This is a genomic window from Bacillus sp. B1-WWTP-T-0.5-Post-4 (assembly GCF_009183795.1).
Classification (GTDB): domain Bacteria; phylum Bacillota; class Bacilli; order Bacillales; family Bacillaceae_G; genus Bacillus_A; species Bacillus_A cereus.
Genome location: NZ_WEIJ01000002.1, coordinates 344,921 through 402,591, shown reverse-complemented (window position 1 = coordinate 402,591; position 57,671 = coordinate 344,921). Strand labels below are relative to the sequence as shown.

Sequence of the window (57,671 nt, the reverse complement as noted above, 5' to 3'; positions counted from 1 at the left end):
TTTCTGAAATTGGTGGTGTGCTTGGGTCTGGTCGATACTCATAGTGAATGACGGCGATATTATTAATGTTATTTTGTGGCGGTATAGAGACTACGCTTACTTGGAACGTAACAATAATCGTATTATTTGGAAGAATTATATCAAGGTTGATACCGGTAATTGGATTTTCGTTAGGTCTTGGTACGCCATCTACAAGAATGCTATTTGGAACGAATGTGGTGCCAGAAGCAATTGCGTCAAGTAGGAGAGTGTTTGTAATAGGTATTGTACCGGCGTTTGTAACTGCGACTGTATATGTGATGATTTGACCGATACGTGTAATGGATCTGTTAGCGGATTTAATTGCACTAACATTTGCCGTTCGCACTTCAGTATTTACTGCATTTGATAACGATCTACGCTGAATAATTGGAGAACTAGGATCAATTTGGTATTCGTACGAAGTGTCTGAAATATTAATGACTGTATTGCCCTCTGGTATATTTGTAAGTTGTACTTGGAATGAAATAGTGACTGTTTCATTTGGTTGTATCGTGCCGAGAGTTACTCCGTTTTCAGGATTCACGCCAGGCTGAATTACATTATTTATTGCTAAGCTATCTTCAATGAATATAGTACCTTCTGGAATGGTATCAATGAACACGATATTGTTAGCCGGAACGGTTCCTATATTTTGAAGTGTATTTGTGTAGGTAATCATTTGCCCGATTGATACGAAGTTTACATCCGCACTTTTAACAGAAATAATATTTGCATTTTGAAGTGATGTTGTAACAATGTTAGAATTTGCAGAGCGATTTACTGGTGGGGCTGTAGGAATACTTACATATTGGTAAGTTGCTGAAGATTGATTTACAATTTCAGTTTCATTCGGTGGATTATTTGTTTGCACTTGAAATAGTATCGTTTTGGAACTGTTTGCTGGAATTGTTCCAATCGGTATTCCGTTTTCAGGATTTACACCTAGCTGAAGGACACCGTTAATTGTGACACTATCGGGAACGAATGTAGTCCCAGCTGGAATAGAATCTGTGAAATTAATATTTATTGCGTCAACATTACCGACATTTTTCACTTCAGAAATATAAAGGATAGTTCCACCGATATCTACAGTTGTTGGATTGGATGTTTTTGTAATTGCCAATTGTGCTTGCACGAAATTTGTAATGACGATATTACTAGTAGATGTTTCAGTAATAGGCGGTTGCCCTGGGTTTGGTTGGATTGTATATGTTGTATTGGATTGATTTGTAATCGATTCTTGGGAGAATGAATCGTTAATAAGAATTTGGAACGAAATAAGGTGAGTAGCGTTTGCTGCTAAAGTAGGTAAAGTAACACCTACATTTGGATTGGCATCAAGTATAGTTGTTCCGTTAAGTGTAAAACTATTTTCTACGAATGTAGTATCTTGAGGGATCGTATCTGAAAATATGAGATTCGTAGCTGGAATATTTCCTGTATTTTCTAGTGTTATTGTGTAAGTCAAAATATCACCTGTTGTTGCTTGTTGTGCATTGACTGCTTTTAAAGAAAGGATAGTCGCATCCGAAATTTGTGTGAAAGCAGGATTAGACTTAATTGTTCGAGAGATGATAGGAGCAGTTGGATCGGCGATAAAAGTATAGTCAATACGGGCTGTATTAGAAATTGGGTTTACGCTTGGAATAGATTGAACGATAACCTGGAATGTTACAGTGACGTTTTCTGACGGTGCGATGGAGTTTAATGGTATTCCTGCGTTAGGATCGGCACCTGAAACGGAAACGCTATTAATAGTTACGCTATTCGAAATAAATGCAGTTCCTTCTGGGACCAAATCTGTTAAAGTAACTGTATTTGCAGTAGTATTCCCGTTGTTTTGAACGACTACGGTGTAAGTGATTGTACCGTCAGTAGATTGTACGGGAGAATCTGTACTTTTAATTACGGATAACGATGCATCAATAACAGCTGTATTAACCGTATTAGACGAGGATGTTGCTGTAACAGGAGGTTGACTTGGATCGACAATATACGTGTAACTTGTAAGTGCTTGATTTATAATTGCTCCTTGCGGTGGAATAGGACTTGCAAGAAATTGGAACGTAATAGTAGCGGAATCACCTGGTGCGATAATACCAACTGGAATACCGAGAGTTGGACTTGCATCTGGAAGTGAAATCCCGTTGAGCGTAACACTATTTGGAACAAATAATGCTCCTTCAGGAACTCCGTTAATGAGTAATACAGAGTTTGCAGGGAAGTTTCCAGTATTCGTTAATGTTGCTGTATACGTAATTATATCCCCGATAGATACAATTGAGCGATTTGCTTGTAAAACAGTTGTAACAGTCGCGTTATTAATTTGTGTTGAAGCGCTATTAGAATTTATCGTGCCTGTAACAGGAGGAGAGGCCGGATCAACGATGAATGTGTATTGAATAGATGCTACGTTTGTAATCGGATTTGAAGGTGGAGTTGATGTAACTATGACTTGGAAAGTAACGGTTAAGGAACTACCTGCGCTAATTGTTCCGATATTCACTCCGTTATTTGGATTTGCACCTGGAATGGTACTTCCATTTACAGCAAAACTATTTTCAACAAAGGTTGTTCCTGCTGGAACTGGGTCTGAGAAATTTACATTCGTAGCGTTTGTATTGCCGCTATTTTGAATCAAAACTGTATAAGTGATCGTATCTCCAATATTTGCAAAGGCTGTATTAGCAGTTTTTACAGCTGAAAGTATTGCTGTATTAATAGAAGTAACGAAGACATTCGTTTCCACATTGCCAGGCTGAGCCAGTAATGCATTGCCTACGTTATATTGGAAGTTAACAAATCCTAAGTTTTGGAGTTCAGGTGTGAACGTTGTTGGATTACTTACGATTTGTACTTGAAATATGATTGTAACAGTTTGATTTGGATTGATTATATTTATGCCAACACCGTTAATAATCGAAGCGGATGGTAATGGAGTGCCATCAACAATAACTGATCCTGCAACAAATTGTGTCCACGATGGTAAAGGGTCTGAGAATATAGCGTTGTTAGCAGGAATATTGCCTGTGTTCGTAATAGTCGTTGTATACGTAATCGTATCACCAATCGTCGCAAAAGTTTTATCTCCTATTTTAATAGTATTTAAAATAGCACTTTCAATTTTTGTTGTAACGTTGTTAGAAATAATATTTTTTGAAACTGGGGGATTAGCTGGATTAACGATATGTTGAAAGCTAACGCTAGCTTGATTAGTAATTGGATTTATAGGCGGAATTTCATTGGCGATAATGTGAAATGCTACGATGACAGATTCGTTTGGCGCGATATCACCGATTGGAACGCCTGTAATGATATCTGCATTTGGGATGCTAGTTCCGTTCAGTGTAAAGCTATTCGGTTCAAAGGAAGTTCCGTCTGGAATAAGGTCGGTAAAAATAACATTTGTTGCACTCACATCTCCGCTATTTGTAATTGTAACGTTGTAGGTAATATCCTGCCCGATATCTACCGTAGATACATTTGAATTTTTTTGTGCAGTAAGGATAGCGCTATTAATTTGTGTTGTCGTTGTATTAGATTGATTAGAAGTTGTAATAGGTGGCTGGCTAGGATCAACGACATAATGATATGTGGTAGAAGCAGAGTTAGAAATGGGATTAAGTGTTGGAAGTGTAATAACAGTTGCTTGGAATGTAACGATTGCCGTATTACCACCATTAATGGAACCAATATTTACACCAGTTGATAAATCGGCGTTTGGAATGGTTTGCCCATTAGCTGTGAAACTATTTGGAACGAAACTTAAATTGCTATCAAGAATATCGATAATAGTTACATCAGTTGCGGTCACATTCCCGGTATTAGGAAGGTTAAGTGTAAATGTTATTGTATTACCAACATCCGCAAAAGTAAGATTGGCTGTTTTGGTGCTAATAATAGTTGCGTTGTTTATTTGAAGGAGTGTAGTGTTGGAAGTAGCTGCACTTGAAACGGGAGGATTAACAGGATCAACAGTAAATTCATACGTCGTTGATGCTGTATTTGGTGCTGGGTTACTAGGGGGAATGCTGTTCACTGTAACTTGAAAGACGATACTATATATTTCGTTTGGTGGAAGTGTTGCAAGTAATACACCTGTATTTGGATCCGCGTTAGGTTGTAAAACGCCATCGACAGTTAATGTGTTAGGAACAAATGTGAGTCCACTTGGTAATGTATCTGTGAATACAATATTAGTTGCATCGGTATTGCCTACATTGGTAATAGAAGTAGTATAAAAAGCAGTTTGCCCGATATCTGCAAAGGATACACTTTCATTTTTCGTCATAGACAATATTGCTTCGTTAATTTGGGTTGAAACAGGATTACTAATTGAAGTTTCTGCATCAGGTGGTGAGACTAATTGATACGATGTTGATGAGAAATTTACAATTGGGTTTTGGTTTGGTAATGATGTTACAGTAACTTGGAACGAAACTGTTACTGTAGTCCCGGCTGTTATTGTCCCAATATTCACACCGTTCGATGGATCCGCCCCACTTTGAGGAACTCCGTTAATAGAAAATGTGTTTGCAATAAATGTAGTGACGCTTGGCACTGTATCTGTAAATATAACATTTTGTGCAGATGAGTTTCCATTGTTTGTTAAAATGACAGTATAAGTGAGTGTGTCTCCAATACGACTAAAGGATTTATCGACTTGTTTTAATGAAAGAATGTTAGCTGTATTAATCGTAGTAAACACTGTGTTTGAAGTAACGTTTCTTGAAACAATCGGTGCATTTGGATCAGCGATAAATGTGTAAGAAGCAGTAGCGGAATTGGCTACAGGATTTTGGTTTGGTGTAGAAGTAGCAGTAACTTGAAATGCGATAGATATTGATTTGTTAGGAGCAATTGATCCGACTGTTATACCTGTATTAGGATCGAGTCCGATGTGTGTACTGCCATTGATTGTGACACTATTCGGAATGAACGTTGTGCCGTCTGGAATAAGATCAGTGAAAGTAATATTCGTTGCATTTGTATTGCCATTATTCGTTAAAATGGTTGTATAGGTAATGGTATCACCTAGTGTAACAATTGTTTGATCGACCGATTTTGCCATCGTTATCATAGCATCTAGTACCGGATTTGTAACGATATTCGTTGAAGTAGAAGTTGTAATAGGAGTTCCGTTTGGATCGACAGAATAAGAATATAAAATTGTGTCATTACCCATAATTGAACTTGAAGGGGGAACAGAAAGAACATTTGCTTGGAAAGTAACGGTTACTGTTTCACCAGGAGCGATATTTGGTATAGTTACTCCAAGTGCTGGTTGCGCACCAGATTGCTGAACCCCATTTATTTTGACTGAGTTTGGTATAAAGGTAGTGTTAGCTGGAATTGCGCTCGTGAACGTTATATTCGTTGCAGTCGTATTTCCTGTATTTGTAATAGTTGTTGTATACGTAATCGTATCTCCAACAGAAATGATAGATTTATCAACGCTTTTTTTGGTCGTTAATATTGCACTATTAATTGTTGTCGAAACAGCATTAGATACGTTCGTTTGTGTTACGGCAGGTTGGCTAGGATCAACTACATGTGCAAATTGTACAGAACTAAAATTAGAAATTGGATTTATACTTGGAATGTTTGTAACAAGTACGTTGAGAGTAATCACGGCCGTTCCATTTGGGTTTATATTTCCAATCTGAATCCCGTTAGATGGATTTCCGATTTGCTGTGTACCAGAATCGTTTGTAAGAGTGCCAGATATGAATGTCGTCCCATCAGGTAAAGTATCCGTGAAAATTATATTTTGTGAAGTGACATTTCCAGGGTTACTTAATGTAATTGTATAAGAAATTGTATCACCAATCGTTGCGAAAATTTTATCTACAGATTTGATTGCCACAATTTCTCCAGAATTTATTTGTGTCGAAACAGAATTAGATGTCGTATTTCGTGAAACAAGTGGTAAATTAGGTCCTGTCATAAATTTATAATCAATAGAAGCGCCGTTTACAACCGGTGAGTTTGGTCCGCCTGGTCCAATTGTGAAAATTGGATTTGGAATGCTAACTACTTGCACACGGAAGGTAACATTTATAAAATCTCCGGCAATAATATCTCCAATTGGTATCCCGTTCGCTGGATTTACTCCAGGTAATAAAACTCCGCCTACTCGAACGCTATCTTCTATAAATACTGCGTCATTTGGAATCGGATCTGTAAAAATGATATTCGTAGCAGTTGTGTTTCCTACATTTTCTAATAAAACTGTATACGTTAAAAATGAATTTCCAGGTGCTATGTCAGAAAATAGCCGATCCACACTTTTCGTTGCTTGAATAATTGCTTCGTTAATTTGAACTAAAGTTGGATTACTTGTAGCTGTTTCTGTCACCGGCGGCTGGGTAGGATCAATAATGATCGAGTATGTCGTGCTAGACTGGTTCAAAGTTGGATTTGTAACTGGTATTGAGCCAACGATAGCTTGAAAGCTAATTGTTGTCGTTCCTCCAACTGGAATTGAGTCTAAAGAAATCCCGCTATCTGGTCTAAATCCAAGTTGTGGGATGGTATTAATTTGTACGCTATCAGGAACGAATGAAAGTTCAGGTGGTAATATATCGATAAAAACAGGTGTGTTTGCGGCAGTATTTCCGCTATTGGTGAGGGTAGTTGTATACGTAATTGTATCTCCAACAGCAGCAAAAGCACTGCTTGCAGTTTTTGTTGCGATAACAGAAGCAGTATTTACTTGTGTAAAGGTTTTATTAGATTGAACTGTTCGTGAAACTGGCGGTTCATTTATATCTACAATAAAGCTATATTGAAGCGATGATTTATTCGGGATTGGATTAGGGTTTGGAAGTGTTGTAATGTTTACTTGAAAACTGAGTGTAGCAGATGCATTTGAATTCAAGTTACCAATATTGATACCGTTTTGTGGATTTGCATTCGGAACGGTTACACCATTTATCTTAAAGCTATTTGGGATAAAGGTAGTACCGTTTGGAATTGTATCAGTAAAAATAATGTTGTTCGCAGTAGTATTTCCGTTGTTTGTAACAGCTGAAGTGAATGTAATTGTATCACCAATTGTAGCGAAAGTTGTACTAGCGCTTTTATTTATTACTAAAGTAGCGTCAATAATTGGTGTAACTGTTGTATTTGTTACAGTGCTACCAACAGCAGGAGATTGGTTTGGATTTACGGTATATTCATAATTTACAAGAGCATTATTTGTTAATGTGCCACTAGGTGGTATCGCTAAAATTTGTGCTTGAAAAGTAATGAATACAGTATCTCCTGGCGAAATATCTGCCAAGTGAACACCAAGTGATGGATCTAATCCTGGTTGTGGAACATTATTGATCGTTACGGAGTTTTGGATAAATGAAGCTCCTGCGCCAAGCCCATCTGTTAAAACAGTTGCACTAGCAGGGGTATTACCTGTATTTGTTACTGCAATCGTATAAGTAACGATATCTCCAATTGCAGCATTCGGTGTGTTCACTGATTTTGTAGCGATAATCGTAGCGTTATTAATTTGAGTTGTTATTACGTTACTTAACGTATTGGCGGATGCTGGAGGTAAGTTAGGGTCTATGACGTACTGGTACGTTGTATTGCTTTGGTTCGGGATTGGATTTGGGTTCGGTATAGAATTTACTTGTACTTGGAACGAGATGATCGTATTTGCATTCTGATTTATTGGATCGATTGCAATTCCGCTTGCTGGATTGACATTAGGCAGTGTATTCCCATTTACAGTAACACTATTAGGAATAAACGATGTTCCGTTTGGAATTACATCTGTAAATATTACATTTGATGCAAGTGTGTTCCCGTTATTCGTTAAAGTAGTCGTGTACGTAATAATATCATTTACGTTAGCAAACTGTTTATCTGCAGATTTAGTAGCGGCAATTGAGGCGTTATTAATAGTTGTCTGTACAGTGTTAGAAGCAACCATCTGCATCACAGCAGGTTTGGATGGATCATACGTATATTGGAATGTTGTGCCTGATTGATTTGTAATTGGGTTTACAGCAGGGATAGTTGGTACAAAAACTTGAAATGCAACGGTGCGTGATGAATTCGCTCCTATCGTACCAATTGAAATGCCGGTGGCAGGATTTGCGTTAGCTACAGGGACATTATTAATCGTTACAGTATTAGGAATGAAGAGGGTACCCGCTGGAATGATATCTGTAAACGTTACATTAGCAGCAGGGATATTCCCGTTATTTGTTAAAATAGTTGCATATAGTATGACATCACCGACATCAGCGAAGTTTGTACTCGTTAGTTTTGTAGCAACGATATTAGCAGTATTAATTTGTGTAGTTACTATATTGCTAGCAGCGTTTCTAACGAGAGCAGGTAAATTTGGATCAGCGATAAAGCTATATTGAAGTGAAGCGCTGTTTTGAATTGGGTTTGGTGAAGGTAGCCCATTTGCACTTATTTGAAAAACAATCGTTGCAAAACCACCTGAAGGAATGGAGCCGACTTGAAGACCGGTACTAGGGTCTGCACCTTGTTGTAAAGTACCACCTATAAAAATACTATTTGGTACGATAGTGGAGCCGTTAGGGATTATATCGGTAACAATAACATTATTTGCTGTAGTATTGCCAAGATTAGCTAAAGAAATTGTATATGTGATTGGTTGCCCGACATCGGCGATAGTTGAATCTACTTCTTTGACAATCACTACATTTGCTAAATTAATTTGTGTACTTACAGTGTTACTTACAGATGTTTCTATAGTTGGTGGATCGCCCGGATTTAGAATAAAGCTATACTGTGTACTAGATGAATTTAATGTTGGGTTTTGTGTTGGTAAAGAGGTGACGGTTACTTGATAAGAGACAGTAAGTGAGCCATTAGCAGCAATGGAAGGTAGTGGAACACCTATATTTGGATCTGCGTTATTTTGAAGTACACCATTAATAAGAAAAGTGTTTGGAATAAAGGTAGTACCGTCTGGATTCGTATCTACGAAAGTAGGGCTATCAGCAGAAACACTTCCTGCATTCGTCAAAGTAACAGTATAAGTTAATGTATCCCCTACGGTAGCGAACGCTCGATCCACTGTTTTGGTTGAAATGACATTTGCATCGTTTACTTGAGTAAATGTAGTAGTTGAAGTAGTGTTCTTACTTACAGGTGAAGCGTTTGGATCAACGATAAAGTTATAGGAGATGGAAGCGCTATTTGAAATAGGGTTTGGATTTGGAATGCTAGTTATTACTACTTGGAATGAAGCTGTAATTGTAGTATTAGCATTGATGCTACCAATATTGATGCTAGCTGGTGTAACGCCTGGCTGAGTAACACTGTTAACTATAACGCTGTTTGGGATAAAGGCGGTTCCATTCGCAATTGAATCAGATAGTAATATATTGTTCGCTGCAACATTTCCATCGTTAGTAAGAGCAAAGGTGTAAGTTAATACATCGCCAACTTCCGCAAACGTTTTATCTACAGATTTATTAACATGGAGATTTGCTAGTCTAATTGTTGATGTAACAGAATTAGAATTTGCTGTTTTTGAAGTCGGTGGCAAACTTGGATTTACAGTGTAAATATAAGAGGCGAAAGCGTTATTAATAATAGGGTTTTGGGCAGTAATGTTAATGACTGTTACTTGAAAGGATAAGGTAAAAGTAGCTCCACCAGGAATTGTGCCGATAGGTAAAGCAACGAGAGAATCTACATTCTGCAAAACTCCGTTTAGTGTTACAGTACCAAGAGTCAATATCGTACCGTTTGGAAGTGGATCTGTTAGTTGAACGTTATTAGCGGCTGCATTTCCACTGTTTGTAATAAGAATTGTATAACTTATCGTTTCGCCAATTGTGGCAAATTGTTTGTTAGTTGATTTTGTTAATGTTACATTCGCATTGTTAATTTGAGTGGAAACGAGATTAGAAGAAATGTTTTTTGTAACGGGAGATTGGCTAGGGTTGACTGTATATTGATAAGCAGCGCTTGATCCGTTAGATACGACATTTGACGCGGGTATTGTATTTACTACTACTTGAAATGTAACATTTTTTATTGTGCCGCTTGGGATGGATCCAATGTTCACGCCGGTAGCAGGGTTTGCGCCCACTTGTGTTGTGCCATCTATTGTTAAACTGTTTAGAACCAAAGTTGTTCCAGTAGGAATGATATCTGTAAAAATAACATTGTTCGCATTTGTATTACCTGTACCTGTAAAGGAAACGGTGTACGTTAGTGTATCACCAATATCTGCGAAATTTTTATCTACTGCTTTTGCCATTGTTACAGTGGCGTTATTCACTTGAGTAGATACGGTATTGGTCGTATCAGTCCCACTTACTGCAGGTTGATTTGGTACAGGAATGTATTGATATGTTGTTGTACCACTATTTAATATTGGATTTGTTTGGGGGATAGAAGGAACGAATACTTGAAATGAAATAGTAGTAGTAGAATTTGCGGCAATTGATCCAATTGATATACCATTAGCGGGATTTGCGCCAGCTTGAGTAACTCCGTTTACAGTTACACTCCCTGGAATGAAAGTAGTCCCGTTAGGAATCGGATCCGTATATATAACATTTGTTGCAGCGATATTTCCTATATTAGCTAAGGCTATACTGTAAGTTAATGTTTCACCAATATCGGTAAAAAGTTTGTTAACTGATTTTGTTCCATTAATATCTGCAAGGTTAATTTGTGTTCCAGCAGAGTTACTTGTTGCAAGACCATTAAAAGTTGTTCCTCCGGCGATTGGTGTATATTGAAATGTAATATTAGCAGTGTTAGAGATAGGATTTTGACTTGGAAGAGAAACGACAGTAGCTTGGAAAGTTACTATACGAGAAGCACCATTATTAATTGTTCCAAGAGATATACCAGCCGCAGGATTTGCATTTGTTTGTGGTACGTTATCTACTGTTACAGTGCCGGGTATAAAAGAAGTACCGTTAGGGAGACTATCTATAAAAATAGCGTTATTGGCAGGAAGAAGCCCGGTGTTAGGGATAGTAACTGTATAAGTGAGAATATCTCCAATTGCAGCAACACTTTTATTCACGCTTTTCGTCGCTTGTATATTTGGTGAGTTTATATTAATTTGTAAGCCTACTGTATTTAACATATATGCGTCTCCGTTAGTAGTTAAACGGATTGCGGCGGATACTTGTGAGTTTGTTAAATAAGGAGAAATATCAATAGAAGTAATGTCCCAGCCCTGTCTTCCTGCGGAGATGTTTGTACTTGTAGAAGCACTTTGATTTCGTGTTCCAAATGTCCCTGTTGTATCTAAGTTTCCTGCAGCATTATTAACTTGAGAACCGAAGAAATTATTTATAGCATTGTTTGGTCCAGATAAAGCATTTAATGAACTGAAATTTGGTCCAAATAAAGCTTGATCCCCGGTTAAATCTGCATCTCCTTCAGTAGAACTTAAAAATAATCTCCCGCTTACTGGTCCACCTGAAGGTGTTAAAAATCCAGAAACAGAGACATCAGCACTACCAGTTTCTGCAGAAACACGGTTACCAGCTACATAAATGGTTAAGTTTCTTGCTGGCAATGTCCCGTTTTGATAAGCGACGATAAGCGTCCATCCAGCCGAATTAATTGTTCCATTAGAAGCATCTATAGGATCTACAAGTCCAGGAACCGCTCCTGTAGTATAGGAACCAGAACCTCCCGCTTGAATAAGAGTTGTTACGTCTGCTGAACGAGTGTAAAAGCCAAATGTAATAGAGTTTGAAACGAATGTTTGATTTGAAGCTGTAACAGCTGAAGGAGTAATCGAGTATGTTGAAACAGGTGTTGTAAAAGAAACTGGGTTTCCTAATACACTCGTAATGTTTTGATCACGAGATAAATAGTTTCCACCCCAAACGAGTTCTGCGTAAAGAATAGTACTACCAGCAGGGATATTTAAAATAGCGGTAGAACTATTTTGTGTATAGTTTAACGTTGTACCAGCAGGAAAAGTAGTTACTTGTAAAGCAGTATTCGTAGTTACGAATGCACCAATTGCCCCGATTGTACCAGCACGGTTTTGATTACTAATTTTACTTAAGCCTAAAGTATTGCCTGTAATAGCGAGTGCGCCGTTAGTGGTGGTAGAAAATCGATTCGTAATGGGCATGTTGTCACCTCATTTACAATATAGTCTTGGTCAAAATAACATATGTGTGTGACAAATAAAGGGAAACATGTACAAGTTGATTTCGTAATAATGATTTAAATGTCTAGATAAGGGGATGGAGTATGATTGAATTGGAAATTAGCGTGGAACGTCTTAGGCAAGAAAAAATAGAGGACATTGTAGCATTATCTTCTTATATTGGTTGGGATTATAACAGAGAAGAAGTTGAAACAATTTTTAACTCAGGTATTGTATACGGTGTATGGAATGAGCGAAAGGAACTTATTGCTAGCGCAGCAATAATATTATATGGGGAGGCGTTAGCATCTATCGGAATGGTAATTGTACATCCAGATTATAAGGGAAGAGGAATTGGAAAGATGATAACAGATTCATGTATTAAGAGTGTACTAGCTCATACTCCCATTATGTTGATTGCTACGGATGAGGGAAAGCCTTTATACGAAAAGTTAGGATTCAGGGAAGTAAGCTATGTTTCTAAATACATATGTAACTCATACAATGCGAAAGATTATTGTGTAAGAAATGAAGATTATGTGATGAATTATGAAGAGGGTGATTTAGAAAAAATAATAAAAATAGATGAATATGCGTTTGGAACAAATAGAAAAGAGTTTTTAAAGAAAAGAATTATGCAAAGTGAACAGTGTATCGTTGTAAGGGACAAGGAACAAAATGTATTAGGTTACGGTTTAAGCATACAAACACCAGAAAATAAGATAATAGGGCCGGTTGTTGCTAAAAATGATGAGATGGCAATGAGAATTGTACATGATTTAACAAAAGGGCATAATGGTAAATTAAGAATTGATGTACTAGAAGGAAAGAAAGATTTCATGAAAGTATTAGAGATTGCTGGTTTTAAAAAGGTGAATACACCACCAATTATGATGAAAAATAGCGGTCAATTATTAAAAAGGAATAATGAGTTATATAGCATTGCAGCACAAATTTTTGGGTGAAAAAGAATCCTTCTGAATGAAGGATTCTTTTTCGCTAATCACGATATTGATCATGAGTCGGCTGAAAGAGGTCTTCCTCGATATCTCTCACCATAGAAAAATGATCAACGTTATAATGACCGTGTAAAGTTTTATTGTGATGACCAATAATTTGTTCTGCAGACAATACATTAGAATCAGTTGTTGAATGACCGTTTTTAATTAATGTAACGTCAAATCCTTGTACAGTTGCTGCTCTAACTGCAGTGTCAATGCAATGTTCTGTTTTACATCCGCCTATAACAATATGATTAATGTTTTCTTCTTTTAAAAGTTCAAGTAAAGAAGTGCCGTAGAATGAATTGGTTGCTGCTTTATTAATAAAGATTGCAGACTGAGGTATTTGAATTTGATTATGTACTTCAAATCCTTCGCCACTACCAGAAGCAACATCGATATCTCTTACGAAAACAATAAGGGCATTTGAATCTATTGCTTTCTGCAGGGCTATATTTAGTGTAGATAATAGCTCAGTTTTACGAAAAACTTCATTTTCTTGCTCATTTCCATCAATTAATTCTTGCTGAGCGTCGATAATTAATAGTGCTTGTTTCATCGTGTCTCCCCTTTAATATGAAATAAGTTCCACTGTACATATTCCTTCAGATTGTTAGAAAATCCTCCATTGTAAGCGAAGTAGAAGATTGATTTACAAAGTTGTCAAAGAAATTTCATTCTCATAGCGTGTAAAAACATGTATGATAGGAGATGGAGAATTTTTGAGTAGGTGGGAATAACATGCAAACAGTAGAAGATTATCTTTCATTCTTACATACGAAAGGATTTAAATTATCAGAGGAAGCACAAGGGTTTATTATGTTTGGACAAGGATATACTGGTGCATCTGATGGGATTGTGAACGCAGCAATAGAAGCCACAATTAAACATCAATTGCAGTTTGATGGTAGTTATTTCGTTGCGTTATTAGAACGATTGAAAGAGGAAGAAATTACAGATAAAAAAAGCGCTAAGGCTTTTATGCGGAAGTTACAAGCGTAACTTCACGCAGCCTGCGCTTCTTTTTTTGTTTTGGAAGGTAATTCAACAAAAATCATGCCTAGAAAAATACATAGACATCCGATAATAGCAGAAATAGAAAGTTGTTCATTTGCAACGAGAACGCCTGTTAATGCAGCAAAAACGGGCTCCATTGCGAAAATAATTGCTACCCTCGTTGGAGAAGTGTGTTTTTGTGCCGATGTTTGAATGAAAAAAGCAATAGATGTTGCAAACAGGGCAGTTAGAAAGAGTGCAAATAAAAAGGATTGATTCGTCCATAGTGATACTGAAAATAACTTTTCCCAATCTTCAAACAAAAAAGCGCAAATAGAAGAAAATATACCAACAGCTAATACTTGAGATGTGCTTAATAATAAAGGTGATATTTTTTTAGAAAAGAAGCCGTTAATAAGAATATGGGCAGCGAAAGCGACTGCACAACCAAGAACAAGTATATCTCCTATATTTAATTGGAAAGAATCAGCAGCTGTTAATAAGTACAAACCTGTTGTAGCTACAGCAATACCAAGTATGATGAAAATGGTGGCTTTTTGTTTTAAAAAGATAAATGATAAGATTGGGACCATAACAATGCTTAGCCCAGTTAAGAAACCTGCTTTTGAAGAAGTTGTATAGAGTAAGCCAAATGTTTGTAATAAATAGCCGACAAATAAGAAGAACCCAACCATTAATCCAGCTAAACTACTATGTTTTAATTCTTGTTTTGAAGTTTTCTGTGAGAAAATAATTTGAACGAATAATAAAATAATTCCAGCGAATAAAAAGCGAATACCATTAAACGTAAATGGACCAACGAAAGACATAGCGTTTTGAACGACAACAAACGTAGCTCCCCAAATAAAAGAGACAAATAATAAAGCAAGAGGAGCAATCCACTCTTTTTTCACACTCATACCCCCGTTAATTTTGTAAGATAGCTTTTCTAGCTAATTCATCAGCTACTTTATTTTGACTACTTGGAATCCACTTAATAAAAAAGAGATCGAAGTTTTTTATGTACTGCAGTGCTTCATCTAAAAGAGGTGCAAATATTGTATTTTTTGCGTATTCCTTTTCAACAGCCCGCTCAACAAGCTGCGAATCTGTACGAAAAGAGACAGTGCTATAATTATGCTCAATGCAATATTTTAATGCTAGAAGTAAAGCGCGGTATTCTGCTTCATGATTGGACATTGTTCCAAGTGGTACTGATAATTGTACAGGCGGCTGAACGCCTTTAATAAATACTCCTGCACCAGAAGGACCAGGATTTCCTTTTGATGCACCATCAATATATACTTCAATCAAAATGAGAAACCTCCAAATTATAAGATTATCCCCTACTTAAATATTTTTTTGAAGTAGGGGATAGAGTAGTTATCCGATTGTGATGCTGTAACGACATGTAAATGTTTCATTCGCTTGTAAAGATTGAATTCCCTTTTTGTCCTTGAAATCTTTTGCTGGATTTACTTCATCAGCGATTCCATACCAAGGTTCAATACATAAGAAAGGTGCGTTATTCCCTGGTGTCCATACGCCGACAAAGGGAAATCCATCAAATTCTACTTTTACAAATTTATTATGTTTATGAGAACGAATCGAAATTTCATTCGTATTCATATGTTCAAAAATAAGCGCATCATTTTTGAATAAATCATATGTAAGTGGCAATTCAGTCGTATTTTCAGCGATTAATTGCTTTTTGTTTGAAAGATAAGGTCCTTCTAATACGCTTGTTTCTAAGCGTTCCAAACCATTAAACGATAAGTGATAATCTGTAAATGATTCACCGTCCAATAAAGGGAAGTTGAATCCAGGGTGTGCTCCAATTGAGAAGAACATCTCTTTTGAAGTAGGATTGTTTACTTCATATGTTACATGAACACTTTGTCCATCTAGCTCATAAGAAACGAGTAATTCGAATTCGTATGGGTATTTTTTTAATGTTTCTTCATTACTAGTAACGGTATAAGTGATCTTTGTTTCGCTTTGTTCTTTCACAGAGAAAGTAAGATCACGGGCGAAACCGTGTTGTGTTAATGAATATGGTTTACCGTCTACGTAGTATGTATTATCTACTAATCGACCGACAATTGGGAACAAAATTGGTGCACGGCGTCCCCAATAAGTAGAATCACCTTGCCATAAATATTCTATGTTGTCTTCTTTTAAGCGAACGCTCTGTAATTCTGCACCTTTGTCAGAAATGGAAACGATCACTTTTTCATTTTGAATTGTTGCTGTCATGAAGTGAAACCTCCTAAATCTTTCATATGTTTTATTATACGTTGTCTAAAAGAAAAAAGGTAGTTCACGATAGGAATCTATTGACGAAAGAGGGGCTACCACGTAAAATATAATCTTGTTGCCTAAAAAACGAATAACGTGGTTCGAAACCATCCCACGTAAAAAAACTAAGGAGATTTTGTCATGAATATTAGAACATTAGTCGGTAATGGTATTTTAGCGGCATTATATATTGCTGTTTCTATGCTTATTCAGCCATTTGGCTTTACGAATGTACAGTTTCGTATTTCAGAGATGTTTAATCATCTCGTTGTATTTAACAAGAAAGCAATTTACGGAATTGTATTAGGTGTATTTTTAACGAATCTCTTTTTCTCACCTATGATCGCTTATGATTTAGTATTTGGAGTAGGTCAATCTATTCTTGCATTAGTTGCAACGATTATTTCTATGCGGTTTATTAAAGGTGTTTGGGCTCGTATGATTTTTAATACAGTTATCTTTACGATTACAATGTTTATGATTGCAATTGAACTTCATCTTGCATTTGATCTACCATTTATGTGGACTTGGTTAACATGTGCAGCAGGTGAATTCGTAGTAATGGCGATCGGTATGCCTGTAATGTACTGGATTAATAAGCGAGTACAATTTGAAAGATTTATGTAATAGATGAAAGAGCTATTCCTATGGGATAGCTCTTTTTGTATGTAATCATATTGAATATTATGCTGTGACTCTAGATAAAATATAATAAAATAAAGTGAGGCTTTCATTAGCTGGCTACATATAAGAAGTCTTATATAAGGGGAATGTAGTATGAAATATAAAATTCATTGGTTGTATAAAACGAAGCGCGGGTTGCAGACGGAATTAACAACAGAGTATATGAGCATAGAAGAAGTACTTCAATTTGCAGAGGATTTTGAGAAAACAGGAAGAGTAAAAGAATTTTCATTTTATGATGAAATGGACGCAGAATGGTCATTAAAAGAGATGAAAAAGTTAAGTAAGCAAGTAGAGGAAGAGCCCCAAGAAATACTCGTTTATTTTGATGGTGGGTATGATGTGCAAACGAAAGAAGCTGGCGTTGGTATATGTGTGTATTATAAAAAAGGAAATACAAACTACCGCATTCGCCGCAATGCATATATAGAAGGTATATATGATAATAATGAAGCGGAATATGCATCATTATTATACGGTATGAATATACTCGAGGAACTAGGGATTAAGTATGAAGCAGTTACACTTCGCGGAGACTCACAAGTGGTACTGCAGCAATTAGCCGGAGAATGGCCTTGTTATGATGAACATTTAAATCATTATTTAGATCAAATTGAACAAAAGGCGAAGCAAATGAAATTAAAACTTATATGTGAGCCGATATCTAGAAAACAAAATAAAGAAGCACATCAATTAGCTACGCAAGCATTGGAAGGAACAGTTATTGATAGTCATAAAGAAATAACTGAATAGAGAGGTGCAAAGGTGGATAAAAAGCAACTCATTACAGAGGTAAATGACTTATTAGAAACGTATTGTGAAGGATGTTTTTTGCGAGAACATAATCGAAAGACAAATAGTAAGTATTACGCTCATTCATTTTGTATAAGGCAATGTACAGTTGGAGAAACATTGAAAAAGTATGGGGACCAGTTGTCATGAAAAACATCCAGAGAAAATTCTCTGGATGTTTTTTAGTGTCTTGCTTCGTTTAGTTGATGCTCACATTTATTTAATTTCTTTTCCTCATTCATTAAAAATGGTTCATCTAAATCAGTCGCAACAGATTTCATAATTTCAAGCTGAGAGCGAGCTGCTTCTACAGCAGTAGTAGCATGCTCTAATGTATCTGGATCCATTGAAATTGTTGCTGATCCTACCATTTTTTGTGCTGTTTCTACACGGAATTTCACTTCTTCAAAATCATTTACTTCTGATCCCATTAATAATTCCTCCTTTGTATAGTGCGCATTTCACATAGTTTTTGCTCTGTAAAACGGAAATATACAAAGGAATAACAAAGGAGGTTACCAAGTAAGGTAACCTCCTGTTATATGTTGGATTAAAGTTTTACTACGTTAGCAGCTTGAGGTCCGCGGTTACCTTCAGTAATGTCGAAAGATACTTCTTGACCTTCTTCTAAAGCTTTGTAGCCGTCGCCTTGAATAGCAGAGAAATGTACGAATACATCGTCAGCGCCTTCCATTTCGATAAATCCAAAACCTTTTTCGTTGTTAAACCATTTTACTTTTCCTTGCATGTTACAATTCCTCCTAAAAGCGTTTACTATTTTCATTTAGTGAAATTCATTTTAAAAAATAATATAAACTAAAAATGCTATATTCTTGAATATTCTGCTAAATGATTAATTTAAATATACACGAATTGGGAGAATTTAGTCAAGTAAGCGATTTTATTTTTTTGTATTTTTAAATAATTTTTCAGTCAAATTTTTAAATAGGTATAGGACAGGCCGAGTATGTAATATTCTTAATTGAATGCTATACATAATGAGGTGAAAGAATGAATAAGTCTTACTTATTAGATAATGAAGGAATGAGAACGAGAACCGACATACCGGATTGGGTTGCAAAAGAATTTGAGATTTTTTCAAATGTTGTGTTAGAACCAACTTTTCCATGTTATTTCGGTTTAACAGCTTTGAAAAAGAATGAACTTCGTTATTCATTTCTTTCTCATAATGATTGGAGTCATTTGCCACATACAATGTTATCTTTTTTAGAGTTAATGAAAGAGAGGCCGATTGTAAGAAGGGGCTTTTTCCTTTTTGTAGAACCGGAATGTGAAGAACAGCCACTCGAATATTACCGTGATTCCTTTTGGAAAGTGTTACAGTATTTACATGAAAACGATAATCAAGCATGGCCAAAGCAAATTCCTGAAGATCCAGACCATTATTTATGGGAATTTTCATTTGGTGGTGAGCCAATATTCGCATTTGGAAATGCGCCAGCTTATAAACAACGAAAAACTAGACATTTAGGGAATTCTCTCGTTATTGGGTTTCAGCCACGCACTATTTTTGATGGATTAGAGGGAGATCGTCCTAAAGGAGCATATTCAAGACAAATGGTCCGTGAGCGAGTTGAAAAGTGGGATCAATTGCCGAAACATCCTAATATTAGTCATTATGGTGACCCGGAACATCATGAATGGAAACAATATTTCATAGGAGACGATGTAGAGCCAATAAAAGGGAAATGTCCTTTTCTTCATAGGATAGAAAAGTAAGAGCCATCACCTAGATGGCTCTTTTGTATATTTTGGATAAAAAAGGGTATTTTATTATGAAAGCTAGTCTATTTTTTCAAATTACATCATTAACTAGTAGTAAAGAGAGTAGAAAGGATAGAGCGATGTTTGGAGCAATTATACAGCAAATCGTATTAGGTATATCATTAGCTGCGCCAGTAGGGCCGATTAATATTGAAATGTTAAAACGAGGAATTGAACGTGGGTTTTGGCACGCTTGGGTTGTTGGAATTGGTGGAATGACTGCAGATGTTTTATTTATGCTTCTCATTTATTTCGGTTTATCTTCTGTGTTTATGTATACATATGTACAAGCCTTCATGTATTGCACGGGTTTTTTCTTGTTATTTTATTTAGGATTTCAAAGTGTAAAACAAGGAATTTTCGACTCGAATATGGAATATAAAAAAGAAGAGGTAGGTGGCCTTAAGCAATCGTTTATGGCAGGATTTTTAATTGCGATATCCAATCCATTAAATCTTGTTTTTTGGTTTGGTATATACGGAAGTACACTTAGCTCATTACTTACGAAGGTAACGAAACAAGAAGCTTTTTTGTACAGTCTTTGCATTATTGTTGGTATTATTTTATGGAATTTAAATATTGCTTTTTCTGTACATTTTGGAAGAACTTTATTAAAACCAAAAGCGCTTGGCTACATAACAGCCGGAGCAGGTATTATTTTAGTAGGTTACTCTATACATTTTGCATACAAAGCTTTACAGTTGTTCACATAAGATTGAAGGGGAGATTTTTATGTATCGAACCACTATTGACGGAAAAGAAATTATAATTACGTTAGCGCCAAAAATCCGAAAAGAAATTACTGATAGAAATCCACTATATGAAGCGGTATTTCATAATGCTGCAAGATTGTTACAAACAAAGCAACCGACGTTTGCAGTAAATCATGAAATATTTGGGCTCATTATTGGAGAAGTGCAAAGAGGAGAAGTAACAGTGTTTGCAGTGGAACATATTATTCCGAAGCAAAATATATTTGGACCAAACAATTTTTTCTCGACAATAGAACAGCAGGCAAATTTGTAAAGTGAATAGAATAAGAATAGAAAAGAAATAGTCGTAACGATATGTTGCGGCTGTTTTTTGGGAAAAGGGGGAAACAAGATGAAGAAAGTGGGGAAAGAGTTCTTTTTACAACATGATATCGTTATTATGTATAGCATTCTATTTGTTTTCATTATTATTTTAAAAATGCAATTTTTTACGTGGTTTGGCATGTTAGCATGTATGTTTGGGATTGTTTTCTATACACTTAATGAATATATGACACATCGTTTTTTATTCCATATAAAGCCACCTAAAAACACATTTCTATTAAAAATGTTAAGAAGATTGCATTATGATCACCACGTATATCCAGATGATTTAAAACTTTTGTTTTTACCTGTATGGTTTAGTATACCTAGTTTTACTATATATTTACTTATAGCATATGGTATTACAAAAAGTGTTACTATTACACTTTCATTTGGAATCGGAATGATTATTATGCTGCTCGTTTACGAATGGAAACATTATATTGCTCATAGACCGATTCGTCCCGTCACTAAGTTTGGAAGATGGCTAAAAAAACAACATATATTACACCATTATAAAAATGAAAAGTTTTGGTTTGGTGTTTCAAATCCAGTATTCGATTTTATATTTGGAACACTTAAAGACGGAAAAGATGTTGAGCTAAGCGAAACGGCTCGTAATTTAGAAAAGGAAAAAAAGACAAAAGTAGTGCGTTAAGCACTGCTTTTGTCTTAATGAGGATAAATAAGTAAAGTGTCACTTTATTTTGAAAAAGTATATTAAAAATTTAGGGGAAATTGCCGAAAAATGTCTATCAAAAAATCTTTGCATGAATGCATGGATTGTCTAAAATGAATATAAGTTTCTGAATATTTATAAAATTTAGTCTTTAGGTATGCAAGGGGGAAGTGTATTTCAAGTAAGAGAGGGGATCGGTTAATGAAACGAGACGATACGTCAGCACGTAAGTTGCAAAATGAGGTGAATTATACAGAGGTCGTTCAGTCGGAAGAATTTCAATTGTTATTAAATACGAAAAAGAAGTTTATCATTCCAATGAGTATTTTCTTTTTTAGTTTTTTTATCGCATTACCTATTCTAACATCGTATTCAAAGGTGCTTAATACACCTGCATTTGGAGACGTTACATGGGCGTGGGTATTTGCTTTTTCCCAATTTATCATGACATGGGCACTATGTATGATTTACAGCAAAAAAGCAGAATCATTTGATGAAATCTCCCGAAAAATTCTGCAAGATATGAAAAAAGGGAGGGGCTGAACTTGAATACTACTGCATTTGCACTATTTTTAATTATTGTTCTTGGTACGCTCGTCATAACCTATTTTGCATCGAAAAAAACGAAAAATGCGAGTGAATTTTATACGGCTGGAGGGGGATTAACTGGTTGGCAAAATGGTCTGGCCATTGCTGGAGATTACATGTCTGCTGCTTCATTTCTCGGTATAGCTGGAGCAATCGCATTAACTGGGTTTGATGGATTCTTTTATAGTATCGGTTTTTTAGTTGCTTATTTAGTTGTACTATATCTTGTTGCAGAACCGCTTAGAAATTTAGGAAAGTACACTTTGGCGGATATGATTGCAGCACGCTTTGATGCGAAAAAAGTTCGCGGAGTTGCAGCTCTTAATACGATGACGATTTCTATCTTTTATATGATTGCACAATTAGTTGGCGCGGGTGCACTTATTAAGTTATTATTAGGGATTGAATATACGACATCTGTATTAATCGTTGGAACACTTATGACGGTGTATGTTATTTTTGGTGGTATGACAGCAACGAGCTGGGTACAAATTGTAAAGGCTGTATTACTTATGGCTGGTACGTTTATTATTTCTGTTATCGTTTTCGCAAAATTCAACTTCAGCGTGACTGAAATGTTCGCTCAAATGAAAACAGCTACCCCTTTAAAAGATTCATTTTTAAATCCAGGTGTAAAGTATAAGGATGGTCTTGATACACTGTCTTTAAATTTAGGACTAGTACTTGGTACAGCTGGATTACCACATATACTTGTCCGCTTTTTTACAGTACGTGATGCAAAAACTGCACGTCAATCTGTCGTATATGCGACGTGGTTAATTGGTGCATTTTATATTATGACGATTTTCTTAGGATTTGGTGCGGCAGCGTTTGTAGGAAATGAAGCGATTATTAAAGCGAACCCAGCTGGTAATATGGCGGCACCTTTATTAGCCAAAGCGTTAGGTGGAGACTTCTTATTTGCTTTCGTATCAGCAATTGCTTTTGCAACGATTTTGGCTGTAGTGGCAGGTCTTGTATTAACAGCAGCATCAGCATTCGCTCATGATTTTTATAATGAAATCATTCGCAGAGGGAAATCAACGGAAAAAGAGCAAGTATCTATGGCTCGTTATGCATCTATTGGAGTAGCGATACTATCTATCATACTTGCATTATTTGCCCAAACATTAAACGTAGCATTTTTAGTATCATTAGCATTTGCAGTTGCAGCGAGTGCAAATCTACCAGTGATTTTATTTACAATATATTGGAAGCGTTTTAATACAACGGGCGCTATTTCTGGTATGATTGTGGGTCTCGTATCAGCTATTGTTCTCGTAGCGTTGAGTCCGAATGTTTGGAACCCTGTAGCTGGAAAAGCTATTTTTGTTGGGGAAGCGATATTTCCATATACGACACCAGGAATTATTTCAATTCCGCTCGGATTTCTTGCAGCATATTTAGGAACTGTTTTATCTAGTAAGAAAGAAGATGCAGCGAAATTTGATGAAATTCTCGTAAAATCTAATACTGGTCACGGTATTAGTGATGTGTCTTCACATTAAATAAAAGAGGAGCTTTTCGATAGATAAGAAAAGCTCTTTTTTCTTTTGTCATTTTCTTGTAAATATTACTGATTTGTAAGTAGGATTTGTCTTAATTTTGTGGAATGAAAATAGCAGGGAGAAATTTAAGTCATCATGGCACCAGCGCAGCTTTTGTGAAAAATAAGTTGTTATGGAAGGTGGAAGTAATGATGAAAACGAAGCAAACTGATGAATTATTAGCAAAAGATGAGCAATATGTTTGGCACGGAATGCGTCCCTTTAGTCCAAATAGTACAATGGTAGGGGCAAAAGCTGAAGGGTGCTGGGTTGAAGATATACAAGGAAAAAGATATTTAGATGGTATGAGTGGCCTTTGGTGTGTCAATAGTGGATATGGAAGAAAGGAGCTCGCAGAAGCGGCTTATAAGCAATTACAAACATTATCATACTTTCCAATGTCACAATCCCATGAGCCAGCTATAAAGCTTGCTGAAAAGTTAAATGAGTGGCTTGGGGGAGAGTATGTTATTTTCTTCTCAAATAGTGGTTCAGAAGCGAACGAAACAGCTTTTAAAATAGCAAGACAATACTATGCTCAAAAAGGTGAACCACATCGTTATAAATTTATGTCACGTTATCGTGGGTATCATGGGAATACAATGGCGACAATGGCAGCGACGGGACAAGCGCAGCGTAGATATCAATATGAACCGTTTGCTTCAGGTTTTTTACACGTAACACCACCGGATTGTTACCGTATGCCTGGGATTGAAGGGCAGCATATTTATGATGTAGAATGTGTGAAAGAAGTCGATCGTGTTATGACGTGGGAATTAAGTGAAACAATTGCCGCTTTTATTATGGAACCAATTATTACAGGCGGGGGCATATTAATGCCACCACAAGACTATATGAAAGCTGTTCATGAGACGTGTCAAAAACACGGTGCCTTGCTTATTAGTGATGAAGTAATTTGCGGTTTCGGTCGTACAGGAAAAGCATTTGGGTTTATGAATTATGATGTGAAGCCAGATATTATTACAATGGCAAAGGGCATTACGAGCGCATATTTACCATTATCTGCAACAGCTGTGAAAAAAGAAATATATGAGGCTTTTAAAGGTAAAGGAGAATATGAATTCTTCCGCCATATTAATACATTTGGTGGAAATCCAGCAGCTTGTGCATTAGCACTTAAAAACTTAGAGATTATGGAAAATGAAAATTTAATCGAGCGATCTGCGCAAATGGGTTCCCTTTTATTAGAGCAACTAAAAGATGAAATTGGGGAACATCCGCTTGTTGGGAATATTAGAGGAAAAGGCCTATTAGTTGGAATTGAATTAGTAAATGATAAAGAGACGAAAGAGCCAATTGATAACGACAAAATTGCAAGTGTTGTAAATGCTTGTAAAGAAAAGGGCTTAATTATAGGACGCAATGGTATGACAACAGCAGGGTATAATAACGTCTTAACATTAGCACCGCCGCTTATTATTTCAAGTGAAGAAATTGCCTTTGTTGTTGGAACGTTGAAGACGGCGATGGAACGTATTTAATAAATAGAGAGAGGAGCGAGCTTTAATATAAGGCTCGCTTTTGTTTAGTAGGAGGGGACTTTTAATGGATAAATATGATCCGAACAAACATTATCACATCGGATATTATGAAGACGGATATGATTTAGAAGTGACGGCGTATAAAAGAATAAATGAACCAGTTTGGGATGCTTATCTTCCGCACTATGAGGCAGACGATTTTTATAAGAAAGTGGAGGAAATGAAACTGGGTGAATATATAGATGATTATGGTATTAAGGTGTATTCATTTAGTAATGATATCAATGATGAAGAAGCACGAACTATTTTTGAAAAATGGTTAAAAAAGAACGAGATTGTTTAAAGATAAAACAAAAAGGAGATTGCTATCTTATAAAATAGCAATCTCCTTTTATTATAGTAAACTTATTTACTTGCTTTCATTGCTTTATCTTTTGCACCAAAAGTGTATTTTAACATTGGTGGTGTAATCATTGTAGTTAAAATAACGACAATAACGATTGCTGTAAAGTAATCTTGTGCCAATAGACCTGAAGAAAGTCCTGTTCCTGCGATGATAAGTGCAACTTCACCACGAGAAACCATTCCAGCACCGATAATTGCAGAAGACTTAGCGTCAAATCCAGTCATTCGTGCACCGAATCCACAGCCGATTAATTTCGTTAATACAGCGATAACAGTTAATGCTAAGATGAACCAAATTTGATTGCCGATACCGTCAAATGTAATATTCATACCGATACTAACGAAGAATACTGGAACGAACATAGCGTAAGCAATTGGTTCTACTTTCTTTTCTACTTCATGTTTGTAGTTTGTTTGAGAAATTGCAATACCAGCAGCGAAAGCACCGATAATACCAGCAATTCCTAATAATTCGCCGAAATATGCGAATGAGAAACAGATGATAAGGGCCGCGCTCACGATAGACTCAGATACGCGCAGTGGTGATAACCAGCGCATAATCGCAGGAACACCTTTCCATCCGATTAAAATAATAGAAGCGAAGAATACTACTTTCTTCAAGATAACCATTGTTAAGTTAACATCATCAGTACCTAAGAAGCTCATTGCAAATGCTAATAAAATAACGACAAGAATGTCATCAAATACAGCTGCGCCTAGCATGGTTGTACTTTCACGTGTTTTCATCTTTCCTAAATCGCGAAGTGTTTGAACGGAAATACTAACACTTGTCGCACATAGAAGTAATCCTAAGAATACAGCGTTTCCTTGTTCCATTCCCATAACAAGGCCGGAAACGTAACCACCTACGAATGGAAGAATGATACCTCCGAGTGCAACTGCTAAAGAAGAATTACGATTTGCGTTTAATTCTTCTAAGTCTGTTTCAAGTCCAGCCATAAACATTAAGAGAATAACCCCGACATTACTTAATTGAGTTAGAAGCTCTGAATTTTCAATCCAACCTAATACAGCTGGACCGATAACGATACCGACAATTAATTTACCTAGTACAGAAGGTTGACCTAATCTAACACTAAGATCACCAGCAAGCTTTGTACTTAATAAAATAAGTGCAATTTGAAAGAAAAATTCGAATTCCATCTGATCCTCTCCTCGTCATTTTTAATTTTATCATACGATTTCTCGGAATTTGCCTAATGAAAATATGTAAAACCCATTAAACAAAAGGGTCTGATTACAAGTTCTTTTGAACTCGTAATTTGAACCTGTAATTAATATATAATAGATTTTATAAAAAATCAATGAAAAAATGGGAGCTTTTTGAGGAAGAAGCTGTCTTATTGGGATATAGGTGTAAGAGTAGTGTGTGAATTTTATATGTATAAAATAGTATGAAGTCCTTTTCCATTACAAATAATAAATTCTACATACTATTTCACGAACTATAACTGTGAAAGGGAGGATTTATAATTTGAAGGCATTAAAAAATAACTTGTCTATTGTTGCTTTAGGTGGAGTAAATGAAATAGGAAAAAATATGTATGCTATCCAATATGAAAATGATATTGTCGTCATTGATTGTGGATCTAAATTTCCAGATGAAAGTTTATTAGGGATTGATTTAATAATTCCAGACGTCACATATTTGCAAGAAAATAAAGAAAAAATTCGCGGTTTAATAGTAACGCACGGGCATGAGGACCATATTGGCGGAATACCATATTTTTTAAAACAACTAAATGTACCAATCTATGCAACAAAGTTAACGTTAGGTTTAATTGAAATTAAATTAAAGGAACACAATCTTCAAAATGATACGGAATTAATCGTTATTCATTCAGAATCAGAAATTGATTGTGGTTCTATTAAGGCAACTTTTTTTAAAACGAACCACAGTATTCCGGATTGTCTCGGTATTGTTTTTCATACACCAGAAGGTACTGTAGTACATACAGGTGATTTTAAATTTGATTTAACACCAGTAAATAATCAACATCCTGATATTCATAAAATGGCTAAAATAGGAAGTGAAGGTGTACTAGCTTTATTATCTGAAAGCACAAATGCAGAACGTCCAGGTTTTACTCCATCAGAAAGGTCAGTAGGAGAACGGATAGAGGAAATATTTATGAAAGCAAATAGAAAAGTAATTATTTCTACGTTTGCTTCTAATGTGAATCGTGTTCAGCAAATAGTTGAAGCATGTATAAAAACAAATCGAAAACTAGCTTTGCTAGGGAGAAGTATGGTAAATGTAGTAGAGGTTGCTCTAGAGAAAGGTTATTTACATATTCCAGAAGGTATGTTGATTGAAGCAAATGAGGTAAATCGTTTAGATCCAAAGCAGGTTGCAATACTTTGTACAGGAAGTCAAGGAGAACCAATGGCAGCTTTAGCGCGTTTAGCTAGTGGAAACTATAGGCAAGTGGATATTTTACCAGAAGATACGGTTATTATAGCCGCGACCCCTATCCCAGGAAATGAACGTAACGTTTCTCGAATTATCGATAATTTATTTGCATTAGGAGCAAAGGTGATTTACGGATCAGGTAGTTCTACTGGAGTGCATGTATCCGGTCATGCATATCAAGAAGAGTTGAAGTTAATGCTTACATTAATGAAGCCAAAATATTTTATTCCAATTCATGGAGAGTTTAGAATGCTACATCACCATAGTTTGTTAGCAGAATCAATTGGTATTGAAAAGGAAAATATCTTTATTGTACGTAATGGAGATGTTGTAGATATAAGTAATGAAGTGGCAATTCAATCTAGAAGAATACAGGCAGGAAATATATATGTAGATGGATTAGGAATTGGAGATGTTGGAAATGCATTATTACGTGATCGTAAACAACTTTCAGAAGATGGAATGCTCGTTATAGTTATTACTTTTAATAAAGTGGATGGAGAAATAATTTCAGGTCCAGATATTATTTCTCGTGGATTTGTCTATGTCCGTGATTCAGAAGAATTTCTAAGAGAATTAAATAAATTAGCTGTTATTACGATTAATAATTTAAAGAAAGAGAATGTGAATAGCTGGGGTATTTTGAAAAGGGAGGTAAGAGAAGCATTAGGGAAGTATATATATACAAATACAAAACGAAAGCCGATGATTCTTCCTATAATAATAGAGGTTTAATAGTAAAAAAGAATTCTCGTATGGGAATTCTTTTTTGTTTTGAAGAGAAAATGAACATATAATGAAATAAATAGAAATGGAAGGAAATAAAAGATGTTATTAAATAAACGTTTTACAATTGGAGAAATGGCGAAAATGCATAATATCGCAGAATCTACATTAAGGTATTATGATGAAAAAGGAATTTTTCATCCGTCCATTGTGGATCCTCAAACGAATTATCGTTATTATACAATCGATCAATTTTCACTGTTAGATACGATTAAATTTTTACGTCAGTTAAATATTCCGTTAAAGGAAATTAAGAAATATATTGATGAAAGAAATCCAGCATACGCACTCAATTTACTGGAAAAACAACAAGAGATGATGCTGAAGAAACAAAGAGAAATTGAGTATGCTTTGGCGAAAATGGAGCATAGAATTCATTTAATTAAGAAAGCAACAAAAGCAAAAGCTGAACAAATGGTAATTAAAGAGATTCCGCAGCGAAAAATAACAGCTATTGCGGTTGCCCCGAATACGACGGATGATATGTTTGAGTACTACATTCATTCGTTGCAAAAAAATATGAGGCAAATGGATGATAGTCTATTTTCAGGAGATATAGGTGTGACAATTTCCAAAAAAGCATTAATGCAAAAGGAGTTTCAAGCATATAGCAGCGTATTTATTCTTTTGGATTATATGCCGTATGAAGTGCATACTTCAGATGAAATTAAAGAAGGTTTATATGCTTGTTCTTATCATCATGGACCGTATGAAGAAACAGATGCAACGTACAAGGAGTTACTTACATACATTGATAAAGAAGGTTACGAAGTACATGGAGATTCGATTGAGATTGGATTGATTGATTGGTCTGTAACAGAAAATCCAGAGGAGCAAGTAACAGAAATTCAAATTCCTGTAGTAAAAAAATAAGATGAAAACCTTTGAATTGATTACAAATTTACATTCATTAATATAATTCAGTTACCTATTTTTTAATTCTCTCTTGACCTTCAAGTTACTTGAAGGTTTAAACTGTGAACAGAGAGTTGAAAAAGGAGCATAATAGTATGGAAGCAACAGAAAAATTAAGAGAAAAACCAATTAAAAGTTTATTTATTTCATATTTAATACCAGCCGTTCTTGGAATGGTATTAATGTCAGTGAATATTGTAATTGACGCGGTCATGATTAGTAGAGGAGTTGGGGCGAACGGTTTAGCAGGAGTAAACGTGGCTATTCCAGCGTTTTCGATTTTCTTCTCTATTTCATTATGGATTGGAATGGGCGGGGCAACGTTATATTCCATTGCATTAGGTGAAAATAAACGAGAAAGAGCAAGGTCTATTTTTACTCAATCCATGACGGTAGCAGTTGTTATCGTAGGGATTTTAGCAGCGATTTGCTTATGGAGAATAGAAGATTTAGCATATTTATTTGGTGCAAATGAAGTGATTCTACCATATGCGTTAGACTATTTACACGTATTATTAACATTTGGAATGATATACGTTTTAGAAAATATTTTAAGTACATTCATACGAAATGATGGAAATCCTAATTTAGCAATGGCTGGTCTTGTTGTAACAGCTGTATTAAATATAGTGTTTGACTATATCTTTATTTTTATCTTTGGATGGGGTGTAACAGGTGCTGCTTCAGCGACTATTCTTTCGGCAGCGATTGGTTTCCTTGTATTATTAACTCATTTCTTTAGAAAAAGTAGTATTTTAAAGTGGACGAAATTCCATTTTGAATGGGATACTGTCAAACAAATTATGGTGATTGGTTTCCCAAGTTTTACAGCAGAAAGTACGGTTGCAATCGTAACGATTGGTTTTAATATCGCATTCGTCCAATATGCAGGAGAAGTAGGAGTAGCTTCCTATGCGATGGTGAATAGTATTCATGCAATGACATTACTATTATTCTTTGGTGTTGGAGCAGCATTACAGCCAATTGCTAGTTTCCATTATGGGGCAAATTTATCAGAGAGACTTCGTGAAGGATTGAAGTTTGCTGTGAAAATTGCAGTTGTCCTCGGAGGCATTGCGATAATTGTCGGATTATTCTTCGGGAAATATATCATTGGTTTATTTGATGTTCAATCTCCAGAATTATTGGAGTTAACCTTAACAGGTATTAGCTTATTCTTTATCCAATACGTATTTTTAGGTTATAACATTGTGTATGGAGAGTATTTCCAATCAGTACGACAAACGAAGAAATCAGTACTTATTATAATGAGCCGAGGATTACTATTTATTATTCCATTGTTATGGATTATGCCGAAATTATTTGGTATAAATGGAATTTGGCTCGTTATGCCAGTTGCTGAAGTAATGACAGCAATTATCGTATTTACGATGAATCGCATGAAACATCCTGTGCCATTAAATATGGCAGGAGAGAAAGAAGCGATATGATGAAGAAAATCCCCTTAAGCAATTAAGGGGATTTTTTATTCCTTTAAACTAATCGCAAAAGATCCATCTGTTTCTTGAACAGAAGCAAAGGCAACGTTTTTAATATTTGTAATTCCTTTTTCTTTTAATTCTTTATATAACCATTTTTCATCTTTATGTATTAACTTTAAGTTATCGTATTGAATTTGTGAATCGACGATAAGTGCAATTGGTAATCCAGCATACTTAACTTCTATGTTTAAATCTTTTGGAGTTAATGGTACAAGTTCTCTTTTTGGTAAAATACTAATAGCGCCGTTCGCTTCTAAAATAGCGTATTCAATTTCATGAACACTTGGATATCCTGCAACGCGAAGATTAGAAAGTAGTTCTGCAATGGGGTATCTACTTTTTTGTAAGTTCTCAAAAATAATATCACCATGTTTAATTAAAATGATAGGGTGTCCAAGAATAAAACGATTTAGTTTGTTGAATAGGCTTAATTTTGTAAGAAGTAAATGTAAACATGTGATAACAACCATACCGAGAAATGCTTGTAAAGCACCAGAGACGGGTATGGCCTGGAAAGCTAAATAAGATAAAAAGATTATAGCCCCAAAATCATGAGGAGTTAGTTGTGCTAACGCGGATTTACCGAGTAACTTAAGCGATAGTAAAAATAAGATAAAAAAGAACGACACGTTACATAAAAAGAGAAGCAATAGAGACACTCCTTCGTGTAAAGTTGTACTTACTATTCCCGAAAGTAATATAAATATTACCTTTCAGAGGATAAATTAGGGTTTATTGGAATCTGTCTGTATACAAACAAATAAATGGATATTATCATGAAGGAAGTAAAAGAAAATAGGAGTATATGAATATGAGAAAGAAGAAAATAATGAAGGGCATTTTAGTTGTTATAATGATTTGCGCCGTGTATGCGGGTTTTTTACAATATCACATTTATAAGCATGGGCATATGAATGCAACCTACGATGCTGATTACATAATTGTACTAGGATCGAAAGTAAATGGGACGAAACCATCTTATTCATTGCAATATCGTATTGATAAAGCAGCTGAATATTTAAAATCACATGAGAAAACAATCGCTATCGTATCTGGAGGACAAGGAAAAGGCGAAGACATTTCAGAAGCATTAGCAATGAAACAAGGACTAATAAAACAAAATATCGCAGAAGACCGCATTATAATGGAGGACAAATCTACGAGTACAGATGAGAATATTACATTCTCAAAACCGTTAATTCCAGCCGATATGAAAAAAGGTATGATCGTAACAAACGATTTTCACATGTTTAGAGCGAAAAAAATAGCGGCCAAACAAGGTTTACAATTAGAAGGTCTTCCGGCAAAAACACCGAAACCAATCATCATTCCATCGAATGTACGAGAATATTTAGCAATTACACAGTATTGGTTTATGAATCGAATATAGTGAAAGTGATCCCGTCTGAAACTCAGGCGGGATTTAGTTTGAGGAAAATCTTACAAATATGTCACGTTCGTGAAAGGTAAAGCGATAGTTTCTAGAATGATTTCCTGACATAATGAAGGTAACAAAAACTATTTAGAGGTGAATCGGATGAAAGGAAATAATATTTTATCTTCGTTATGTTACTTTAGTATCTTTTTTGCACCATTTTTACTACCAATTATCGTGTACTTTGTTGCAGAAGATGAAGTGAAGTATCACGCGAAAAAAGCATTTTGGTCACATGTTTTCCCATACGCAATCTTATTTGGAGGACTAGCAGTATCAGGCATGTACGGTTTAGGTTTCAATCAATCTGACGGTGCTGGAATTGGAATGGCTATCACATATGCAGTGTTCATTCTTGTAGGAATTTACTACTTCATTTGGAATATCGTAAAAGGTATTAAAGTTTTGAAAACGGCGTAATATGATAAGTGTAATTTCATTTACCGTATCGATAAACGTTTTAAAAAAGAGCAGTTCAAAAAGAATTGCTCTTTTTGTGCTTATAAGTTGTGAAAATTGAAAAAGATATGTTAATTTTTCATTATGAAGAGAAAAAAGGAGTGATTTTCATGAATGAGATCATACATAAGATGGAGCAACATGTTTCAGTTCGTAAATATAAAGAAGAATCAATTCCGAAAGATGTAGTAGAAAAGATGGTGCACGCTGCGCAACATGCAGCTTCATCACATTTTGTACAGGCGTATTCTGTTATATATGTAACAGATCAGGAATTAAAGGCTAAACTAGCAGAGCTATCCGGAAATCGTCATGTGAAGGACTGTGCAGCATTTTTTGTTTGTTGTGCAGATTTAAAACGACTTGAAATTGCATGTAAAAAACATAGTACAGAGATAAAGCATGAGGGAGTAGAAGACTTTATCGTTGCGACGGTAGATGCTTCGCTTTTTGCGCAAAACTTAGCACTAGCAGCAGAATCGCTAGGATACGGTATTTGTTATATTGGTGGTATTCGTAATAATCCGAGAGAAGTGAGTGAACTGCTTCATTTACCTGATAAAGTATATCCTGTATTCGGAATGACAGTCGGCGTACCAGATGAAGATCATGGAGTGAAACCACGTTTACCAGTAGCAGCAATCCTTCATGAAAATGGATATGATGAAAAGAAATATGATGAATTATTAAATGAATATGATGAAACGATGAGCGCGTATTATAAAGAAAGATCATCAAACAAGAAAAACGTAACATGGACGGAATCAATGAGTTCGTTTATGTCTAAAGAAAAAAGAATGCATATGAAAGAGTTCTTAAGTGAAAAAGGATTAAATAAGAAGTGAGTAAAGAGGCAAACCTGTGATGTAGGTTTGTCTTTTTTGGAGGAGAAAGGTCATTGTCTTCGAATAAGTATAGAGGGAGGGGATAATATGAAAAAAGCTTTAATCTTTTTATTTGATGGATTTGCAGAATTTGAAGTGAATATAGCGAGTTTATTTTTGATCAGTAAGGAATTCGAAATAATAACAGCAACAGTAGATGGAAAAACAGTTACAGGAGAAGGCGGGTTTTTGTGTCAACCACATGTCTCTATGGAGCATATTGAAGTAGCGGACTATGAAGTGTTTATCGTACCAGGAGGACATATTTTTGATCATTTAGAAAATGAACAATTGTTATCTATCGTGAACGAATTACATAAGCAAAATAAATGGATAGCGGGTATTTGTGCAGGAACATCTTTACTACATGCGGCTGGAGTGCTTAATAAGAAGAAATTCTCAACATCATTAACATCTGGTGAAAAACAGTTAGCACATTTACATGAATGGGAATATAAACAAAATAAAGATGTAACTGTTGATGGAAAAATAATAACAGCGGTAGGGTCTGCGTACGTTGAATTTGCTACTGAAATAATGAAGCAACTCAATTTATTTAATGAAGGTGAAGCGAAGGAGAACCTGCAATATTTTAAAAATGTAACAGAGATTTGTGATAAAACTTTAGTATAAGTGAATAGTTTGATTGTTAATACCTAAGCCCAGAAAGTTGTTTATTCTTTCTGAACTTAGGTATTTTGTTTGTTATCATATACATAGAAATAAAAATTAATAATTTTTTACAAAAGTGATAGAAAATGAGAATGAAATGCCAATAGTAAGTAAAAGCGGCATAATAGCCGCTGTTTATCGTTTTATTTAGTATTTGATTTGAAATGTTTATCTTATGAAAGAAAGATTATTGCTAATTGTAAACTGTCAATAAAGTTATTTAAGTTTTGATATGGAATACCCTGCCGGAAAATACAGCAATAATTTTGTTTGAACATATCTGTTATGGCACAATCTAAAGCATCTTCTATAACAAGTTCAAACTTTCAATAAGAAGATAACCCCCTGTACAACTTAAAAGAATATACGTAAATATTTTAAAAATTCGTTGATTAAGCCATTTGAAAATAATTTGACCTATAAACAAACCTAAAAATACAATTGGAATGGCATAAAAACTTGATTCCCAAATGGTTTTGTTTGTGCCAGTAAAGAGTATTTGGGTTACTAGACTAATGAAATATATAAACAAATAAAAAGCTAATGTAGTTGCTCTTAACTTCTCTTTTTCAGTATCAGTTCCTGTAAAATAAAGTAACAGGGGTGGACCGGGCATACCGATACTTGTCGTTAAAAGACCAGATAATCCACCAACTATGAAATCTCTAGATTGTGTTGATCTAACCTTAACGTTGCATATTAGCAACAATGTTAATAGTAAGAGTAGGATGCTAACTGCTAATTTAAAAGTGTTTATGTTAACGGAAATGAAAATTAAAATGCCAAAAGGAACACCAACTATACTTCCAAAAATAAACCTTTTCAGTAGAACAAAATCAACGTCCATTCTTATTTTCCAAATGAGTGAAATGGAAATAATTAAAGATAAAATAATGTTTATTTGTATAGCTTCTTGTGGTAGAAATAACATAAGTAAGAAAGGGGTTGCCATTATGGAAAAGCCAAAACCTGTACTTGCTTGCAGAATAGAAGCCACTAATATAATACATACGAAAATGAATGTGATACCCAAAACAGCCCTCCTATTTAATCAAGTTTAACTAGTTAAAGTCTATTATTTAAGTGCAATATTTCACAAACTCATTTGTATTTTAACATAAATATCTAGTTTTTTCTCAAATAGTATTGCCATATAAGGCTCTTTAACTAAAAAATCCGACTTACATTTTGAAACAATTTTATTATGGGGAAACAAATAATGAATGGGATCAAAATGTATTGATTATCATTAAATTATTCACTGAGATCCCCACGATAAAACAAGAACAGCCATATAAAACTTACAACAGCATGTAGCTAATAAACTGCCAATCATTTGAGGAGAAAGAATTTCTAACAGCCCTCCTGCAAAAAGCATCGATAACTGAATAAGAGATCCGTAAATAGAATAATGGAATGAAAAAACTTTACCTATCATATTTTCGTGTGTGTAAGTTTGAAGTAATGTCGTATCAAGTGGAACGATGATTCCTCCTGCTATACGCATACAGAATAAAGTAATGATACCGATAATAAGTTGATCGGATAGAATGAATCCGAGAAAGAAAATTCCTTGTAATAAGTAGGCCCAACCGAATACTTTTTTCATTTTTTCTTTATTATGGGATATATAAAGATTAACGAGAAGGCTTCCTATCATAAGCCCAGCCCCTTGAACCGTATATAAAATCCCAATGTTCGTATGGAAAATTTTTTCGGTATAGATCGTTAGAAGTAGTTGATAAGCGCCTCCAATAATGCCCCATGAAATGCCGACAAGAATTAATGTTAAAATGATTTTTGTTTGTAATATGTATGTATAACCATCTTTTATATCAGTGAAAAATGTTTCTTATTCCATAGTAAACAATATGTTGCTAGTTGAAATCGCAAATAAGAGGGATATAAATTCATACGAAAGTATGAAAAAAAACAGCTCATATTTGAGCTGTTTTTCTATAGTTTTTAGTTCATTTTTCAAGGATAGGATATATTAATATCCGTATCCGCCGCCACCCCAACAGCTACATCCGATGATGATTAGAAGGATGAATAGTACGATAAGCAAAGCAAATCCACCGCCGAAACCAGCGCAACTTCCACCATAACTCATATGTTTTCCTCCTTTTTAGTAAGTTAATCTATATGGTTCATGGACTACTATATACAGTATGTTTTTTGTATAGAAAACGAGCCAGTCTCATTTATAATTAGACAAATGCCTGTAGATTCATTAGGATTGCATGTTAGTGATTTGTAAATAAACCTTTACGTAATTCATAATTTAGGCATAAAAAATAAAAAATTGTAAAAAAAACCATTTTCTTATTTTTTTATGAGAGAATATGTACTATAATTTTACAAGTAATATTATGGGAAAAGGGAGTTTTAGTATAGAGATGGAGATGGGACAATTAAAAAATAAAATAGAAAACAAAAAGAAAGAGTTAATTCAACTTGTTGCGAGACACGGATTGGATCATGATAAAGTTTTGTTATTTAGCCGAGATTTAGATATACTAATTAATAAGTTTATGAATGTAAAAGACAAAGTGCATAAATAAAAAATTTATAGTTTTTTATATTAAGATGTTTCACGGAAAGGGGGGACAGTAATTGGAACATTTACAGGAAGAATTGTATAAACAAATAAAAGAAGAAAAAGGTACAGTTACAATTTTCTTAAAGAGTGGTGTTAGAATAATAGGAGAAGTTGTTGGAGTAGATAAATTTACAGTTTTAATCTTAGTGGATGGAAAACAACAGCTTATTTATAAGCAGGCTATATCAACAATAATGAAATAAGACACTCTTGTTGAGTGTCTTATTTCATTATTGCTTGCATGCCTCAACATCAATGCCGGCAGCAATTAACTTCTTTTCTCCATCTTGTTCAATAATTTTTTGTAATTTAGATAGGAAAGAATCAAAGTTTGTATGCTTTGCTACTTGGAATGTCATTTTATGTTCAATTGGTAGCCACGTATCAATATCAGCTTCGTTATGCTGAATTTTTACCTCAAGTTTATCGAGTGCATTAGCAACTTTTGCTTCGTACGTTTCTTTCGCTTCAAACTCTATCCATAAGTCATATAATTCCTCACCGAGAGAACCTGTTAATGTTTGTTTAATATTTAAAATAGCTTCTAGTTCATTTTTTTGTTTTTGTAGCTGTAATTCATGACTATTCATTGTATCAAATGCAGGGATATCACCAGCTTCGGCTTCGACTAGGTCGTGAATAATAACCATTTTAAGTAATTTCTCAATATTTACTTTTTGATCCAAATAAGGTTCAACTAAAATGGCCATTAGAGACATACGCCATGTATGTTCGGCAACACTTTCTTGACGTCCGTTGGAAAGCCAGCTATGTCGCATTTCATATTTTAGTTTTTCTGCTAATGCAATGACTTGTAAAATGTTGTGTTCCATCGTGATCCTCCTCATTTATTCATACCATAATTCTAATATAGAAATGAAATGTGTCAATTTCATGAGTATATTGCGATAAACAGATGATAAGCGTATAATACATGTTATATGTGAAAACGTATTATTAAAATAAAAAAATGTTATATAAAAATGGAAAGGAAAGGGCAGAAATATGGGAGAGAAAAATCAAGTATTAGCTAGACCACAAAGAAGAAAAAGGAAGTTTGATATTTCTAGCCCAGTGGGCATTATAGTAGGTTTCATTATAGTGATAGCGGCAATTATGCTTGGCGGCGGTGGAATAAAAGCTTTCAAAAACTTTTTAGATGTTTCATCTATTTTAATTGTCATAGGGGGAACAACAGCGACAATTGTTGTGGCATATCGATTTGGAGAAATAAAAAAATATACGAAAAGCATTTTTACTGTTTTACATAGAAGAGAAGAAGATTTAGAACAGTTAACGGATTTGTTTGTCGATTTTTCGAAAAAGTCTAAAAAGCACGGCTTGCTTTCTTTAGAGGTAGATGGAGAGCAAGTGGATAATCCTTTTATTCAAAAAGGAATTCGATTAATGTTAAGCGGTTACGATGAAGATGAATTAAAAGAAGTGTTATTGAAAGATATTGAAACGGAAGTGTATGAGTTAAGAAAAGGAGCAGCATTATTAGATAAAATTGGTGATTTTGCTCCAGCTTGGGGCATGATAGGGACTTTAATTGGTCTTATCATTATGCTCCAAAACTTACAAGATACATCGCAAATTGGTACAGGGATGGCAGTTGCGATGTTAACGACATTATATGGGTCTGTACTTGCGAATATGATTGCAATCCCTCTTGCGGAAAAAGTATATCGTGGTATTGAAGATTTATATACAGAGAAGAAGTTTGTAATAGAAGCAATTTCAGAATTGTATCGTGGACAAATCCCTTCTAAATTAAAGTTGAAACTGGATACATACGTATACGAAACAAAGGTAAAAAAGGTAAAAGGAGCAGCCTAATATTTCAAGGAGTGGTATGATGAGTAAAGGACCGCAAAAGGGATCGCCTCGTTGGATGACGACTTTTACAGATTTAACGATGTTATTATTAACTTTCTTTGTATTACTAGTTGCTACATCAAAGCAAGATGCAGTAAAATTGTCAAAGATGCTTGAAAAGTTTAGTGATACGGGGCAAGTAGATGCAAAAGTAATGGAAAATACAATACCAGATATTTCACATGAAAAAAATGATGAAAAAATGATCTCAAAAAAGAGAATGGATGAATTATATAAGAAGTTAAAAGCGTATGTAGATAATAACGGTATTAGTCAAGTGAATGTATATCGGGAGGATACAGGGGTAAGCGTCGTTATAGTAGATAATTTAATATTTGATACAGGCGATGCAAACGTTAAGCCCGAAGCGAAAGGGATAATAAGTCAATTAGTTGGATTTTTTCAATCCGTACCTAACCCAATTGTTGTAGAGGGACATACAGATAGTAGACCTATTCATAACGAGAAATTCCCTTCTAATTGGGAGTTATCTTCAGCACGAGCGGCAAATATGATTCACCATTTAATTGAAGTGTATAATGTGGATGATAAAAGGCTAGCTGCGGTAGGATATGCAGACACAAAGCCAATTGTACCAAATGATTCACCGCAAAACTGGGAAAAAAACCGTCGCGTTGTTATTTATATAAAAGAGTAGTATATTATTATTTTAATAATAAAATAATAAAAATACGAAAATTCTTTTAAAAAAATATTAAATTTTATCATTTTATTTTGTATAATGAGTGAGAATGATAAGGTGAAATATTAAGATATATTTATACATAGAAGGAGAGAATTAAAAAGAATGGCACATAAAATTTTAGTAGTAGACGATGCGATGTTTATGCGAACGATGATTAAAAACTTATTAAAAAGTAATGCTGACTTTGAAGTTATCGGCGAAGCAGAGAATGGGGTAGAAGCGATTCAAAAGTATAAAGAACTTCAACCTGATATTGTAACATTAGATATTACTATGCCAGAAATGGACGGGCTTGAAGCATTAAAAGAAATTATTAAAATTGATTCAAGTGCAAAGGTTGTTATTTGTTCTGCAATGGGACAACAAGGTATGGTATTAGATGCAATTAAGGGCGGGGCAAAAGACTTTATTGTAAAGCCATTCCAAGCCGATCGTGTAATTGAAGCTTTAACAAAAGTAGCAAATAGTTAATATAGAAGGGGTGCCACAAGGAATCAAAACAGTGATAGCAGATCGACGTGTGGCCCCCTTTTTTCTCATTGTAAAACACTAAATTGTTATACATAAATGAAATGTTTGTTAGACAGGTAGGGGATAAAAATGCAAACAGATCTATTAAATATATTTTTCGAAGAGTCAGAAGAACATTTACAGTCGCTAAATGAAAATGTGCTAGTGTTAGAGCAAAATCCTGCTGATATGGATGTTGTGGGAGAAATATTCCGCTCCGCTCATACATTCAAAGGTATGTCTGCGAGTATGGAATTTACGGAGATGGCTGATTTAACGCATAAGATGGAAAATGTGTTAGATGAAATTCGTCATGGAAATATAGTTGTAAATGCGGATATTATTGATGTGATTTTTGAGTGCATTGATAATTTGGAGAAGATGGTTGCAGATGTGCAACAAGGTGGAATGGGCAATATTGATGTAGCCTCAACTAAACAGAAATTAGAAGCGTTATTGAACGGCAATGTAGAAACTCCTACGGAACATATAGAGCAAAATCATATAGACAACGATGATGCAGTTTCGCATGAAGTGCATATAACAGTTGAACAGCAAGCGATTTTAAAAGCAGTACGTGCCATTATGTGTATTGAAGCATTGCAAAATGTAGGGAATATACAAAAAACAGCTCCGAGTATTGAAGAAATTGAAGCAGATGCTTTCGGATTTGAATTTACAGTATTTATGGATACGGATTGTAGTATAGAAGAATTGAAACAAGTAGTACTTCATGTTTCTGAAATTGAGAAAGTGGAAGTAAAGCAAGGAGAACCTATATCGAAGGAAGTAGCTTCTAAAAAAGTCGTTACACAAGAAGTTGTGCAAGTAGAAGAAAAGCTACAACCAGCTGTGGCTACGCAGGTAGAATCACCAATAGAGGCAACGAATCAACCTTCAAGTGCTATGCCAGCTAAAAGTACTACAAAAACGAAAAATGCTAAAGTGGAGAATCGTTCAATTCGTGTTCAATTAGAGAAAATCGAAAGATTAATGAATATGTTTGAAGAAAGTGTAATTGAACGTGGGCGCATTGATGAATTGGCTCAAACGATTCAAAACAAGGAGCTAATTGAACATTTAAATCGATTAGGCGATATTTCAAAAGATATTCAAAATGTACTATTAAATATGCGTATGGTGCCGATTGAAACTGTGTTCAATCGTTTCCCGCGTATGGTACGTATGTTAGCGAAAGATTTAGGGAAAAAAATCGATTTACAAATTACAGGTGAAGATACTGAAGTAGATAAAATTGTTATTGATGAAATCGGTGATCCGCTCGTTCATTTAATTCGAAATGCAATCGATCACGGTGTTGAAACTGTTGAAAAACGACGTGATGCAGGTAAAAATGAGACAGGTACGATTAAATTAGAAGCCTTTCATAGTGGAAATCATGTCGTTATTCAAATTACGGATGATGGAAACGGTATTAATAAAGGGAAAGTATTAGAAAAAGCGATTAAAAATGGCGTTGTAACTGAAGCAGATGCGAATAGATTAACAGATCGTGAAGTGTTTGATCTTATTTTCCAACCAGGATTTAGTACAGCTGAAGTTGTATCAGATCTTTCTGGACGCGGTGTCGGATTAGATGTTGTAAAACATACGATTCATAGTTTAGGTGGACATTTAATTATTGATTCTGAGGAAGGAAAGGGAAGTACATTTAGAATTGAACTTCCATTAACGTTGTCTATTATTCAATCTATGCTTGTTCAAACGAATGATAAGCGTTATGCTTTACCTCTTGGAAATATCGTTGAAGCAATTCGAATTAAGAGAGAAGACATCCAATCCTTACAAGGGAAAGATGTGTTAAATTATCGTAATCAAATTATTGAAGTGAAACATTTAAGTACTGTATTTGGTGAAAAAACAGTAGATGAGGCGTTTGCGTCATATGATGGTCAAATGGTTCCTGTGTTAATTGTTCGTAATACACATCGCAGCTATGGACTTATTGTAAACACAATTATCGGTCAAAGAGAAATAGTCTTAAAGTCATTAGGTGACTTCTTTGCAGAGAGTTCTAACTATTTCTCTGGTGCGACGATTCTCGGTGATGGACGAGTGGTCCTCATTTTAAACCCAGAAGGTTTATAATAGGAATGAAGGAAAGCTCCCCACTTGTATACAATTGGGGAGCTTTTTGGCTAATTGCTACGAATCTAATAATGGGATACATAGTAACGTTTTATACTAATGAGTTTGCTAAAATAAAATAAGAGTTTATATTATTTGATAGAAAAACAGAAATGAGGAGGCAGGGAAAATGCCTGAGCAACACACAAAAGGGGATACGAGCACGATTGTGCTAGAAAAAGAAAATGAGCATTTAACGCCTCAAGAATGTGATATTCTTGGCGAAATTGCAAATATATCATTTGGTTCAGCTTCGACTGTATTATCAACAATTTTAAATAGGCAAGTAAGCATTACTGCTCCTCGCATAGAGTTGGTAGATTTATATGATTCAAGAGATGTCGAAGTTCCACATGTTGTATTAAACATTCATTTTACAAAAGGATTAGATATGGAAAACCTTCTTGTCCTTAAGCAAGATGTTGCATTATCCATTGCTGATTTAATGATGATGGGAACAGGTGAAGTGGAGGACGGAAAAGAACTTGGCGAATTAGAGCTAAGTGCTGTACAAGAAGCGATGAATCAAATGATGGGATTCGCAGCTACATCTATGTCGGAATTCTTCCAAGATACAGTAGATATGTCTCCGCCGACGATTAAAGTTGTAAAGTTATCAGAAGAAATGGAGAAAATCTCTGAAATTGATGGGAATCATACGATTGTTAAAGTGTCGTTTGATTTAAAGATAGATAATCTTGTAAACTCTAAACTTGTACAAATTGTTTCAGTTGATCATGCGAAACAAATGGTAAATAAATTAATGCAATTATCTGGTGAAGTAGAAGAAACAGTCGAACCAGCAGAAGTAGTGGAAACTGAGATTGTAGAAGAACAAGTTGAAAAAGAGCATTTAACACAAGAAGAGAAAGATGTACTTGGTGAAATTGCAAATATTTCAATTGGTTCCGCTTCAACAGTATTGTCAACGCTTTTAAATCAGCCAGTTACAATTAGTACACCAAATGTGGAAGCAATCAATGTTCGTCATTATGATGGAGTACCAGTGCCATTTGTTATTTTAAATGTTGACTTTGTTGAAGGGCTAAAGAATGAGAATGTATTCGTATTTACGAAAGATGTCGCCTTAACAATGGTAGATTTAATGATGATGGGAACAGGGGAAGTTGATCCGGAAAAAGAGCTTACTGAATTAGAACTGAGCGGTATTAAAGAAATTATGAACCAAATGATGGGTCATGCTGCTACGGCGATGTCAGAAATGTTCCAAGAAAAAATGGACATGACGCCGCCAAATGTTAAATTTGTAACGTTAAAAGAAGAAATGGAGTATTTGGGAGAGTCAATGGAAGTGGACGAACTCGTTCAAATTACGTTCAATCTTGAAATTGGTGATCTGCTTCAATCGAAAATGTATCAAATTTTGCCAATTTCTGAAGCGAAAGAAATGGTAAGGCGACTTCTGTATCCAATGGTGGAAGAAGAAGAGATTGCCACAGAAGAAATTGAAGAAGAAAAAATTGTAGAACCAGTTGTGCAACCTATTGAATTTAAAGAAGTAAAACAAATGGAACCAGTATATATGGACACGTCCATTCTACAAAATGTAGAAATGAACGTGAAATTTGTATTTGGAAGTACAGTGAAAACGATTCAAGATATATTAAGTTTACAAGAAAATGAAGCAGTTGTGCTAGATGAGGATATTGATGAACCAATTCGTATTTATGTAAATGATGTATTAGTGGCGTATGGTGAACTTGTAAATGTAGATGGATTTTTCGGAGTAAAAGTGACGAAATCACTATAAGGCATTGAAATAGGAGTTTGAACTAGTAGATGAAAAACGTAAAGTTTTTTCTAATGAGTTGGCTATGCATACATGTATGCTTGTTCTTCCCCTTGCAAAGTCAGGCTGAGGAACAAATTGAGTCAGATCAAAAAATAAATGAAGTGAATGTACAAGAAGAAAATAAGGAATCTCAAGAATCGTCAGAGCAAGTGGAAACGAAGCAAGATAAAGAGAAACAAAAAGAAGCAGAACAACAAGAAGTAGTAAATAAACAATTGAGTGAAAGAAAGATAGAAACAGAACAGGGAATTATTACAGTAAATAAGCCGGAGCTTAAAGTTGGCGAAGAGGTGCGAATTGCTGTAGAACCAAATGGGAAAAACATTCAAAGTATGAAAGGTATATTGCAGTTACAAAAAAATGGGGAGCAATATGCGCAAGAAAGAATGTTATCTTTTGAGTATGATGAAGAAACGAAGAGCTGGGTTGCTAACTATAAAGCAGGGGATTTTGATTTGCAAGGTGATTGGAATCTTCAGCTCGTTCAAAGTTACAAAGAGAATGAGAAAGAAGAGCTCATAAAAAATGAAGTGAAAGTCCCGCTCATTCGTATTAAAAATGAAACGCCAACTATAGATAAAGAATTGCCAAAGTTACAGAAAGTTACTATTGATGAAGTAAAAGAGAACTTAGTTGAACGAAAACAGGGAGATTCTATACATATACGAGTAAAAGCGTCAGATATAGAATCGGTTGTAAAAGAAGTGCGCGTTACATTAAAAGGGAAAGAAAATAAAGAGCTTTCGTTTTTATTAGACTACAACAAGCATGATATGGATTGGCAAAAAGTATTTGAAATAACAGAAGCATTGCCGGCTGGGCCATACAAATTGCTTGTAGAGATAATAGATGCAGCAGGTAATAAACTTGTTGAGGAAAGTGAATATACCATTTCTGTTTTGGCGCCAAAAAATGAAGATGATAAAAAGATAGAAGAGAAAGAAGATAAATTAGATAATAAACTAGAAAATGAATTAGAAGATAAGAAAGAAAATGAGAAGCAAGAAGATTCCAAAGTCAAAAACCCGGTTCCAGAAGAAAATTTGCCAGTTGTTCAAATTCCGAAGCGAGATGAGAACGTAAATAAGTTTATAAAAGAACCGTTGAAAGAGAAAGAGGAATTTACTTACGTTATAAAAGAGCCGTTCGAAGACAACAAGGAAGTACATAAGGCGAAGGACCAAAAAGAGAAAAATAACAAACAAGTTGCCTCTAAAAAGAAAGAACAAAAAGAAGAACCGAAAGACAAGAAAGAAGAAAAAGGTGAACAGGGAGTGCAAGCTTCTGATGTGTTTACTATCATGTCAGGTTTATTCGTACTGTTTTTAGTTTTAAAGAGTAATAAAGAATGGGGCTAATTATTTCATAGTAGTGGAGGCGCTTAAATGGAGATTAAACGTACGACAATTGAAGATAAGGCGTTACAACCATTAAAACAGCCTGCAGCTATTTCGGAGCATGAAATCCAGAAAGAACGAAAGCGTAGCAATTTAGTGTTTACTGGACAGTCTAAAATTATTTCGAAAAATAATGAAATAGGTATTTTACTTGCAAGTTTAAGTGATGGAAAGATTATGAAGGAAATGCTTTCTAAAGAGATGGATACAGTGTTACAACTTTTTAAAAAGTTACATACGTTATCTGGAGAAGGTAAGCAAACAGAAAAAATATTTGAACAAGTAATTAGAAGCCTACAAGGGCTTGTTAAGCAGGCGCATATAAAAGAACTTCCTTTGTTAGATGGAACATATGATTTCGCTGAAGTACAACTATCATTTGGTAGAAAAGTACATATTCCGTTACTAGATGTGAGTGCACTTATCTCTAGAGTGGAAAGTGATTCTTCAGAAGGAAATATAAATTTGATGGTAACGGTTATTACTGCTTATATAACGAAATTGTCTAACGAAACAATTTTAATTAGTGTTACAGACCGCATTGCTAAAGATCGGGATGTAAGTGTATGGAGAGCGCTTGCGGAAATGAACATGACACAATTATCACAGGCATTGAAACAAACGATGCAAGAACATAAATGGTCTATGACGCTTCTTTTTCTCTTTATATGGATTGTCGGTATTATTTTAATTCGAGTTATGTAAAAAGGTCGTCACTCCATTGTGACGACCTCTTTTATATTTTTTCGTAGAAGAATGTATCAAATCGCTGAAGATTGTAACGCTCGGGTGTTAAAATTTGTTCCGTACTACCAACAAATAGTACACCGCCTTTTCGTAAAGAACGACTAAATTTTTCGTAAAGTTTTACTCTTGCTTCTTCTGTGAAATATATCATTACATTGCGACAAATAATCAAATCATAATTTGTATCGAATGACTGCATTAAAAGGTCATGTTGTTTAAACGAGACGTTTTGTTTAATGTTTTGATGCAATGAATATAGATCATTCTCTTTTGTGAAATGACGTTCTTTCAAATCAGTAGGTAATTCCTTTAAAGAACGTTCTGTATATTGACCGCGTTTTGCGGTTTCTAAAATATGAAAATCAAGATCTGTTGCTTGAATTTCAAAACGAAATGGAGCAAGATGCTTCGATAAAATTAAAGAGAGTGTATACGGTTCTTCACCAGCAGCGCAGGCGGCACTCCATACCTTTAATTTTCCGCTATTTTGTTCGAGTAATTTTGGTAGTGCTTTCGACTCTAAAGTTTGCCATCGTTCTTTATTTCTAAAAAACTCTGAAACGTTAATTGTAATATAGTCAATAAAATTTAAAAATAAATTTTGATCAGCGCGTAATTTGTTTAAGAAATTAGTGTAGTTTTCGAAGCCTTTTCTCGAAATGAAAGCATCGATTCTACGGCGCATTCTATCTTGTTTATATGAAGCGATGTCCATATTGAATTGTTGTTTAAAACTCGCGATAAAATGATCATAATCTTGTTCAATTATCATATTTACAATGGGCACAATAATGATATTGTGCCTCCCCCTTTACATCATACGAATTTTTTGTTCAAAGCTTTTTTTCATTTGCTTTTCATGTAATCCTGGTAAATCATAAATGACAGCATCAATACCTGCTTCTTTTGCAACATCGACAGGGATGACAGATGTATGTTTGTCCCCATTATAAAAACAGAGAACTAAATCAGTGTCTTCAATAATTTGTTTAACAAAAAACATATAATCTGATCGGTAAATGGAGTCAGAAGGATGATCAAAAGCAACATATTCGGCTCCGTGTTTTTTTAAGTAATCAACGACTTCTTGGAATTCATCTGTAATTGCTTGCAATGGTTGCAGCGTGTAAAGGCATAAATTTTGAGCGAGTCTTTCATTCTCAACGAAAAAACGAAGAACCTCATTTTCAATAGATTTATAACATAATATGTAAATTTTATGTTTGTGAGCATAGTCAGTTAAAAATTTTTTAATTTCTTCTTGATCTAATGCTGTTAATTGATTTGAACCACAAAGGAAAATATTCATAGAATTGTGCCACCTCATGCTAAATTGTAACATATCTTTTATAAAAAATAACTGCAAAATATTACTGTTCAGAGTATAATTATAAATAACTGGATTTTACGATTAAGTTTAGGAAGAAATAAAAAAATAAATAGGTGATATATATGCTACGTTCTATCTCGCATAATCCAATTTTATCGCATATACCACCTGCTACTCAAATGCCGAAAGAAGCAAATGTCAGGACAGGACTTGCATTTTCGGATAATTTGCATGCAGATCCGAAAAAAGATAAATTACTAGAACAAATGGAAGCGTTTGTCGATAATATTGGAGAAATTAAAGAGAAAATTGAAATGGAATTAACGCTTGATAATGTAATGGAATACAAAAATACAGTAAAATCATTTTTGAATTTTTACGTTGATAATGTATTGCAGTATAAAGATGTCATGTCTCGTCACCCACGTTACGGATATTCACAGAAAATGACGATTGTGAAACAGGCAGAAATGGGATTGAATGAATTAGAAGATGTGATGAACTTAATTAATACGAAAACAGGACATTTAGAAATGTTAAATCAAATTGGAGAAATCCATGGTTTAATTGTGAATTTAGTCTTGTAAAAGGAAGGAAGCTATATGTACATACAATTATATGAAAAACTCGTTATTATTCAAAAAGCGTATGAAAATATTCAAGCGCTTGGAGAGCAAATATATGAGAATTTAAAAAATAAAAATGTAAATGCAGTTCAAAAGTTGCAAGTAGAGCAATTGCAGTACATTGATGGTTTAAAAGGGTTATCAAGCTCATTTGAAGAAATGGTTGTTCAGTTCTGTAAAGAACAAGGAGTTGAATCGTTTCGTGTAAGTGCGTTATTTTCGTATTTTTCTCAAGAAGAAATTGAAAAAATGGAAGAATTACAAAAAAACGTAACTGAATTAGAAGAGAATGTAAAAATGATTCTTTTGAAAAATCAATATTACTTAAACGTACTATTAAAAACTACAGAAAGTATTGTGGATTCTGTTTCTGAATATAACTTAGAGCGAAACAATAATTCGCAAATCTTTATGAATGAACTATTGTAAAGGAGAAGTGAAGCTTTATGAGATTATCTGATTATAATACACCGCTATCGGGGATGTTAGCGGCTCAAATGGGGTTACAAACAACGAAACAAAACTTGTCTAACATTCATACACCGGGTTATGTTCGTCAAATGGTGAATTACGGATCTGTTGGAGCAAGCAATGGTCATACGCCAGAACAGAGAATTGGTTACGGTGTACAAACGCTAGGTGTTGACCGTATTACTGATGAGGTAAAAACGAAGCAGTTTAATGATCAATTATCTCAGCTCTCTTACTATAACTACATGAATTCGACTTTATCACGTGTAGAGTCTATGGTTGGAACGACAGGGAAGAATTCATTATCTAGTTTAATGGACGGTTTCTTTAATGCCTTTCGTGAAGTAGCAAAAAATCCAGAACAACCAAACTACTACGATACATTAATTTCTGAAACTGGGAAGTTCACTAGTCAAGTAAATCGTCTTGCGAAAAACTTAGATACAGTGGAAGCGCAGACGGCAGAAGATATTGAAGCGCATGTTAATGAATTTAATCGTCTGGCTGCTAGTTTAGCAGAAGCGAATCATAAAATTGGACAAGCGGGTACACAAGTGCCGAATCAACTTTTAGACGAACGAGATCGCATCGTTACAGAGATGTCTAAGTATGCAAACATCGAAGTATCTTATGAATCTATGAATCCTAATATCGCGAGTGTTAGAATGAATGGTATTTTAACAGTAAATGGACAAGATACATATCCACTTCAATTAAATAAAGAAAAAGACCCAATGTCAGTTGAGATTTACGGTTCAGAAATCTCTGTAACTAGCGGAGCGATAAAATCAGCGATTGATACGAAAGCGAAGATTGTTGATTATAAAAAAAATCTCGAAGACTTAATGAGTTCAATGAAAAATCAAGTGAATACAGTGATGGGAAAAGATTTCTTCGTTGGAGATTATGCGAAAGAGATGAAGTTAAATCCAGAATTCCAAAAAGATGTTTCGAAAATGAAAATGTCTGCTGAAACAGCAAATAAACTAGCAGCAGTTACAGATGACGATTATAAAGAAGGTCTTTCTTATAAACAAGCATTAGACCAATTTATAGTTCGTGTTGCATCTGATAAAAGTGCAGTAAATGGTTATCAAAAAATTCATGGCGACTTACTAGAAGGTATTCAACAAGAAAAAATGAGCGTTGAAGGTGTAAATATGGAAGAGGAAATGGTAAATTTAATGGCCTTCCAAAAATATTTCGTCGCAAACTCTAAAGCTATTACTACGATGAATGAAGTGTTTGATAGTCTATTTTCGATTATTCGATAAGTGATAATAATTGATTGGAAATATATAAGGAGGAGATAGAAATGAGAGTATCTACATTTCAAAATGCAAACTGGGCAAAGAATCAGTTAATGGATTTGAATGTGCAACAACAATACCATAGAAACCAAGTAACTTCAGGGAAGAAAAATCTTCTTATGAGTGAAGATCCACTTGCAGCGAGTAAATCATTTGCGATTCAACATTCATTGGCGAATATTGAACAAATGCAAAAAGATTTAGCTGACTCAAAAAATGTATTAACACAAACTGAGAATACTTTACAAGGTATTTTTAAATCTTTAACGAGAGCAGATCAATTAACGGTACAGGCATTAAATGAGCCGAATGGTGAAAAAGAATTGAAAGCCATCGGTGCAGAGATTGATCAAATTTTAAAACAAGTTGTATATTTAGCGAATACGAAAGAGCAAGGTCGTTATATTTTCGGTGGTGATAGTGCAGAAAAGTCACCATTTACAGAAGATGGTACGTACCAGGGCGGAAAAAATGATGTGAACTGGCAACTAAATGATGGTTATGAATTAAAAGCATTCCGTAATGGAGAAGCATTGTTATCCCCGGTAATAAAAACGTTAAAACAGATGAGCGAAGCGATGCAAAAAGGTGACCAAAAAGCGTTACAACCGTTATTAGGAGAAAACAAGAAAAACTTAGATGGCATCATTAACCGTACGACTGAAGTTGGTTCAACAATGAACACAATGGAGACGTTTAAAACAATTTTAAGTGAGCAAAACTTAGCGCTTCAAGAAAACCGTAAAGAAATTGAGGATGTTGATTTAGCGGTCGCAATTTCTGACTTGGCATATATAAATGCAACATATGAAGCGACGCTTAAAGCGGTTAGTACGATGAGTAAAACGAGTATTTTAGACTACATGTAATCTATAAGGAGTGAGAAAAATGGCAGGAACAACGATGACAGGTATTGGTGGTAGACAACAAATTTGGAACCTCGGAAATAATATGATCGATACTTCTAACTTCGTCGAATTAGAAATGAATGCTTTAGATATGAGGAAAACACCATATACGAAAGAAAAGAATGACCTTACAAATGATAAACTACTATATACAAGTTTAAAATCAGAATTTAGTTCTTTTACACAAACTTTTAAAAACTTAGCGGCTTTTAAAGGGAATGAGAAAAAGGTAACAACATCACAAGACGGTTATATTAATGTAAAAGCAGATGGTGGTGCGATTGCTGGTACTTTTAATATGACAATTACACAGCTTGCACAGCGTCATCAAATAGCTTCAAATGAAATTAAAGATATAAATGCAAAGCTTCCTAAAGATGAAACATTAAAACTAGGTGGTAAAGAACTAAAAGTAACAACTGATATGACATATAAAGATTTAATTAATAAGATTAATGATGGAGATTATGGCGTATCAGCTTATACACTTGGAAATAAAATTTTCATGACCTCGAAAAAAGAGGGAACAGATGGACAGATTAAGTTTGAGGCGAGCACATCTACACTATTTCAAGATATGGGTTTAGCTAAGGCGGATGGCACAGCGCTCAATACAATCAATGAAGCACAAAATGCTATGTATACTATTAATGGTATCAAAGGGGAAGGTTCTACTAATACAATTGAAGCTCTTCCTGGTGTGAAAATTGAGTTGTTAAAGGTAACTGAGCCGAAAGTAGAAGGAGCGCCAGATGCTGGTGCAACAACAGATCCAAAAGCAAAAGGTATAGATCTAAAGTTTACAGTAAATGACTCAAACGTAACAGACGCATCGAATGTTATTAAAAAAATGGTAGCTGATTATAATAAAGCTGTTTCTACAGTAGATATCTTTGCTGGAAAAGGTGGAGCTTTTCAAGGTCAAGCTATTATGCAAAGTGTGCGTCAGGCAATGAACAATGTCGTAACATTTTCTCAAGATGGTAATTATTTATTCACATTTGGTATTCAATTAAAGCAAGATGGAACGATGGAAGTTGATGACGAAAAGTTAACGAAAGCATTAAAAGAGAAGCCAGATGCAGCGAAGCAATTTTTCTTTAGTTCTAACGGTTTAGGAAAAATGATGGAAGAACCGCTTGATAAACTATTTGGTGATAAAGGTGTAGTCGGCGAGAGAGTTAAAAACATTGACTCACGTGTAAGTGATTTAGATAAAAAGATTAAAGATATTGAGACGCAAAACTTGCAAAAACAAGATGAAATTGTGAAGAAGTATCAAAAGCTAGAGAGTACATTAGCAGCGCTTGATAGCCAACTAAAAACAATTAAAGCAATGACAAAACAAAAAAGTGATGATTAATGAAAGTTGAGGAAGTGATCGTATGCAAGCATGGCAACGTTATATGCAAAATGATATTATGACGAGTAATCCGATTAAAAATACAATTTTTATTTATGAAAGATGTATTGTAGAGTTTCGTAATTTAGAAGAACTTTTACATACTTTTAAACTACAAGAAGGGGACGCACTTCTTGAAAAATTAGAACGTATTTTTGAAGAACTAAAACTTCAATTAAATCCTGAAATTACGAAAGATTTATATGATAGTCTCTATGGTTTATATGATTGGATTAGCATTCAAATTCAAACGATGAAAGTAACGCGTGAAGCGAAAGATATTGATGCAATTGTGAAAGTGTTACAAGATTTAATAGACGGTTACCGCGGAGCACTTGAAAATGAACAATGATATTTATCGGACGTTTGTCAGCTGTTTTAATGAAATCGGTGAATTGCAAGTGTCAGACAGAGAGTTTGCTGAGAAGAGTGAGATGTTAAATCGCTGGATGATGACATTGGATGAAGAAACGCGTGCGCAAGTTGCAGCAGAAGTAAGCCCGTTCATTATTAAGGCAGCTCAGCATATTCGGGATAGGCAAAAGATTTTGGAAGAAATGATTATGACAAATGATGGGCGAATGAAGGCTAATTCATTTTACGGTAAATATTAATAATAACGTTTGGAAACAGATTCCCCTTTTAAAAGGGGGTCTATTCCTTCGTTTACATAAAGAACGCCGCTGATTGAGGTTTCATTTTATGACTGTGATGAAAAAATAATAGTAATCTAAATAATAGAAAAATGGACTTTAGTTTGTAGTTTATCTATTGAAATGTTCTATAGATTACTATGTGTATACAGTTTTTTGCATTCTTTTTTATATTTTTGTATTTTTCTAAAGACAACAATGAAAAAATGGAATAAAATATGTAAGGGTACATAATAGTAAATATTTTAATAAACGCATATAAGAAAATAAATAATGAAGTGAAACTTCTATCAGTGGATCATTACGTTAGAAAAGGAAGGGTGTGGAATATGCCAGATTTAGTGAGTGATGTAAGCCATTATATGAATTATTTAGTGACGAAACGAAATACTGTTTCTAGTAATATTGCAAATGCGAATACACCTGGCTATAAAGCACAAGATGTAACATTTGCTGAGCAGATGAATAAAAGTAGTGCCTTATATAAAAATAATGCGGCTGATTTAAAGAGCAATCCAGATTTATATCAAACGAATGAAATGCACTTACCGACAGTAAATACGAAAAATACATATGCAAAGATTCAAACAAAATCAATGCAAACGAATAAAGACGGAAATAGTGTGGATGTAACGACAGAAATGCTAGATTTAATGAAAGCAAATCAGTTATACGGTATTTCAATTAACGCAATTAATACACAATATGCAATTAACCAAGCGGCACGCGGACGTTAAAAGTAGAAGGAGAGACAACGGATGTTTCAGGCAATTAATGCAAGTGGCTCAGGGCTAACGACAGCGAGAAAGTGGATGGAAGTTACTTCTAACAATATTGTAAATGCAAATACGACGGCGGCTCCGGGGGCAGATTTATATGAGCGTCGTAGTGTGGTGTTAGAATCAAACAATAGTTTTGCAAGTATGTTAGATGGGGCTCCTACTAATGGAGTAAAAATAAAAAGTATTGAAGCAGACAAAACGGAAAATTTAGTGTATGATCCGACGCATCCGCACGCAAATGAAGAAGGATATGTACGTTATCCAAATATTGATGTAACTGCTGAAATGACGAATGTAATGGTTGCTCAAAAAATGTATGAAGCGAATACGAGTGTATTAAATGCGAATAAAAAAATGCTTGATAAAGATTTAGAAATCGGCCGAGGATAAGGGGGAAAATCGTAATATGAAAATTCAACCAATGTTACATACACAACCATTTGGAGCAATTCAGTCAATTGGTGCACCGAAAACTTCTCAAACATCTGTAGCTCCGGAGAAAAAGTTTATTGATTTATTGGAAGATATGAATCAAACGCAAAACAATGCACAAACAGCAGTATATGATTTACTAACTAAAGGGGTAGGAGAAACACATGACGTTTTAATTCAGCAAAAGAAAGCTGAGTCTCAAATGAAAACGGCTGCTCTTGTACGTGATAATCTTATTGAAAATTATAAGTCACTAATTAATATGCAAATTTAGGAAAGTGGACGGGTGTGTTTAAATGGAAAAGATGAAAAATGTTATCCAATCGTTAAAAACGTGGCATAAGTTAGTAATCGGTGCTGCGCTTTTAGCGATTGTAACAGGAGCACTTTTATACTTCACCTTGCCAGATAAATATGTTGTTGTATATCAAAATTTAAATGATGCAGATAAACAAGAGATTACAGCAGAATTATCGAAGTTAGGTGTCGATTACCAATTAGCGGCCGATGGTTCAATTCGTGTGCAAAAGAATGATGCTCCATGGGTTCGAAAAGAAATGAATGGGATGGGCTTACCGTTTAATTCGAAAAGCGGTGAAGAAATTTTATTAGAAAGCTCTCTCGGTTCAAGTGAACAAGATAAAAAAATGAAGCAAATTGTCGGTACGAAGAAGCAATTGGAACAAGATATTGTAAGAAACTTTGCGACAGTTGAAACGGCAAATGTTCAAATTACATTGCCTGAAAAAGAGACAATTTTTGATGAAGAAAAAGCGAAAGGAACAGCGGCGATTACGGTTGGAGTGAAACGTGGACAATTGTTAACGGCTGATCAAGTTGCAGGTATACAGCAAATGATTAGTGCAGCGGTTCCTGGTGTGAAAGCAGAAGAAGTAAGTGTTATTGATAGTAAAAAAGGTGTTATCTCAAAAGGGGCAGATGAAGCACATTCTAGTAGTTCCTCTTCTTATGAGAAAGAAGTAGAGATGCAGCACCAACTTGAAGGTAAATTAAAGCAAGATATTGATGCAACGTTAATGACGATGTTTAAACCGAATGAATATAAAGTGAATACGAAAGTATCTGTAAACTACGATGAAGTTACACGTCAGTCAGAGAAGTATGGTGATAAAGGTGTACTTCGTAGTAAACAAGAGCAAGAAGAAAGCTCTACTGCGCAAGAAGGGGCAGATACGAAGCAAGGTGCTGGTATTACAGCGAACGGTGAAGTGCCAAACTACGGTACGAACAATAATCAAAATGGTAAAGTTGTCTACGATAATAAAAATGGCAACAAAATCGAAAACTATGAAATAGATAAAACAGTTGAAACAATTAAGAAACACCCAGAATTAACGAAAACAAATGTTGTTGTATGGGTAGATAATGATACGTTAGTAAAACGAAGAATTGATATGACTACTTTCAAAGAAGCAATTGGAACAGCGGCAGGACTTCAAGCTGATCCGAACGGTAACTTTATAAATGGTCAAGTTAACGTTGTAACTGTTCAGTTCGATCAGCCGAAAGCTGAAAAAGAGAAAGAGCCAGAAAAAAGTGGTATGAACTGGTGGTTATTCGGTGGAATTACAGCTGGCTTATTAGCAATCGGTGGTCTAGTATGGTTCTTATTAGCAAGACGTAAGAGAAAGAAAGAAGAAGAGGAATATGAAGAATACTTAGCAGAAGATGAAATTGCTGCAAGTAATGAAAGTATCTTGGAAATTCCTGAAGAAAAAATAGTGCCAGAGCCAAAACCTGAACCAGAAGAACCGAAAGAACCAACGTTAGATGAACAAGTGCAGGATGCTACGAAAGAACATGTAGAAGGTACTGCAAAAGTAATTAAAAAATGGTTAAACGGACAGTAAGGGAGGAACAACGATGTTAGATGAAATCTCCTCCAAAGAAAAAGCTGCCATCCTCATTCGTACATTAGACGAAGGGGTGGCAGCAAAAGTCATTGAATATATGACAGCTGAGGAAAAAGAAGTATTACTTCGTGAAATTGCGAAGTTTCGTGTATATAAACCAGAAACGTTAGAGAATGTACTAGGAGAGTTCTTATATGAACTAAATGTAAAAGAATTGAACTTAGTCACTCCAGATAAAGAGTATATTCGTCGTATATTTAAAAACATGCCAGAAGACGAACTGGAAAAATTATTGGAAGACCTTTGGTATAACAAAGATAATCCATTTGAATTCTTAAATTCACTTACAGATTTAGAACCACTTCTTACAGTGCTTAATGATGAGTCACCACAAACAATTGCAATTATCGCTTCTTATATTAAACCGCAACTTGCGTCTCAATTAATTGAGAGATTGCCAGATCATAAGCGAGTAGAAACGGTAATGGGTATTGCGAAACTAGAACAAGTTGATGGTGAATTAATTAATCAAATTGGTGAGTTGTTAAAAACGAAATTAAATAATATGGCATTTAGTGCAATTAATAAAACTGATGGCTTGAAAACAATCGTAAACATTTTAAATAATGTTTCACGAGGTGTTGAAAAAACAGTCTTTCAAAAACTGGATGAAGTCGATTATGAGTTATCTGAGAAAATTAAAGAAAATATGTTTGTCTTTGAAGACTTACTTGGTCTTGAAGATCTTGCGCTTCGCCGTGTATTAGAAGAAATTACAGATAACGGTGTTCTTGCGAAAGCACTTAAAATTGCAAAAGAAGAAATTAAAGAGAAATTATTTACATGTATGTCTTCAAACCGTAAAGAGATGATTCTAGAAGAATTAGATGGCTTAGGACCGCTTAAGATGACGGATGCTGAAAAAGCGCAGCAAACGATCACTGGTACAGTGAAAAAGCTAGAGAAAGAAGGAAGAATTATCGTTCAAAGAGGTGAAGAGGATGTCCTTATTTAAAAACAGAATTCCGAAGAATTCTGTTTCTTTTTCTGAAGAAACGTATGAATTACAATTTCCAAAACCAGCTTCAGTCCAAATAGAAGAGGAAGAATTACAAGCAGATCATGCAGAGCTTCGCGCCCAGCAAGAATCATTACATATGGAAATGAATCAGCTAAGGCAAGAGCAGCAAATGCTAGAACGAGAGCGTCAGCAGTTATTACAAGATAAAGAACAATTTCAAATGCATATTCATGAACAAATGGAACAGATGGAAGCAGCGCGTGTGCAGTTTCAAAAAGAACAACAAGAAATAGCATATGAATGGACAGAGTTATTATGGGATCAATCATTTCATTTAGCAGAAAAAATTGTGAATCAAGCGGTAGATTCACGATTGCTTGATGTGCTACCTATTTTAACTGGCATCGTGCAAACATTGCCAACTTCGTTTGAAAAATTAATCATTACAGTACATCCAGAAACGTTTGAACGTATTCAAG

At 34.8% G+C, this 57,671-nt stretch carries 56 protein-coding genes, 1 pseudogene and 1 riboswitch (2 of these 58 running past the window's edge); of the genes and pseudogenes, 42 read left to right on the top strand and 15 right to left on the bottom strand.

What is annotated here, in order from left to right; translation table 11 throughout:
* Window positions 1–12,124: the 5' portion of a DUF7507 domain-containing protein gene (locus GBN91_RS07655; RefSeq protein ID WP_152121368.1), read on the bottom strand. It extends 2,909 nt beyond the left edge of the window; only the first 12,124 of its 15,033 coding nucleotides appear in the window; its start codon is at window positions 12,122–12,124; the stop codon falls past the left edge of the window.
* 122 nt (window positions 12,125–12,246) lie between these two features.
* On the opposite strand from GBN91_RS07655, the gene GBN91_RS07650 reads away from it, so the two are divergent.
* Entirely contained in the window at window positions 12,247–13,107 is an 861-nt protein-coding gene (locus GBN91_RS07650; RefSeq protein ID WP_086389321.1) for a GNAT family N-acetyltransferase, read from the top strand.
* A gap of 34 nt (window positions 13,108–13,141) precedes the next feature.
* Here the strand turns inward: GBN91_RS07650 and GBN91_RS07645 are convergent, their stop codons facing one another.
* The gene (locus GBN91_RS07645; protein WP_016122201.1) at window positions 13,142–13,702 is read right to left on the bottom strand and encodes a cysteine hydrolase family protein; all 561 of its coding nucleotides are present in this window, start codon (window positions 13,700–13,702) and stop codon (window positions 13,142–13,144) included.
* A gap of 182 nt (window positions 13,703–13,884) precedes the next feature.
* Between GBN91_RS07645 and GBN91_RS07640 the strand changes: the two genes are divergently transcribed.
* Window positions 13,885–14,145 (top strand): DUF6123 family protein, encoded by a 261-nt coding sequence (locus tag GBN91_RS07640; RefSeq protein WP_001195212.1) that lies wholly within the window; start codon window positions 13,885–13,887, stop codon window positions 14,143–14,145.
* Window positions 14,146–14,147: 2 nt separating this feature from the next.
* Here GBN91_RS07640 and GBN91_RS07635 read toward each other — a convergent pair whose 3' ends face one another.
* The 3 genes from GBN91_RS07635 to GBN91_RS07625 all read right to left on the bottom strand — a co-directional run bounded on the left by GBN91_RS07635 (window position 14,148) and on the right by GBN91_RS07625 (window position 16,395).
* Window positions 14,148–15,053: a DMT family transporter gene (locus GBN91_RS07635; RefSeq protein WP_000712605.1), complete on the bottom strand. Its 906-nt coding sequence runs from the start codon at window positions 15,051–15,053 to the stop codon at window positions 14,148–14,150.
* Window positions 15,054–15,066: 13 nt separating this feature from the next.
* The gene (locus tag GBN91_RS07630) at window positions 15,067–15,453 is read right to left on the bottom strand and encodes a reverse transcriptase-like protein (protein ID WP_025709233.1); all 387 of its coding nucleotides are present in this window, start codon (window positions 15,451–15,453) and stop codon (window positions 15,067–15,069) included.
* 69 nt (window positions 15,454–15,522) lie between these two features.
* A complete protein-coding gene (locus GBN91_RS07625) occupies window positions 15,523–16,395 on the bottom strand; it encodes an aldose 1-epimerase family protein (protein WP_061113376.1) in 873 nt (290 codons plus the stop codon).
* Window positions 16,396–16,527: 132 nt separating this feature from the next.
* Window positions 16,528–16,572, top strand: a riboswitch (PreQ1 riboswitch).
* Window positions 16,573–16,578: 6 nt separating this feature from the next.
* On the opposite strand from GBN91_RS07625, the gene GBN91_RS07620 reads away from it, so the two are divergent.
* The 3 genes from GBN91_RS07620 (at window position 16,579) to GBN91_RS07610 (ending at window position 18,063) form a co-directional block, all read left to right on the top strand.
* Complete coding sequence (locus GBN91_RS07620) at window positions 16,579–17,064, top strand: QueT transporter family protein (RefSeq protein WP_001026471.1); 486 nt, start codon at window positions 16,579–16,581, stop codon at window positions 17,062–17,064.
* 150 nt (window positions 17,065–17,214) lie between these two features.
* Entirely contained in the window at window positions 17,215–17,874 is a 660-nt protein-coding gene (locus GBN91_RS07615) for a ribonuclease H family protein (RefSeq protein WP_000875557.1), read from the top strand.
* A 12-nt stretch (window positions 17,875–17,886) separates the two neighbouring features.
* Window positions 17,887–18,063 carry a zinc-finger domain-containing protein gene (locus GBN91_RS07610; protein WP_002023738.1) on the top strand — a complete coding sequence of 59 codons (177 nt, stop codon included), beginning with the start codon at window positions 17,887–17,889 and terminating at the stop codon, window positions 18,061–18,063.
* A 32-nt stretch (window positions 18,064–18,095) separates the two neighbouring features.
* On the opposite strand, the gene GBN91_RS07605 is transcribed toward GBN91_RS07610, so the two are convergent.
* Together GBN91_RS07605 and cspB are read right to left on the bottom strand one after the other, a co-directional pair.
* Window positions 18,096–18,344, bottom strand: a complete 249-nt coding sequence (locus GBN91_RS07605) for a DUF2564 family protein (protein ID WP_000534392.1) — start codon at window positions 18,342–18,344, stop codon at window positions 18,096–18,098.
* 119 nt (window positions 18,345–18,463) lie between these two features.
* On the bottom strand, window positions 18,464–18,661 hold the full coding sequence (gene cspB, locus GBN91_RS07600) for a cold shock-like protein CspB (RefSeq protein WP_001161731.1): 198 nt from the start codon (window positions 18,659–18,661) through the stop codon (window positions 18,464–18,466).
* Window positions 18,662–18,924: 263 nt separating this feature from the next.
* Between cspB and GBN91_RS07595 the strand changes: the two genes are divergently transcribed.
* The 8 genes from GBN91_RS07595 (at window position 18,925) to GBN91_RS07560 (ending at window position 25,433) form a co-directional block, all read left to right on the top strand.
* A complete protein-coding gene (locus tag GBN91_RS07595) occupies window positions 18,925–19,653 on the top strand; it encodes a YqcI/YcgG family protein (protein ID WP_086411365.1) in 729 nt (242 codons plus the stop codon).
* A 14-nt stretch (window positions 19,654–19,667) separates the two neighbouring features.
* Window positions 19,668–20,411: a LysE family transporter gene (locus tag GBN91_RS07590; protein ID WP_001196841.1), complete on the top strand. Its 744-nt coding sequence runs from the start codon at window positions 19,668–19,670 to the stop codon at window positions 20,409–20,411.
* 19 nt (window positions 20,412–20,430) lie between these two features.
* The gene (locus GBN91_RS07585; RefSeq protein ID WP_000286361.1) at window positions 20,431–20,724 is read left to right on the top strand and encodes a hypothetical protein; all 294 of its coding nucleotides are present in this window, start codon (window positions 20,431–20,433) and stop codon (window positions 20,722–20,724) included.
* A 78-nt stretch (window positions 20,725–20,802) separates the two neighbouring features.
* Complete coding sequence (locus GBN91_RS07580) at window positions 20,803–21,432, top strand: sterol desaturase family protein (RefSeq protein WP_000755401.1); 630 nt, start codon at window positions 20,803–20,805, stop codon at window positions 21,430–21,432.
* 222 nt (window positions 21,433–21,654) lie between these two features.
* Entirely contained in the window at window positions 21,655–21,996 is a 342-nt protein-coding gene (locus tag GBN91_RS07575) for a DUF485 domain-containing protein (protein WP_025709227.1), read from the top strand.
* Between the two features lie 2 nt (window positions 21,997–21,998).
* On the top strand, window positions 21,999–23,549 hold the full coding sequence (locus tag GBN91_RS07570; protein WP_001098243.1) for a solute symporter family protein: 1,551 nt from the start codon (window positions 21,999–22,001) through the stop codon (window positions 23,547–23,549).
* Between the two features lie 191 nt (window positions 23,550–23,740).
* On the top strand, window positions 23,741–25,090 hold the full coding sequence (locus tag GBN91_RS07565; RefSeq protein ID WP_000850964.1) for an aspartate aminotransferase family protein: 1,350 nt from the start codon (window positions 23,741–23,743) through the stop codon (window positions 25,088–25,090).
* 64 nt (window positions 25,091–25,154) lie between these two features.
* A complete protein-coding gene (locus tag GBN91_RS07560; protein ID WP_000362149.1) occupies window positions 25,155–25,433 on the top strand; it encodes a DUF3986 family protein in 279 nt (92 codons plus the stop codon).
* Window positions 25,434–25,495: 62 nt separating this feature from the next.
* On the opposite strand, the gene GBN91_RS07555 is transcribed toward GBN91_RS07560, so the two are convergent.
* A complete protein-coding gene (locus tag GBN91_RS07555) occupies window positions 25,496–26,659 on the bottom strand; it encodes a cation:proton antiporter (RefSeq protein WP_000393901.1) in 1,164 nt (387 codons plus the stop codon).
* A gap of 331 nt (window positions 26,660–26,990) precedes the next feature.
* Here GBN91_RS07555 and GBN91_RS07550 point away from each other — a divergent pair, with 331 nt between their 5' ends.
* The 3 genes from GBN91_RS07550 (at window position 26,991) to GBN91_RS07540 (ending at window position 31,081) form a co-directional block, all read left to right on the top strand.
* The gene (locus tag GBN91_RS07550) at window positions 26,991–28,664 is read left to right on the top strand and encodes a ribonuclease J (RefSeq protein WP_000645618.1); all 1,674 of its coding nucleotides are present in this window, start codon (window positions 26,991–26,993) and stop codon (window positions 28,662–28,664) included.
* Window positions 28,665–28,757: 93 nt separating this feature from the next.
* Window positions 28,758–29,588 carry a MerR family transcriptional regulator gene (locus GBN91_RS07545; RefSeq protein ID WP_000925932.1) on the top strand — a complete coding sequence of 277 codons (831 nt, stop codon included), beginning with the start codon at window positions 28,758–28,760 and terminating at the stop codon, window positions 29,586–29,588.
* A gap of 137 nt (window positions 29,589–29,725) precedes the next feature.
* Entirely contained in the window at window positions 29,726–31,081 is a 1,356-nt protein-coding gene (locus tag GBN91_RS07540) for an MATE family efflux transporter (protein WP_000388389.1), read from the top strand.
* Between the two features lie 35 nt (window positions 31,082–31,116).
* Here the strand turns inward: GBN91_RS07540 and GBN91_RS07535 are convergent, their stop codons facing one another.
* Entirely contained in the window at window positions 31,117–31,782 is a 666-nt protein-coding gene (locus tag GBN91_RS07535; RefSeq protein WP_000923924.1) for a DUF421 domain-containing protein, read from the bottom strand.
* A gap of 161 nt (window positions 31,783–31,943) precedes the next feature.
* On the opposite strand from GBN91_RS07535, the gene GBN91_RS07530 reads away from it, so the two are divergent.
* From GBN91_RS07530 to GBN91_RS07515, 4 genes are all read left to right on the top strand, one after another.
* Window positions 31,944–32,522 carry a YdcF family protein gene (locus tag GBN91_RS07530; protein WP_001227676.1) on the top strand — a complete coding sequence of 193 codons (579 nt, stop codon included), beginning with the start codon at window positions 31,944–31,946 and terminating at the stop codon, window positions 32,520–32,522.
* A gap of 147 nt (window positions 32,523–32,669) precedes the next feature.
* A complete protein-coding gene (locus tag GBN91_RS07525) occupies window positions 32,670–32,987 on the top strand; it encodes a magnetosome magnetite crystal formation protein family (protein WP_000678055.1) in 318 nt (105 codons plus the stop codon).
* A 149-nt stretch (window positions 32,988–33,136) separates the two neighbouring features.
* On the top strand, window positions 33,137–33,871 hold the full coding sequence (gene nfsA / locus GBN91_RS07520; protein WP_016122206.1) for an oxygen-insensitive NADPH nitroreductase: 735 nt from the start codon (window positions 33,137–33,139) through the stop codon (window positions 33,869–33,871).
* Between the two features lie 87 nt (window positions 33,872–33,958).
* A complete protein-coding gene (locus GBN91_RS07515; RefSeq protein WP_016122207.1) occupies window positions 33,959–34,543 on the top strand; it encodes a type 1 glutamine amidotransferase family protein in 585 nt (194 codons plus the stop codon).
* A 346-nt stretch (window positions 34,544–34,889) separates the two neighbouring features.
* Here the strand turns inward: GBN91_RS07515 and GBN91_RS07510 are convergent, their stop codons facing one another.
* The 3 genes and pseudogenes from GBN91_RS07510 to GBN91_RS07500 all read right to left on the bottom strand — a co-directional run bounded on the left by GBN91_RS07510 (window position 34,890) and on the right by GBN91_RS07500 (window position 36,695).
* The gene (locus GBN91_RS07510) at window positions 34,890–35,615 is read right to left on the bottom strand and encodes a sulfite exporter TauE/SafE family protein (protein ID WP_046392533.1); all 726 of its coding nucleotides are present in this window, start codon (window positions 35,613–35,615) and stop codon (window positions 34,890–34,892) included.
* 221 nt (window positions 35,616–35,836) lie between these two features.
* Window positions 35,837–36,434, bottom strand: a pseudogene (locus tag GBN91_RS07505) (MFS transporter); the annotation flags it as partial.
* A 141-nt stretch (window positions 36,435–36,575) separates the two neighbouring features.
* On the bottom strand, window positions 36,576–36,695 hold the full coding sequence (locus GBN91_RS07500) for a YjcZ family sporulation protein (RefSeq protein ID WP_000120179.1): 120 nt from the start codon (window positions 36,693–36,695) through the stop codon (window positions 36,576–36,578).
* 232 nt (window positions 36,696–36,927) lie between these two features.
* Here GBN91_RS07500 and GBN91_RS07495 point away from each other — a divergent pair, with 232 nt between their 5' ends.
* Both GBN91_RS07495 and hfq read left to right on the top strand, forming a co-directional pair.
* Entirely contained in the window at window positions 36,928–37,146 is a 219-nt protein-coding gene (locus GBN91_RS07495; RefSeq protein ID WP_000291689.1) for an aspartyl-phosphate phosphatase Spo0E family protein, read from the top strand.
* A gap of 52 nt (window positions 37,147–37,198) precedes the next feature.
* Entirely contained in the window at window positions 37,199–37,387 is a 189-nt protein-coding gene (hfq, locus tag GBN91_RS07490) for an RNA chaperone Hfq (protein WP_000400664.1), read from the top strand.
* Between the two features lie 27 nt (window positions 37,388–37,414).
* Here hfq and GBN91_RS07485 read toward each other — a convergent pair whose 3' ends face one another.
* Window positions 37,415–38,017, bottom strand: a complete 603-nt coding sequence (locus GBN91_RS07485; RefSeq protein ID WP_000400766.1) for an HD domain-containing protein — start codon at window positions 38,015–38,017, stop codon at window positions 37,415–37,417.
* Between the two features lie 172 nt (window positions 38,018–38,189).
* Here GBN91_RS07485 and GBN91_RS07480 point away from each other — a divergent pair, with 172 nt between their 5' ends.
* The 7 genes from GBN91_RS07480 (at window position 38,190) to GBN91_RS07450 (ending at window position 46,341) form a co-directional block, all read left to right on the top strand.
* Entirely contained in the window at window positions 38,190–39,023 is an 834-nt protein-coding gene (locus GBN91_RS07480; RefSeq protein ID WP_000504191.1) for a flagellar motor protein MotP, read from the top strand.
* Between the two features lie 19 nt (window positions 39,024–39,042).
* On the top strand, window positions 39,043–39,720 hold the full coding sequence (locus tag GBN91_RS07475; RefSeq protein ID WP_000033627.1) for an OmpA family protein: 678 nt from the start codon (window positions 39,043–39,045) through the stop codon (window positions 39,718–39,720).
* 150 nt (window positions 39,721–39,870) lie between these two features.
* Window positions 39,871–40,239, top strand: coding sequence for a response regulator (locus GBN91_RS07470; RefSeq protein WP_000940565.1), 369 nt, complete (start codon window positions 39,871–39,873; stop codon window positions 40,237–40,239).
* Between the two features lie 129 nt (window positions 40,240–40,368).
* Window positions 40,369–42,387 (top strand): chemotaxis protein CheA, encoded by a 2,019-nt coding sequence (locus tag GBN91_RS07465; RefSeq protein WP_001192608.1) that lies wholly within the window; start codon window positions 40,369–40,371, stop codon window positions 42,385–42,387.
* 169 nt (window positions 42,388–42,556) lie between these two features.
* Window positions 42,557–44,197, top strand: a complete 1,641-nt coding sequence (locus GBN91_RS07460) for a flagellar motor switch protein (RefSeq protein ID WP_001115002.1) — start codon at window positions 42,557–42,559, stop codon at window positions 44,195–44,197.
* 29 nt (window positions 44,198–44,226) lie between these two features.
* On the top strand, window positions 44,227–45,597 hold the full coding sequence (locus tag GBN91_RS07455; RefSeq protein WP_046392538.1) for a hypothetical protein: 1,371 nt from the start codon (window positions 44,227–44,229) through the stop codon (window positions 45,595–45,597).
* A 27-nt stretch (window positions 45,598–45,624) separates the two neighbouring features.
* Window positions 45,625–46,341, top strand: coding sequence for a hypothetical protein (locus tag GBN91_RS07450; protein ID WP_000403950.1), 717 nt, complete (start codon window positions 45,625–45,627; stop codon window positions 46,339–46,341).
* A gap of 31 nt (window positions 46,342–46,372) precedes the next feature.
* Here the strand turns inward: GBN91_RS07450 and cheR are convergent, their stop codons facing one another.
* Together cheR and GBN91_RS07440 are read right to left on the bottom strand one after the other, a co-directional pair.
* Window positions 46,373–47,155: a protein-glutamate O-methyltransferase CheR gene (gene cheR / locus GBN91_RS07445; RefSeq protein WP_000582879.1), complete on the bottom strand. Its 783-nt coding sequence runs from the start codon at window positions 47,153–47,155 to the stop codon at window positions 46,373–46,375.
* Between the two features lie 39 nt (window positions 47,156–47,194).
* Complete coding sequence (locus GBN91_RS07440) at window positions 47,195–47,692, bottom strand: flagellar motor switch protein FliG (RefSeq protein ID WP_001020110.1); 498 nt, start codon at window positions 47,690–47,692, stop codon at window positions 47,195–47,197.
* Window positions 47,693–47,835: 143 nt separating this feature from the next.
* On the opposite strand from GBN91_RS07440, the gene GBN91_RS07435 reads away from it, so the two are divergent.
* The 13 genes from GBN91_RS07435 to GBN91_RS07375 form a co-directional block, all read left to right on the top strand.
* Window positions 47,836–48,300, top strand: a complete 465-nt coding sequence (locus GBN91_RS07435) for a YaaR family protein (RefSeq protein WP_000946323.1) — start codon at window positions 47,836–47,838, stop codon at window positions 48,298–48,300.
* A gap of 15 nt (window positions 48,301–48,315) precedes the next feature.
* Window positions 48,316–48,768 carry a hypothetical protein gene (locus tag GBN91_RS07430; RefSeq protein ID WP_000275878.1) on the top strand — a complete coding sequence of 151 codons (453 nt, stop codon included), beginning with the start codon at window positions 48,316–48,318 and terminating at the stop codon, window positions 48,766–48,768.
* Between the two features lie 17 nt (window positions 48,769–48,785).
* Window positions 48,786–50,084, top strand: coding sequence for a flagellar hook-associated protein FlgK (flgK, locus tag GBN91_RS07425; RefSeq protein ID WP_001239711.1), 1,299 nt, complete (start codon window positions 48,786–48,788; stop codon window positions 50,082–50,084).
* A 41-nt stretch (window positions 50,085–50,125) separates the two neighbouring features.
* Entirely contained in the window at window positions 50,126–50,989 is an 864-nt protein-coding gene (locus GBN91_RS07420) for a flagellar hook-associated protein 3 (protein ID WP_001266403.1), read from the top strand.
* A 19-nt stretch (window positions 50,990–51,008) separates the two neighbouring features.
* Window positions 51,009–52,391 carry a flagellar hook-associated protein 2 gene (locus tag GBN91_RS07415; RefSeq protein WP_046392539.1) on the top strand — a complete coding sequence of 461 codons (1,383 nt, stop codon included), beginning with the start codon at window positions 51,009–51,011 and terminating at the stop codon, window positions 52,389–52,391.
* A gap of 22 nt (window positions 52,392–52,413) precedes the next feature.
* Complete coding sequence (locus tag GBN91_RS07410; protein WP_001149516.1) at window positions 52,414–52,782, top strand: flagellar export chaperone FliS; 369 nt, start codon at window positions 52,414–52,416, stop codon at window positions 52,780–52,782.
* Window positions 52,772–53,044 (top strand): hypothetical protein, encoded by a 273-nt coding sequence (locus GBN91_RS07405; RefSeq protein ID WP_016124342.1) that lies wholly within the window; start codon window positions 52,772–52,774, stop codon window positions 53,042–53,044. Before GBN91_RS07410 ends, GBN91_RS07405 begins: the two co-directional genes overlap by 11 nt.
* Window positions 53,045–53,361: 317 nt before the next feature.
* On the top strand, window positions 53,362–53,820 hold the full coding sequence (gene flgB / locus GBN91_RS07400; protein ID WP_370445031.1) for a flagellar basal body rod protein FlgB: 459 nt from the start codon (window positions 53,362–53,364) through the stop codon (window positions 53,818–53,820).
* Window positions 53,821–53,841: 21 nt separating this feature from the next.
* Entirely contained in the window at window positions 53,842–54,255 is a 414-nt protein-coding gene (gene flgC / locus GBN91_RS07395) for a flagellar basal body rod protein FlgC (protein WP_000484680.1), read from the top strand.
* Window positions 54,256–54,271: 16 nt separating this feature from the next.
* Window positions 54,272–54,571 (top strand): flagellar hook-basal body complex protein FliE, encoded by a 300-nt coding sequence (gene fliE / locus GBN91_RS07390; protein ID WP_000701670.1) that lies wholly within the window; start codon window positions 54,272–54,274, stop codon window positions 54,569–54,571.
* Between the two features lie 22 nt (window positions 54,572–54,593).
* Window positions 54,594–56,168 (top strand): flagellar M-ring protein FliF C-terminal domain-containing protein, encoded by a 1,575-nt coding sequence (locus tag GBN91_RS07385; RefSeq protein ID WP_000413931.1) that lies wholly within the window; start codon window positions 54,594–54,596, stop codon window positions 56,166–56,168.
* Window positions 56,169–56,181: 13 nt separating this feature from the next.
* Entirely contained in the window at window positions 56,182–57,186 is a 1,005-nt protein-coding gene (fliG, locus tag GBN91_RS07380; protein ID WP_000883356.1) for a flagellar motor switch protein FliG, read from the top strand.
* On the top strand, window positions 57,173–57,671 hold the 5' portion of the coding sequence (locus tag GBN91_RS07375) for a FliH/SctL family protein (RefSeq protein ID WP_000051695.1). 191 nt of this gene lie beyond the right edge of the window; 499 of the gene's 690 nt are visible here — the first part of the coding sequence; it begins with the start codon at window positions 57,173–57,175; its stop codon lies beyond the right edge, outside the window. The genes fliG and GBN91_RS07375 overlap by 14 nt, the downstream gene beginning before the upstream one ends.

Excerpts from the sequence above, each read along its gene's own strand:
- GBN91_RS07650 (WP_086389321.1), top strand. The coding sequence starts at position 12,247 with ATGATTGAATTGGAAATTAGCGTGGAACGTCTTAGGCAAGAAAAAATA.
- GBN91_RS07645 (WP_016122201.1), bottom strand. The coding sequence starts at position 13,702 with ATGAAACAAGCACTATTAATTATCGACGCTCAGCAAGAATTAATTGAT.
- GBN91_RS07640 (WP_001195212.1), top strand. The coding sequence starts at position 13,885 with ATGCAAACAGTAGAAGATTATCTTTCATTCTTACATACGAAAGGATTT.
- GBN91_RS07625 (WP_061113376.1), bottom strand. The coding sequence starts at position 16,395 with ATGACAGCAACAATTCAAAATGAAAAAGTGATCGTTTCCATTTCTGAC.
- GBN91_RS07620 (WP_001026471.1), top strand. The coding sequence starts at position 16,579 with ATGAATATTAGAACATTAGTCGGTAATGGTATTTTAGCGGCATTATAT.
- GBN91_RS07615 (WP_000875557.1), top strand. The coding sequence starts at position 17,215 with ATGAAATATAAAATTCATTGGTTGTATAAAACGAAGCGCGGGTTGCAG.
- GBN91_RS07605 (WP_000534392.1), bottom strand. The coding sequence starts at position 18,344 with ATGGGATCAGAAGTAAATGATTTTGAAGAAGTGAAATTCCGTGTAGAA.
- cspB (WP_001161731.1), bottom strand. The coding sequence starts at position 18,661 with ATGCAAGGAAAAGTAAAATGGTTTAACAACGAAAAAGGTTTTGGATTT.
- GBN91_RS07595 (WP_086411365.1), top strand. The coding sequence starts at position 18,925 with ATGAATAAGTCTTACTTATTAGATAATGAAGGAATGAGAACGAGAACC.
- GBN91_RS07590 (WP_001196841.1), top strand. The coding sequence starts at position 19,668 with ATGGCTCTTTTGTATATTTTGGATAAAAAAGGGTATTTTATTATGAAA.
- GBN91_RS07585 (WP_000286361.1), top strand. The coding sequence starts at position 20,431 with ATGTATCGAACCACTATTGACGGAAAAGAAATTATAATTACGTTAGCG.
- GBN91_RS07580 (WP_000755401.1), top strand. The coding sequence starts at position 20,803 with ATGAAGAAAGTGGGGAAAGAGTTCTTTTTACAACATGATATCGTTATT.
- GBN91_RS07575 (WP_025709227.1), top strand. The coding sequence starts at position 21,655 with ATGAAACGAGACGATACGTCAGCACGTAAGTTGCAAAATGAGGTGAAT.
- GBN91_RS07565 (WP_000850964.1), top strand. The coding sequence starts at position 23,741 with ATGAAAACGAAGCAAACTGATGAATTATTAGCAAAAGATGAGCAATAT.
- GBN91_RS07560 (WP_000362149.1), top strand. The coding sequence starts at position 25,155 with ATGGATAAATATGATCCGAACAAACATTATCACATCGGATATTATGAA.
- GBN91_RS07555 (WP_000393901.1), bottom strand. The coding sequence starts at position 26,659 with ATGGAATTCGAATTTTTCTTTCAAATTGCACTTATTTTATTAAGTACA.
- GBN91_RS07545 (WP_000925932.1), top strand. The coding sequence starts at position 28,758 with ATGTTATTAAATAAACGTTTTACAATTGGAGAAATGGCGAAAATGCAT.
- GBN91_RS07540 (WP_000388389.1), top strand. The coding sequence starts at position 29,726 with ATGGAAGCAACAGAAAAATTAAGAGAAAAACCAATTAAAAGTTTATTT.
- GBN91_RS07530 (WP_001227676.1), top strand. The coding sequence starts at position 31,944 with ATGAGAAAGAAGAAAATAATGAAGGGCATTTTAGTTGTTATAATGATT.
- GBN91_RS07525 (WP_000678055.1), top strand. The coding sequence starts at position 32,670 with ATGAAAGGAAATAATATTTTATCTTCGTTATGTTACTTTAGTATCTTT.
- nfsA (WP_016122206.1), top strand. The coding sequence starts at position 33,137 with ATGAATGAGATCATACATAAGATGGAGCAACATGTTTCAGTTCGTAAA.
- GBN91_RS07515 (WP_016122207.1), top strand. The coding sequence starts at position 33,959 with ATGAAAAAAGCTTTAATCTTTTTATTTGATGGATTTGCAGAATTTGAA.
- GBN91_RS07500 (WP_000120179.1), bottom strand. The coding sequence starts at position 36,695 with ATGAGTTATGGTGGAAGTTGCGCTGGTTTCGGCGGTGGATTTGCTTTG.
- GBN91_RS07495 (WP_000291689.1), top strand. The coding sequence starts at position 36,928 with ATGTACTATAATTTTACAAGTAATATTATGGGAAAAGGGAGTTTTAGT.
- GBN91_RS07485 (WP_000400766.1), bottom strand. The coding sequence starts at position 38,017 with ATGGAACACAACATTTTACAAGTCATTGCATTAGCAGAAAAACTAAAA.
- GBN91_RS07480 (WP_000504191.1), top strand. The coding sequence starts at position 38,190 with ATGGGAGAGAAAAATCAAGTATTAGCTAGACCACAAAGAAGAAAAAGG.
- GBN91_RS07475 (WP_000033627.1), top strand. The coding sequence starts at position 39,043 with ATGAGTAAAGGACCGCAAAAGGGATCGCCTCGTTGGATGACGACTTTT.
- GBN91_RS07470 (WP_000940565.1), top strand. The coding sequence starts at position 39,871 with ATGGCACATAAAATTTTAGTAGTAGACGATGCGATGTTTATGCGAACG.
- GBN91_RS07465 (WP_001192608.1), top strand. The coding sequence starts at position 40,369 with ATGCAAACAGATCTATTAAATATATTTTTCGAAGAGTCAGAAGAACAT.
- GBN91_RS07460 (WP_001115002.1), top strand. The coding sequence starts at position 42,557 with ATGCCTGAGCAACACACAAAAGGGGATACGAGCACGATTGTGCTAGAA.
- GBN91_RS07455 (WP_046392538.1), top strand. The coding sequence starts at position 44,227 with ATGAAAAACGTAAAGTTTTTTCTAATGAGTTGGCTATGCATACATGTA.
- GBN91_RS07450 (WP_000403950.1), top strand. The coding sequence starts at position 45,625 with ATGGAGATTAAACGTACGACAATTGAAGATAAGGCGTTACAACCATTA.
- cheR (WP_000582879.1), bottom strand. The coding sequence starts at position 47,155 with ATGATAATTGAACAAGATTATGATCATTTTATCGCGAGTTTTAAACAA.
- GBN91_RS07440 (WP_001020110.1), bottom strand. The coding sequence starts at position 47,692 with ATGAATATTTTCCTTTGTGGTTCAAATCAATTAACAGCATTAGATCAA.
- GBN91_RS07435 (WP_000946323.1), top strand. The coding sequence starts at position 47,836 with ATGCTACGTTCTATCTCGCATAATCCAATTTTATCGCATATACCACCT.
- GBN91_RS07430 (WP_000275878.1), top strand. The coding sequence starts at position 48,316 with ATGTACATACAATTATATGAAAAACTCGTTATTATTCAAAAAGCGTAT.
- flgK (WP_001239711.1), top strand. The coding sequence starts at position 48,786 with ATGAGATTATCTGATTATAATACACCGCTATCGGGGATGTTAGCGGCT.
- GBN91_RS07420 (WP_001266403.1), top strand. The coding sequence starts at position 50,126 with ATGAGAGTATCTACATTTCAAAATGCAAACTGGGCAAAGAATCAGTTA.
- GBN91_RS07415 (WP_046392539.1), top strand. The coding sequence starts at position 51,009 with ATGGCAGGAACAACGATGACAGGTATTGGTGGTAGACAACAAATTTGG.
- GBN91_RS07410 (WP_001149516.1), top strand. The coding sequence starts at position 52,414 with ATGCAAGCATGGCAACGTTATATGCAAAATGATATTATGACGAGTAAT.
- GBN91_RS07405 (WP_016124342.1), top strand. The coding sequence starts at position 52,772 with ATGAACAATGATATTTATCGGACGTTTGTCAGCTGTTTTAATGAAATC.
- flgC (WP_000484680.1), top strand. The coding sequence starts at position 53,842 with ATGTTTCAGGCAATTAATGCAAGTGGCTCAGGGCTAACGACAGCGAGA.
- fliE (WP_000701670.1), top strand. The coding sequence starts at position 54,272 with ATGAAAATTCAACCAATGTTACATACACAACCATTTGGAGCAATTCAG.
- GBN91_RS07385 (WP_000413931.1), top strand. The coding sequence starts at position 54,594 with ATGGAAAAGATGAAAAATGTTATCCAATCGTTAAAAACGTGGCATAAG.
- fliG (WP_000883356.1), top strand. The coding sequence starts at position 56,182 with ATGTTAGATGAAATCTCCTCCAAAGAAAAAGCTGCCATCCTCATTCGT.